55 protein-coding genes, 4 tRNA genes, 1 other RNA gene and 7 pseudogenes (2 of these 67 running past the window's edge) are annotated in these 56745 nt (G+C 51.9%); 37 read left to right on the top strand and 30 right to left on the bottom strand.

Going from position 1 to position 56745, the window contains the following annotated elements; genetic code table 11:
- The 3 genes from NM96_06885 to NM96_06875 all read right to left on the bottom strand — a co-directional run.
- Nucleotides 1-1013 carry the 5' portion of an ABC transporter ATP-binding protein gene (locus tag NM96_06885; GenBank protein ID AVR79085.1) on the bottom strand. Its footprint begins 592 nt before the window's first position, so the window shows 1013 of its 1605 coding nt (coding positions 1-1013); its start codon is at nt 1011-1013; its stop codon lies off the left edge, out of view.
- A 22-nt stretch (nt 1014-1035) separates the two neighbouring features.
- Nucleotides 1036-1944, bottom strand: coding sequence for an oligopeptide ABC transporter permease OppC (locus tag NM96_06880; GenBank protein ID AVR79084.1), 909 nt, complete (start codon nt 1942-1944; stop codon nt 1036-1038).
- A 73-nt stretch (nt 1945-2017) separates the two neighbouring features.
- Nucleotides 2018-2938, bottom strand: a complete 921-nt coding sequence (locus tag NM96_06875; GenBank protein ID AVR79083.1) for an oligopeptide ABC transporter permease OppB — start codon at nt 2936-2938, stop codon at nt 2018-2020.
- On the opposite strand from NM96_06875, the gene NM96_06870 reads away from it, so the two are divergent.
- Complete coding sequence (locus NM96_06870; GenBank protein AVR79082.1) at nt 2925-3173, top strand: hypothetical protein; 249 nt, start codon at nt 2925-2927, stop codon at nt 3171-3173. The genes NM96_06875 and NM96_06870 overlap by 14 nt on opposite strands.
- Nucleotides 3174-3182: 9 nt before the next feature.
- On the top strand, nt 3183-3368 hold the full coding sequence (locus NM96_06865) for a hypothetical protein (GenBank protein AVR79081.1): 186 nt from the start codon (nt 3183-3185) through the stop codon (nt 3366-3368).
- A gap of 40 nt (nt 3369-3408) precedes the next feature.
- Here NM96_06865 and NM96_06860 read toward each other — a convergent pair whose 3' ends face one another.
- Together NM96_06860 and NM96_06855 are read right to left on the bottom strand one after the other, a co-directional pair.
- The gene (locus NM96_06860; protein ID AVR79080.1) at nt 3409-5205 is read right to left on the bottom strand and encodes an aminopeptidase P family protein; all 1797 of its coding nucleotides are present in this window, start codon (nt 5203-5205) and stop codon (nt 3409-3411) included.
- A gap of 95 nt (nt 5206-5300) precedes the next feature.
- Entirely contained in the window at nt 5301-6926 is a 1626-nt protein-coding gene (locus NM96_06855) for a peptide ABC transporter substrate-binding protein (GenBank protein AVR79079.1), read from the bottom strand.
- 314 nt (nt 6927-7240) lie between these two features.
- On the opposite strand from NM96_06855, the gene NM96_06850 reads away from it, so the two are divergent.
- The 6 genes and pseudogenes from NM96_06850 (at nt 7241) to NM96_06825 (ending at nt 11706) form a co-directional block, all read left to right on the top strand.
- Nucleotides 7241-8224, top strand: a complete 984-nt coding sequence (locus NM96_06850) for a porin (protein AVR79078.1) — start codon at nt 7241-7243, stop codon at nt 8222-8224.
- 320 nt (nt 8225-8544) lie between these two features.
- The gene (locus NM96_06845; protein AVR80294.1) at nt 8545-8751 is read left to right on the top strand and encodes a hypothetical protein; all 207 of its coding nucleotides are present in this window, start codon (nt 8545-8547) and stop codon (nt 8749-8751) included.
- Nucleotides 8721-9473, top strand: coding sequence for a metal ABC transporter ATP-binding protein (locus NM96_06840; protein ID AVR79077.1), 753 nt, complete (start codon nt 8721-8723; stop codon nt 9471-9473). Before NM96_06845 ends, NM96_06840 begins: the two co-directional genes overlap by 31 nt.
- Before the next feature lie 106 nt (nt 9474-9579).
- Nucleotides 9580-10455, top strand: coding sequence for a metal ABC transporter permease (locus tag NM96_06835; protein AVR79076.1), 876 nt, complete (start codon nt 9580-9582; stop codon nt 10453-10455).
- Nucleotides 10456-10498: 43 nt separating this feature from the next.
- Nucleotides 10499-10906 (top strand): annotated as a pseudogene (locus tag NM96_06830) (transposase).
- Between the two features lie 170 nt (nt 10907-11076).
- On the top strand, nt 11077-11706 hold the full coding sequence (locus NM96_06825; GenBank protein ID AVR79075.1) for a hypothetical protein: 630 nt from the start codon (nt 11077-11079) through the stop codon (nt 11704-11706).
- Nucleotides 11707-11992: 286 nt separating this feature from the next.
- Here NM96_06825 and NM96_06820 read toward each other — a convergent pair whose 3' ends face one another.
- From NM96_06820 to NM96_06810, 3 genes are all read right to left on the bottom strand, one after another.
- On the bottom strand, nt 11993-13414 hold the full coding sequence (locus tag NM96_06820; GenBank protein ID AVR79074.1) for a hypothetical protein: 1422 nt from the start codon (nt 13412-13414) through the stop codon (nt 11993-11995).
- A gap of 114 nt (nt 13415-13528) precedes the next feature.
- Complete coding sequence (gene clpA, locus NM96_06815; protein AVR79073.1) at nt 13529-15814, bottom strand: ATP-dependent Clp protease ATP-binding subunit ClpA; 2286 nt, start codon at nt 15812-15814, stop codon at nt 13529-13531.
- Between the two features lies 1 nt (nt 15815).
- A complete protein-coding gene (locus tag NM96_06810; protein ID AVR79072.1) occupies nt 15816-16127 on the bottom strand; it encodes an ATP-dependent Clp protease adapter ClpS in 312 nt (103 codons plus the stop codon).
- On the opposite strand from NM96_06810, the gene NM96_06805 reads away from it, so the two are divergent.
- The 3 genes from NM96_06805 to NM96_06795 all read left to right on the top strand — a co-directional run bounded on the left by NM96_06805 (nt 16107) and on the right by NM96_06795 (nt 16977).
- Entirely contained in the window at nt 16107-16373 is a 267-nt protein-coding gene (locus NM96_06805; GenBank protein ID AVR79071.1) for a hypothetical protein, read from the top strand. The two genes, NM96_06810 and NM96_06805, sit on opposite strands and share 21 nt — an antisense overlap.
- A gap of 66 nt (nt 16374-16439) precedes the next feature.
- A complete protein-coding gene (locus tag NM96_06800; GenBank protein ID AVR79070.1) occupies nt 16440-16643 on the top strand; it encodes a cold-shock protein in 204 nt (67 codons plus the stop codon).
- 82 nt (nt 16644-16725) lie between these two features.
- A complete protein-coding gene (locus NM96_06795) occupies nt 16726-16977 on the top strand; it encodes a branched-chain amino acid ABC transporter (GenBank protein ID AVR79069.1) in 252 nt (83 codons plus the stop codon).
- A gap of 42 nt (nt 16978-17019) precedes the next feature.
- Here the strand turns inward: NM96_06795 and NM96_06790 are convergent, their stop codons facing one another.
- From NM96_06790 to NM96_06770, 5 genes are all read right to left on the bottom strand, one after another.
- Nucleotides 17020-17379, bottom strand: a complete 360-nt coding sequence (locus tag NM96_06790; protein AVR79068.1) for an STAS/SEC14 domain-containing protein — start codon at nt 17377-17379, stop codon at nt 17020-17022.
- 23 nt (nt 17380-17402) lie between these two features.
- Nucleotides 17403-18296, bottom strand: coding sequence for an EamA family transporter (locus tag NM96_06785; GenBank protein ID AVR79067.1), 894 nt, complete (start codon nt 18294-18296; stop codon nt 17403-17405).
- Nucleotides 18297-18414: 118 nt separating this feature from the next.
- The gene (locus NM96_06780; protein ID AVR79066.1) at nt 18415-19032 is read right to left on the bottom strand and encodes a hemolysin III; all 618 of its coding nucleotides are present in this window, start codon (nt 19030-19032) and stop codon (nt 18415-18417) included.
- Nucleotides 19033-19254: 222 nt separating this feature from the next.
- Nucleotides 19255-19329, bottom strand: a tRNA-Glu gene (locus NM96_06775).
- Between the two features lie 18 nt (nt 19330-19347).
- Nucleotides 19348-19424, bottom strand: a tRNA-Arg gene (locus tag NM96_06770).
- Between the two features lie 118 nt (nt 19425-19542).
- On the opposite strand from NM96_06770, the gene NM96_06765 reads away from it, so the two are divergent.
- Both NM96_06765 and NM96_06760 read left to right on the top strand, forming a co-directional pair.
- A complete protein-coding gene (locus NM96_06765) occupies nt 19543-20946 on the top strand; it encodes a DNA polymerase III subunit epsilon (GenBank protein ID AVR79065.1) in 1404 nt (467 codons plus the stop codon).
- A 209-nt stretch (nt 20947-21155) separates the two neighbouring features.
- A complete protein-coding gene (locus NM96_06760) occupies nt 21156-21953 on the top strand; it encodes a Cof-type HAD-IIB family hydrolase (GenBank protein ID AVR79064.1) in 798 nt (265 codons plus the stop codon).
- Between the two features lie 100 nt (nt 21954-22053).
- Here NM96_06760 and NM96_06755 read toward each other — a convergent pair.
- Together NM96_06755 and NM96_06750 are read right to left on the bottom strand one after the other, a co-directional pair.
- A pseudogene (locus tag NM96_06755) lies at nt 22054-22341 on the bottom strand (IS5/IS1182 family transposase).
- 129 nt (nt 22342-22470) lie between these two features.
- Complete coding sequence (locus tag NM96_06750; protein AVR79063.1) at nt 22471-23199, bottom strand: YebC/PmpR family DNA-binding transcriptional regulator; 729 nt, start codon at nt 23197-23199, stop codon at nt 22471-22473.
- A 373-nt stretch (nt 23200-23572) separates the two neighbouring features.
- Between NM96_06750 and NM96_06745 the strand changes: the two genes are divergently transcribed.
- Together NM96_06745 and NM96_06740 are read left to right on the top strand one after the other, a co-directional pair.
- Nucleotides 23573-24991: a sodium:alanine symporter family protein gene (locus NM96_06745; GenBank protein ID AVR79062.1), complete on the top strand. Its 1419-nt coding sequence runs from the start codon at nt 23573-23575 to the stop codon at nt 24989-24991.
- A gap of 281 nt (nt 24992-25272) precedes the next feature.
- Nucleotides 25273-25413: pseudogene (locus NM96_06740) on the top strand (IS5/IS1182 family transposase).
- A 6-nt stretch (nt 25414-25419) separates the two neighbouring features.
- On the opposite strand, the gene NM96_06735 reads toward NM96_06740, so the two are convergent.
- Nucleotides 25420-26212 (bottom strand): IS5 family transposase gene (locus NM96_06735; protein AVR79061.1). Its coding sequence is split into 2 segments (ribosomal slippage): nt 25420-25948 and nt 25947-26212, totalling 795 coding nucleotides; the frame shifts between segments, so codons are not numbered across the junction.
- 40 nt (nt 26213-26252) lie between these two features.
- Between NM96_06735 and NM96_06730 the strand changes: the two are divergent.
- Nucleotides 26253-26985, top strand: a pseudogene (locus tag NM96_06730) (IS5/IS1182 family transposase).
- Here the strand turns inward: NM96_06730 and NM96_06725 are convergent.
- The 4 genes from NM96_06725 to NM96_06710 form a co-directional block, all read right to left on the bottom strand.
- Nucleotides 26962-27156 (bottom strand): hypothetical protein, encoded by a 195-nt coding sequence (locus NM96_06725; protein AVR79060.1) that lies wholly within the window; start codon nt 27154-27156, stop codon nt 26962-26964. The pseudogene NM96_06730 and the gene NM96_06725 overlap by 24 nt on opposite strands.
- The gene (locus NM96_06720; protein ID AVR80293.1) at nt 27092-28060 is read right to left on the bottom strand and encodes an IS110 family transposase; all 969 of its coding nucleotides are present in this window, start codon (nt 28058-28060) and stop codon (nt 27092-27094) included. The genes NM96_06725 and NM96_06720 overlap by 65 nt, the downstream gene beginning before the upstream one ends.
- Nucleotides 28061-28143: 83 nt before the next feature.
- Nucleotides 28144-28422, bottom strand: a complete 279-nt coding sequence (locus NM96_06715; protein AVR79059.1) for a hypothetical protein — start codon at nt 28420-28422, stop codon at nt 28144-28146.
- The gene (locus NM96_06710; GenBank protein ID AVR79058.1) at nt 28419-28670 is read right to left on the bottom strand and encodes an XRE family transcriptional regulator; all 252 of its coding nucleotides are present in this window, start codon (nt 28668-28670) and stop codon (nt 28419-28421) included. The genes NM96_06715 and NM96_06710 overlap by 4 nt, the downstream gene beginning before the upstream one ends.
- Nucleotides 28671-28736: 66 nt before the next feature.
- On the opposite strand from NM96_06710, the gene dndC reads away from it, so the two are divergent.
- The 7 genes from dndC to NM96_06675 all read left to right on the top strand — a co-directional run bounded on the left by dndC (nt 28737) and on the right by NM96_06675 (nt 36400).
- The gene (dndC, locus tag NM96_06705) at nt 28737-29882 is read left to right on the top strand and encodes a DNA phosphorothioation system sulfurtransferase DndC (GenBank protein ID AVR80292.1); all 1146 of its coding nucleotides are present in this window, start codon (nt 28737-28739) and stop codon (nt 29880-29882) included.
- Entirely contained in the window at nt 29851-30069 is a 219-nt protein-coding gene (locus NM96_06700; GenBank protein ID AVR79057.1) for a hypothetical protein, read from the top strand. The genes dndC and NM96_06700 overlap by 32 nt, the downstream gene beginning before the upstream one ends.
- Before the next feature lie 2 nt (nt 30070-30071).
- Nucleotides 30072-32117, top strand: a complete 2046-nt coding sequence (dndD, locus tag NM96_06695) for a DNA sulfur modification protein DndD (protein ID AVR79056.1) — start codon at nt 30072-30074, stop codon at nt 32115-32117.
- Nucleotides 32118-32132: 15 nt separating this feature from the next.
- Complete coding sequence (locus tag NM96_06690) at nt 32133-33719, top strand: cell division protein FtsK (GenBank protein ID AVR79055.1); 1587 nt, start codon at nt 32133-32135, stop codon at nt 33717-33719.
- On the top strand, nt 33712-33897 hold the full coding sequence (locus tag NM96_06685; protein ID AVR79054.1) for a hypothetical protein: 186 nt from the start codon (nt 33712-33714) through the stop codon (nt 33895-33897). Before NM96_06690 ends, NM96_06685 begins: the two co-directional genes overlap by 8 nt.
- On the top strand, nt 33894-34901 hold the full coding sequence (locus NM96_06680; GenBank protein AVR79053.1) for an IS5/IS1182 family transposase: 1008 nt from the start codon (nt 33894-33896) through the stop codon (nt 34899-34901). The genes NM96_06685 and NM96_06680 overlap by 4 nt, the downstream gene beginning before the upstream one ends.
- Nucleotides 34902-35500: 599 nt before the next feature.
- A complete protein-coding gene (locus NM96_06675) occupies nt 35501-36400 on the top strand; it encodes an ABC transporter substrate-binding protein (protein ID AVR79052.1) in 900 nt (299 codons plus the stop codon).
- On the opposite strand, the pseudogene NM96_06670 reads toward NM96_06675, so the two are convergent.
- Nucleotides 36369-36591 (bottom strand): annotated as a pseudogene (locus tag NM96_06670) (hypothetical protein). The gene NM96_06675 and the pseudogene NM96_06670 overlap by 32 nt on opposite strands.
- Before the next feature lie 41 nt (nt 36592-36632).
- Between NM96_06670 and NM96_06665 the strand changes: the two are divergent.
- From NM96_06665 to NM96_06625, 9 genes and pseudogenes are all read left to right on the top strand, one after another.
- Nucleotides 36633-37502 carry a meta-pathway of phenol degradation family protein gene (locus NM96_06665; GenBank protein AVR79051.1) on the top strand — a complete coding sequence of 290 codons (870 nt, stop codon included), beginning with the start codon at nt 36633-36635 and terminating at the stop codon, nt 37500-37502.
- 40 nt (nt 37503-37542) lie between these two features.
- Nucleotides 37543-37995, top strand: coding sequence for a hypothetical protein (locus NM96_06660; protein ID AVR79050.1), 453 nt, complete (start codon nt 37543-37545; stop codon nt 37993-37995).
- A gap of 49 nt (nt 37996-38044) precedes the next feature.
- Nucleotides 38045-38458, top strand: coding sequence for a hypothetical protein (locus tag NM96_06655; GenBank protein ID AVR79049.1), 414 nt, complete (start codon nt 38045-38047; stop codon nt 38456-38458).
- A gap of 229 nt (nt 38459-38687) precedes the next feature.
- On the top strand, nt 38688-39053 hold the full coding sequence (locus tag NM96_06650) for a hypothetical protein (GenBank protein ID AVR79048.1): 366 nt from the start codon (nt 38688-38690) through the stop codon (nt 39051-39053).
- A 57-nt stretch (nt 39054-39110) separates the two neighbouring features.
- Entirely contained in the window at nt 39111-39488 is a 378-nt protein-coding gene (locus NM96_06645; GenBank protein ID AVR79047.1) for a hypothetical protein, read from the top strand.
- Between the two features lie 2 nt (nt 39489-39490).
- A pseudogene (locus NM96_06640) lies at nt 39491-39673 on the top strand (hypothetical protein).
- Between the two features lie 21 nt (nt 39674-39694).
- Nucleotides 39695-39853, top strand: coding sequence for a hypothetical protein (locus NM96_06635; GenBank protein ID AVR80291.1), 159 nt, complete (start codon nt 39695-39697; stop codon nt 39851-39853).
- A 142-nt stretch (nt 39854-39995) separates the two neighbouring features.
- Nucleotides 39996-40577 (top strand): peptidase C39, encoded by a 582-nt coding sequence (locus tag NM96_06630; protein ID AVR80290.1) that lies wholly within the window; start codon nt 39996-39998, stop codon nt 40575-40577.
- Nucleotides 40578-40706: 129 nt separating this feature from the next.
- Nucleotides 40707-42368 carry an electron transfer flavoprotein-ubiquinone oxidoreductase gene (locus tag NM96_06625; protein AVR79046.1) on the top strand — a complete coding sequence of 554 codons (1662 nt, stop codon included), beginning with the start codon at nt 40707-40709 and terminating at the stop codon, nt 42366-42368.
- Nucleotides 42369-42747: 379 nt separating this feature from the next.
- Here NM96_06625 and NM96_06620 read toward each other — a convergent pair whose 3' ends face one another.
- Entirely contained in the window at nt 42748-46581 is a 3834-nt protein-coding gene (locus tag NM96_06620) for an FAD-linked oxidase (protein ID AVR79045.1), read from the bottom strand.
- A gap of 333 nt (nt 46582-46914) precedes the next feature.
- Between NM96_06620 and ffs the strand changes: the two genes are divergently transcribed.
- An RNA gene (ffs, locus tag NM96_06615) (signal recognition particle sRNA small type) lies at nt 46915-47011 on the top strand.
- Nucleotides 47012-47124: 113 nt separating this feature from the next.
- Here the strand turns inward: ffs and NM96_06610 are convergent.
- On the bottom strand, nt 47125-48450 hold the full coding sequence (locus tag NM96_06610) for an MFS transporter (GenBank protein AVR79044.1): 1326 nt from the start codon (nt 48448-48450) through the stop codon (nt 47125-47127).
- Nucleotides 48451-48995: 545 nt separating this feature from the next.
- Between NM96_06610 and NM96_06605 the strand changes: the two genes are divergently transcribed.
- The 4 genes from NM96_06605 (at nt 48996) to NM96_06590 (ending at nt 53000) form a co-directional block, all read left to right on the top strand.
- Nucleotides 48996-50687 (top strand): D-lactate dehydrogenase, encoded by a 1692-nt coding sequence (locus NM96_06605; protein ID AVR79043.1) that lies wholly within the window; start codon nt 48996-48998, stop codon nt 50685-50687.
- Between the two features lie 265 nt (nt 50688-50952).
- The gene (locus tag NM96_06600) at nt 50953-51501 is read left to right on the top strand and encodes a carboxymuconolactone decarboxylase family protein (protein AVR79042.1); all 549 of its coding nucleotides are present in this window, start codon (nt 50953-50955) and stop codon (nt 51499-51501) included.
- Between the two features lie 154 nt (nt 51502-51655).
- Nucleotides 51656-52744 carry an acyl-CoA dehydrogenase gene (locus NM96_06595; GenBank protein ID AVR79041.1) on the top strand — a complete coding sequence of 363 codons (1089 nt, stop codon included), beginning with the start codon at nt 51656-51658 and terminating at the stop codon, nt 52742-52744.
- Between the two features lie 85 nt (nt 52745-52829).
- Nucleotides 52830-53000, top strand: a complete 171-nt coding sequence (locus NM96_06590) for a rubredoxin (GenBank protein AVR79040.1) — start codon at nt 52830-52832, stop codon at nt 52998-53000.
- 120 nt (nt 53001-53120) lie between these two features.
- Here NM96_06590 and NM96_06585 read toward each other — a convergent pair.
- The 7 genes and pseudogenes from NM96_06585 to NM96_06555 form a co-directional block, all read right to left on the bottom strand.
- Nucleotides 53121-53913 (bottom strand): IS5/IS1182 family transposase gene (locus NM96_06585; protein ID AVR79039.1). Its coding sequence is split into 2 segments (ribosomal slippage): nt 53121-53649 and nt 53648-53913, totalling 795 coding nucleotides; the frame shifts between segments, so codons are not numbered across the junction.
- A gap of 160 nt (nt 53914-54073) precedes the next feature.
- Nucleotides 54074-54163: transfer RNA gene (locus NM96_06580), tRNA-Ser, on the bottom strand.
- An 81-nt stretch (nt 54164-54244) separates the two neighbouring features.
- Nucleotides 54245-54335 (bottom strand) — tRNA-Ser (locus NM96_06575).
- A gap of 80 nt (nt 54336-54415) precedes the next feature.
- Nucleotides 54416-55195 (bottom strand): peroxide stress protein YaaA, encoded by a 780-nt coding sequence (locus NM96_06570; protein ID AVR79038.1) that lies wholly within the window; start codon nt 55193-55195, stop codon nt 54416-54418.
- Nucleotides 55196-55366: 171 nt separating this feature from the next.
- On the bottom strand, nt 55367-56263 hold the full coding sequence (locus tag NM96_06565) for an IS3 family transposase (GenBank protein ID AVR79037.1): 897 nt from the start codon (nt 56261-56263) through the stop codon (nt 55367-55369).
- Nucleotides 56232-56574, bottom strand: a pseudogene (locus NM96_06560) (helix-turn-helix domain-containing protein). Before NM96_06560 ends, NM96_06565 begins: the two are co-directional and overlap by 32 nt.
- Nucleotides 56575-56605: 31 nt before the next feature.
- Nucleotides 56606-56745 carry the 3' portion of a phosphoglycerol transferase gene (locus NM96_06555; GenBank protein ID AVR79036.1) on the bottom strand. It continues 1873 nt past the right edge of the window, so only the last 140 of its 2013 coding nucleotides appear in the window; its start codon lies beyond the right edge, outside the window; its stop codon occupies nt 56606-56608.

Genomic DNA, 56745 nt, shown 5'->3' with positions numbered 1-56745 from the left:
AGCATTTGCATGATGGCTTTGCCGAGTGTGGATTTGCCGGAACCGGATTCGCCGACGATGCCGAGGGTCTCGCCTTGGCGGATGGCGAGGCTGATGTTTTTGACGGCGTGGAAGGTTTTGAGGGGTTTGCCGAAGAAGTTGTGTTTGAGGGTGAAGTGGACATTGATGCCGTCGGCGCGGATGAGTTCGGGCGGGTTGCCTTCTACGGGGTCTTTCATGCCTTTGGGGACGGAGTGGATGAGTTGGGCGGTGTAGGGGTGGGTGGGGTTGGCGAAAACTTGTTTGATTTTGCCACGCTCGACGATTTCGCCGTCTTTCATGACGCAGACGGTTTCGGAGTAGTGTTCGGCGAGTCCGAGGTCGTGGGTGATGAAGATTATCGCCATGCCCATTTGTTTTTGGAGGTCGTGGAGGAGGTCGAGGATTTCTGCCTGGATGGTGACGTCGAGGGCGGTGGTGGGTTCGTCGGCGATGAGCAGGGCGGGCTCGTTGAGCAGCGCCATGGCGATCATGATGCGCTGGAGCTGGCCGCCTGAGAATTCGTGGGGGTATTGTTTCAGACGACGTTCTGCTTCGCGGATGCCGACGCGGTTGAGGAGGTCGAGGATGCGTTCGCGGGCGGCTTTGCGGGTGATGGTTTTGTTGTGGACGCGCAGGGCTTCCATGAGCTGGGTGCCGATTTTCATGAAGGGGTTCAGCGAGGTCATGGGCTCTTGGAAGATGAAGCTGATGCGTCCGCCGCGCAGGCTGCGGAGGTTTTTTTCGTCTGTGTCGAGGATGGATGTGCCGTCGAAGGTGATACGCGAGTCTTTTCCGTAGCGGGTGGTGTTTTCGGGCAGGAGGCGCATGAGGGACATGGCGGTAACGGATTTGCCGGAACCGGATTCGCCGACGAGGGCGAGGGTTTCGCCTTTGGCGACTTTGAAGCTGATGTTGCGCACGGCGTGGACGGTTTTTTCGTGGAGTTGGAAGCGGATGTCGAGGTTTTCGACGGTGAGTAACGGGGTGTTCATGGGTGTGTCCTCGTGGTGTGTGTCAGCGGTCTTTGGGGTCGAGTGCGTCGCGCAGGCCGTCGCCGATGAAGTTGAAGCAGAAGAGAGTGGCGACGAGGAAGAAGCAGGGGACGAGGAGCTGCCACGGGGCGGCTTCCATGGAGGCTGCGCCGTCTTGGAGCATGGAGCCCCAACTGGTCATGGGTTCTTGTACGCCCAATCCGAGGAAGCTGAGGAAGGATTCGAACATGATCATGCCGGGGACGAGCAGGGAGGCGTAAACCATGACGACGCCGAGTACGTTGGGGATGATGTGGCGGGTAACGATGCGGCGGCGGGATACGCCTGTGATGCGGGCGGCTTCGACGAATTCTTTGTGTCTGAGGCTGAGGGTTTGGCCGCGGACGATGCGGGCGACGTCAAGCCATGAGACGAGTCCGATGGCGACGAAGATGAGGAAGAGGTTGCGCCCGAAGAAGGTGGTGAGGAGGATGACGAAGAACATGAAGGGGAAGGCGTTGAGGATTTCGAGCAGGCGCATCATGACGGAGTCGAGTTTGCCGCCGAAAAAGCCTGCGAGCGCGCCGTAGAGCGTGCCGATGACGACGGCGACGAGCGCGCCTGCAATGCCGATGAGCAGAGAAATGCGTCCGCCGGCGGCGGCTCGGGTGAGGAGGTCGCGTCCGAGCAGGTCGGTGCCGAAGTAGTGGCGGGTGGCGAAGGAAGGCGGGATTTGCATGTTGTCCCAGTCGGTGTAGTCGTAGGTGTAGGTGCTGACCCAGGGGGCGGCGACAACGAAGAGGGTGATGGCGGCAAGGATGAAGATGCTGCACAGGGCGGCTTTGTTGTTGCTGAAACGCCGCCATGCGTCCTGCCACAGGCTGCGTCCGTGTACTTGTGCCTGTTCGGCTGCGTCTGCTATAGCGCGGGAATTTTTCTTGTTGAATAGCATGGTGTTCTCCGTTGTTTTGTTCGGGGTCGTCTGAAAACGGCAAAACCGGTTTTCAGACGACCTTTTTTTGCTTTTAATAGCGGATTTTGGGGTCGATCAGGGCGTAGAGGATGTCGAGTATGGCGTTGAAGACGATGGTCAGTACGCCGACGAGGATGGTCAGCCCCAAGATCATGCCGTAGTCGCGGTTGAGCGCGCCGTTGACGAAGAGTTGTCCGATGCCGGGCAGTCCGAAGACGCTTTCGATGACGATGGCGCCGGTGATGATGCCGACGAAGGCAGGAACGAGATAGGAGAGGATGGGCAGCATGGCGGGACGCAGTGCGTGGCGCAGGACGATGCTGTTCATTGATAATCCTTTGGCGCGGGCGGTGCGGATGTAGGGGCTGTTCAACACTTCTATCATCGCGCCGCGCGTGATGCGGGCGAGGCCTGCGACATAGCCGATGGAGAGGGCGGCGACGGGCAGGATGAGGCTGGTCAACGAGCCGTCATTCCAGCCGCCGGCGGGCAGCCATTTGAGGGTGATGGCGAAGATGAAAATCATGATGGGGGCTTTGACGAAGCTGGGGACGACGATGCCGGTCATGGCGGCGGTCATGATGGTGTAGTCCGCCCATGTGTTGCGCCTGAGTGCGGCGATGGTGCCCATGAGTACGCCCAAGACGGTGGAGACGATGAAGGCGTACACGCCCAGTTCGACGGAAACGGGCAGAGCTTGGGCGAGCAGCTCGTTGACGTTGTAGTCTTTGTATTTGAACGAGGGGCCGAGGTCGCCGTGGGCGAGTTGTTTGAGATAGTTGAAGTATTGCAGGTACATCGGGTCGTTCAGGTGGTATTTGGCTTCGATGTTGGCCAGTACGGCGGGCGGTACGTTTTTGTCGCCGGTGAAGGGGCTGCCGGGTGCGAGCCGCATCATGAAGAATGAGACGGTAATCAGGACCAGCATGGTGGGGATGGCGGAAAGTATGCGGCGGATGATGAATTTCAGCATATCGTACCTGCTCGGGGCTTGGTGGGTCGGAATATGCCTGAATACGGGAAGGTCGTCTGAACGGGGTTCGGACGCTTGGGGTGGTTTTCTCTTCTTTGTAGTCAGGCCCTTGGTTTTTGGGTGTGCGGGCTTTTGCTTTTATGGTCGTCTGAAACGGGATTTTGGGTTTCAGACGACCTTTGGGCTGATGCTTTTCGTGGGCAAAGCCCACGCTACGGCTTTTATGGTTGTCTGAACACTTTGGATGGGGTTTCGGACGGTTTTTTATTGCGGCAGTCGCGGGTGGCAGCCTGCGTTATGGGTTTGTTTCGGAGGTCGTCTGAAACCGGATTTGGGGTTTCAGACGACCTTTTTGCTGGTGTTTTTCGTGGGCGGAGCCCACGCTACGGTTGTTTTTCAGACGACCTTTTGGGTTGGTGCGGGTTCGTGATTAGAACCCGCGCCATGGTCGTTTCAGACGACCTTTGCCGTCAGCGCGCCAGCGGTTCGGTGCGTTTGATCAGCCATGCTTTTGCCGCGCCTTCGGTCAGCGGCTCGAGGCGGCGGCGGACTTCGGCGTGGTAGCGGTTGACCCAGTCGATTTCGCCGTCGGTCATGAGGGCGGTGTCCATCAGACGGGTGTCGATGGGGCAGAGGGTCAGGGTTTCGAAGTAGAGGAAGCTGCCGAACTCGGTTTCCTGCGGGTTGGCGACGGCTTGGTTGGCAGCGAGGTTCTCAATGCGGATGCCCCATTTGCCGGGACGGTAGAGTCCGGGTTCGATGGAGGTAACCATGCCTTTTTTCATGGCGTGCTGCGGACCGGGAACGGCGGCGCAGGCGATGACTTGCGGGCCTTCGTGGACGTTGAGGAAATAGCCTACGCCGTGGCCTGTACCGTGGCCGTAGTCGCATTGCGCCTGCCACAGGGGTTTGCGGCAGATGGCGTCTATCATCGGCGAGAGGATGTTTTCGGGGAACACGGCTTCGGCAAGCGCGATATGGGCTTTGAGGACGAGGGTGTTGTCGCGTTTTTGTTCGGCACTCGGTGTGCCGACGGGGACGACGCGGGTGATGTCGGTCGTGCCGCCTTTGTATTGCGCGCCGGAGTCGATGAGCAGGAGGCCGTTGCCGCTGATGGTGCTGTGGCTTTCGGGCGTTGCGCTGTAATGCGGCAGGGCGGCGTTGGCGTTGAAGCCTGCGATGGTGTCGAAACTCAATGAGATGAAGCCCGGACGTGCGCTGCGGTAGCGGTGGAGCATGGTGTCCACGTCGATTTCGGTCAGGCTGCCGCCGTTGTCGATGATGTCTTCAAACTCGGCGAAGAAGCCGCACAACGCCGCGCCGTCTTGTTCCATCGCTTCGCGGATGTGGGCGATGTCGGCTTCGGATTTGACGGATTTGAAGAAGGTGGACGGGTTGATGCCTTCGATCAGGCGCACGCTTTCGGGCAGGCGCACGAGCGTACTGACGGCGGTTTTGTTCGGCTCGATAAGCAGCGTGCCGCCGATTTGCGCGAGTTTGTCGGCAACTTGGGCGTAAGGTTCGACCGTGATGCCGGCGGTTTGCAGCGCGGCGGCGGCTTCGGCGTTCAGACGACCTTGGTCGGTAAACAGGACGGCGTTGTCTTTGCCGATAAGCAGGAAGGACACGAAAACGGGGTTGAAAGGCACGTCGCTGCCGCGCAGGTTGGTCAGCCAAGCGATGTCGTCAAGCGAGGAAACCAAGTGGTAATCCGCGCCTTTTTCCGCCATGACGGCACGCACGCGGGCGAGTTTTTCGGCAGCGGTTTCGGAGACGTAGGCGGGGTCGTGGATGAACACGGTTTCGGCGGGGATGGCTGGGCGGCTGCTCCATACGCGGTCAAGCAGGTCGTCGGGGTGTTCGATGCGGATGTTTTTGGCGGCTAGGGATTGCGCCAAAGTACGTTTGCCGGTGAGCGACACCATATCGGAAGGGATGCCGACGGCGGCGTTCTCGGGCAGGTTTGCCGCGAGCCATTCGTTGTACGGCGGAACTTGCCCGCTTTTTTGCAACTCGATGCCGCTGCCCGCAAGCTGTTTAGTGGCTTGTTCCCAATAGCGGCTGTCCACCCACACGCCAGCTTCATCGGCGGTAACGACAAATGTGCCGACCGAGCCGGTAAAGCCCGACAACTCGCGGCGCGCCTGCCAGTGTGCGGGCAGGTATTCGGAAAGATGGGGGTCGGCGGAGGGGATGACGAGTGCGTCCAAACCTTGCGCCTTCATGGCTTCGCGCAATGCGGACAGGTAATTCGATACGGTATTCATGAACGGGATTCTCCAATAGGGTTTCGCGGTTTCAAACGACCTCTTCAATTTAGTGTACAGGGAGGTCGTCTGAAAAACGTGTCTATGTTATCAAATCACTTCTTGGGTGCAAACGACCAATTTTTGATGGTGTAGTTTTTCAGCGGGTCGCGGTCGGAGTAGCCTTGAATGTCGGGTTTCACCAGATTGATGCTGACTTGGTGATACAGCGGGATAAAGGCGTCGTCGCGTTGCAGCATCGCCTCGGCGCTGACGTAGCGGCGGGCGCGCTCTTCGGCGGAAATGCCCGCTTCGAGCGTGCTGTTCATCAGTTTGTCGAATTCGGGATTCTTGTAATGGAAGGCGTTGTTCGGATTGTTGGATTTGAAAATATTGAGCATGCCCGCAGGGTCGTTGTAGTCGGAACACCAGCCCGCAAACGCCATGCTGAAGTTGCCTTGCATACGGGTGTCCAAAAAGGTTTTCCATTCTTCGTTCATCAGCGTGGGGCGCACAAACGGTACGGTCGCCTTCCAAACGGATTGCAGCGCGGTAATCTGTTTCTTGGCGGCATCGCTGGTGGTATAGATGATTTGGAACTCGAGCGGTTTCTCTTCGCTGTAACCCGCTTCGCGCAAGAGTTTTTCCGCTTCGGCAATGCGCGCTTCGCGCTTGAGCGGCTTCCATGCGGGGGCAGACTCGCCGCCGCCCTGCATATTCGGCGGGGTAAGCTGGAACGCCTCCTTGTCGCCGCGTCCGGCAACTTTGGTAATGATGGCGCGGTCGGTCAGCAGGTTGAGCGCGCGGCGGACTTTGGGATTTTTAAATTCGGCGGATTCCAAGTTCGGCTCTAAAAACCAAGAACACAGCAAAGTTGCCCGCCGAACCTGCCCGGGAAATTCTTTCTCGGCAATCTTAATCTGATCGGAAGGGATGCCGTAGGTAACGTCCACTTCGTCGGCGCGGTAGCGGTCGTATTCTTTGCCGATGGCGAGGAACACCGCCTGCGGGATGGATACTTTTTTGCTGTCGTAATAAGCAGGGTTTTTATCCATGGTGATGTGGCTGTTGACACGCCATTCTTTGAGGATGTATGCGCCGCTGGAAACATAATTGCCCGGCTGCGTCCATTTTTCGCCGAACTTCTCGACCGTGGCGCGGTGGACGGGGTAGGTGAACTGCTGAATCAGCATATCGGGGAAATACGGCACGGGCGCGGTGAGCGTGAATTGCAGCGTTTTCTTGTCCAAAGCCTTGACGCCCAAAGTATCCGGCTTCGCCTTGCCTTGAAGGATTTCCGCCGCACCCTGTATTTTCGCGTCTTCCAAATAGCTGCTGTAAGGCGCGGCGGTTTCGGGATCGGCGAGGCGGCGGAAGCTGTAAACGAAATCTTCGGCGGTAATCGGGTCGCCGTTGCTCCATTTCGCATCGCGCAGGTGGAACGTCCAAACGCGCCCTTCGTCCGACGGCTCCCATTTCAACGCCAAGGCAGGAATGGTTTTGCCTTCGGCATCCGTACCGACCAAGCCGTCCATCATCTGACGGATAATCGCGCCTGCCGCCATATCCGAGCTTTTTTGCGGGTCGAGCGTACTCGGTTCGACCGCGTTGCTGATGACGATTTTATTGTATTCGCTGCGCTTGAATTCGGGCGCGGGCTTGACTTCGCGATGACACGCCGACAGTGCAAGCACTATGGCAAGCGATAAAGCCGATATGGAATAAGGTTTGTTCGGCAGCACGTTTTTTCTCCTCTTCTCGCTATCTCTCCCTCCATCCTGCGTTTTGCAAAAAATAAAAAACTACATATGACTACATGGTAGGGAAATATTCTGATTTTTGGCGGATAAAAAGATTTATTCTCTATGGATATTTGAAAAAATCCGCCTGTTTTGGGAAACGGTTTGCAAGATAACACAAAAAAACGCCGTAAAAAACATTTTTTGAAATAAAAGTTACAAGTGATTACAAAAATATTGATTTTTTTGCACGCCTCAAATAGTATAAAACCCTGTTTAAACGCAGCCTCAGAAAAATCAAGCAAAAGGAGAAGAAAATGAAGAAGTTATTAATGATTGCGGTTGCCGTCCCGCTTGCCGCCCCCGCATTGGCATCCGATAACGAAGCCAAAATCGGCGGACGGATATTTACTTCTATCGAACACGAACGCAACGGCAAAGGGCAATCCGCTACCGATATATCCGACAACAACAGCCGCATCTGGATTATGGGCAGTGAAAAACTCGACAAAGACCTCAAGCTCATCTACGGTGTCAATTCATTCGTCGCCTTTGACTACAACGGCTGGAGTACGGACGACTCCTATATCGGTCTGCGCGGCGATTTCGGTACCGTCCGCGCCGGCTGGCTCAGTACCCCCATGCACTACCTGACCGGCGAACAAGACGCGTTCAACGGCAACAACCACACCCAAACCATGGGGCGCATGACCCGTTTCGGCGGCCGTGAAATCGCCCTGAACTACGAATCCAAAACCTTTGACAACGGCTTCAACTACCGCGTCCAAATCGCGCCCGGTGCCAACAAATACAAAGACAGGAAACGTAACAGCGACTGGATGGCGGGCGTAGGCTTGCACTACAAACACCCGACCAACGGCTTCAACGCCCACTACGCGCTGGAGTACGCTCGCAACGGCTCACCTGACGACACCAAAGACAGACAGGTTCATTCCATGAAAGTCGGCTACGACAAAGACAATCTCTACCTCGCCGCCGGTATGATGTACGCCCGCAATGTTGCCGACAAATTCCACTGGGAAGACGAAACCAAAACCAATACCAACACCCGCGATTTCCAAGTGACCGCCGGCTACACCATGGGCAACATCACCCCCAAACTCGGCGTCGCCTACGGCCGCTCCGATACCGGCAAGAACTACAAACAGCTCGCGTTCAACACCGAATACAAATTCTCCAAACGCACGACCCTCTCGTTCAACTCAGGCGTAGTCAAAGAAAGTAAAGACCCCAAAACCGGCTGGGCGGCAGGCATTTCGCTGGAACACAGCCTGCAATAACGCGGGATTTGAAGCATAAAAGGTCGTCTGAAAACCTGAATATCGGTTTTCAGACGACCTTTTGTAATTGGCTTCATTGCTTGCTGATGTAGGTAGGATACTTGTATCCGACAACTGCTTGAAATTTTCCACATTGCCTAATTAGGGTTTGAATGTTGGCAACGTTGGATACTCATATCTGGCCTACTGACTCCTGAATCGGACGATAAGCCGGGTCGTTTCTTCATGGGCAAGGCACACGCTGCTTATACGGGCAAACCGCCTGCGCCGGCTTTGAAAAAAGTCGTCTGAAAACGGCAGATGCCTTGTCCACAAAAATCGTGCCTATATCCGGATACTGCCTTTATGTTTACAATCATAATGTTATAAAGTATCATCCTTACTTTTGTTTCATTTTGAACACATCGTCTTTAATTTTCGATATTGTTATGAATTCCATTTTACTCACCGGATTGTTCCAACGCCTGCTGATTGCGCTTTTCGCTTTGGCGGCGGTTTGGGGCGTGTATTTTTGGGCGGTTGCATGAGTATCGTTGTTGAAAATCTGACGGTCAGCTACCGGACACGGCCTGCCGTACACCATGTCGGCATCGAATTTGCCGAGCATTCGATGTGGGCGGTCTGCGGGCCGAACGGGGCGGGCAAATCAACTTTTTTAAAAGCGGTCATGGGTTTGCAGCAAGTCGATACGGGACGCGTCCTCCTGCAAAACCTGCAACGCAAAGACATCGCCTATCTGCCGCAGCAGTCGGACATCGACCGCGGCCAGCCGATGACGGTTTTCGAACTGGCGGCGATGGGTTTGTGGTACGAAATCGGCTTTTTCGGACGGGTTGACGCGGCGCAGCGTACCCGCGTTTTGGATGCGCTTGCGCGCGTCGGTATGCGGGATTTTGCCGACAGGCAGATCGCGCATTTGTCCAACGGCCAGTTTCAGCGCGTTTTATTTGCGCGTATGCTGGCGCAGGGGGCAAAATTCCTGCTTTTGGACGAACCTTTCAACGCCGTCGATGCGCGCACGACTTACGCGCTTTTGGACGTATTGCGCCAATGCAATGAGGAAGGGCAGGCAATTATCGCGGTGTTGCACGATTATGCGCAGGTACGCGATTATTTTTCGGACACGCTGTTGCTGGCCCGGGAAAAGGTTGCGGCGGGCAGGACGCCGTCCGTCCTGACCGATGAAAACCTTGCCCGCGCGAATATGCTGATGCAGCGGCAGGAGTCGGAGGACTGGTGCGACGTATAGTTTGCGCCGCCCCCTCGTAAGGCAGTACGTCGTCTGAAAGATGCGGCGAAGGATTTTCAGACGACGTTTCCCATTTTCAGAAGTTTTCCCTTATTTACCGGATACCATGAATTTATACGATTTGCTGATTTCCCCTTTTGCGGAATTCGACTTTATGCGCTATGCGCTTGCGTCGGTATTCTGTCTGGCTTTGAGTGCCGCTCCGGTCGGCGTGTTCCTGGTCATGCGGCGCATGAGCCTGGTGGGCGATGCTTTGAGTCATGCCGTCCTGCCCGGTGCGGCAATCGGCTATATGTTTGCCGGGCTGAGTCTGCCGGCAATGAGCGTCGGCGGGTTTGCGGCAGGCTTGCTGATGGCGCTGTTGGCGGGTTTGGCGAGCCGTTTTACATCGTTGAAGGAAGATGCCAACTTTGCCGCCTTTTACCTGAGCAGTCTGGCAATCGGCGTGGTTTTGGTCAGTAAAAACGGCAGCAGCGTCGATTTGCTGCATCTCTTGTTCGGGTCGGTCTTGTCGGTGGATATTCCCGCGCTGCAACTGATTGCCGCCTCGGCAAGCGTTACGGTAACGGCATTGGCGATTATTTACCGCCCGCTGGTTTTGGAAAGCATTGACCCGCTGTTTCTGAAGGCGGTCGGCGGGAAGGGCGGCTTTTGGCACGTCGTCTTCCTGATTTTGGTGGTGATGAACCTTGTTGCAGGCTTTCAGGCACTCGGTACGCTGATGTCGGTCGGTCTGATGATGCTGCCGTCGATTACCGCGCGGCTCTGGGCGAAAAGCATGGGCGCGTTGATGGCTTTGTCCGTCTTTATCGCACTGGTCTGCGGTTTTGCCGGACTGCTGTTTTCCTATCACGTCGAAATTCCGTCCGGACCTGCGATTATCTTGTGCTGTGGCGTGCTGTATGCCGTATCGCTGGTGTTCGGGCGCGAAGGCGGTATATTGGGCAAATGGTTCAAGCGTCGCAAGCACAAGGCCTTGTGATAGGCGGTTGTGCAAGCTGAAAATCAAAAAGGTCGTCTGAAAAGTGAACTGCACCCCAAAAGTTGGACATCCCCTCCAACTCACAAGGTGCAGTTTTTTTATGAGCAAATATACATTACACTTCAAATACCAAGCCGTACTCCACTACCTGCACATACGCAGCCAACAGCGTACCGCTGACCACTACGGCATCTCACGAACCCACCTGAGACGATGGATACGCGCCTATCAAGAAGGCGGTATCGGCGCACTCGAACATCCCCAATCCAAAACCATGCCCCAACACCGCAAAAACCCCTTCATCGCAGATAAACCCGACCAAGAAAAAACGCAGGCAGAGCTTATTGAAGAGTTGTGCTATATGCGCGCAGAGGTCGCCTACCTAAAGGAGTTAAAAGCCCTCAGCCAAAAGCAGACCGCAAAGGACAAAGCCAAACCGTCCAAACACTGAGGGCGCAACACCCGCTCAAATACCTGCTGCACATCGCAAACCTGCCCAAAAGCAGCTTCTACTACCACCACCAAGACCGACCCGACCCCGACGCAGCCGACAAAGCCCTCCTCGTCGAAACCTACCGGCGGCATAAAGGACGTTACGGACAAAGGCGCATTGCCGCAGCATTGGGTTGGAACCGCAAAAAAGCGGCGCGGTTGATGAAGCAGTTGGAACTGAAAGCCCTCATACGGGCGAAAAAAGCCTACCGCCATCCCGCCATGGGCGAAATATCGGAACACCTCCTCAAACGCCGGTTCAAAGCCCGAAAGCCCAACGAAAAATGGCTGACCGACGTTACCGAACTCAAAGGGAAGGACGGCAAACTGTACCTCTCGCCGATATTGGACTTGTTCAACCGCGAGATCGTCGCCTACGCCATGAGCCGCAATGCCAACAGCGAAATGGTGAAGGAAATGCTCGAAAAAGCCGCACTCCGTCTGACTGATAAAGGAACGATGCTTCATTCGGACCAAGGTGTGCTGTACCGTACGGCGGAATATAGGAAATTGATTGCAAAACATTCCATGGTTCAAAGCATGTCGCGTAAGGCGAACTGCTGGGACAATGCGCCGATGGAAAGCTTCTTTGCGGTGTTGAAGACGGAGTGTTTCTATAACGCAGGTGAATTGACGGTAGATGAATTGATGAAGCAGATAGATGACTATATGGATTACTACAACCGGGAGCGTTGCAGTTTGAAATTGAAAAAGCTGAGTCCTGTCGCATACAGAACCCAGCTTGCACAGAGCGCTTGAATAGGCTTTTATGAGTGTCCAAGATTTGGGGGCCAGTTCAAAGCTGCTTGGGCTTTCAGACGACCTTTTTATCGGGTTTACTGATCGGATTTTTGAAACCGATTTGTTGTCATTCAAATAGAAACGTTTCAATCGGCGTTATTCCCGATAAGGCGGAAATTTCTTTCAATTTGGGCAACTGTTTTTCAAATACCTGTTTCTTAAGATGTCCGACGGATCACCGCCTGCGCGGGAATCTCGGCGGATGGCGGGCAGAGTGTTTTTCCAACCCTTTATCCCTGCTGCTTCAAAACTGTTTCTCCACGCTGACGAATGTCTGCATACTTTTGCGGGAATAGAAGCCGCTCATATTGCTGTCGATTTTGAGATAACGGAAATTCAAATGCGGCACTAAGCCTTTCCATGAAATTTTATTGTGCCAAACAGAGGCATTTGCCTGATATTCATGGTCTTTTCGGGTCAGACGGTACACCAGGCTTCCCGGCGCATCAAAGGTACGGCGGGCGTAGCGCAGGTTGGTGCGGATGCCGAATCCATTCTCAAACGCTTTCGCCGCGCCGAAGCGTATGCCCTTGCGTACGGATGCCTGCTCCGCTTCTTTGGTCATGTCGTGCGACCAGTCTGCGCCGCCGTAGAGCAGCCAGTTTTTCGGTGCAGAGTATGCCAGCGTTGCTCCCACTAGCGGCATATGGCTGTTGTAACGCGCTGCCGAACCGCTGTTCCGATAGTATTTTTTGATATAGCCTGCATTGAGCGAGAGCCGCCATTTTTCGTTCAGACGACGTGAAAAATCGGTATGGATACCGGTTTCGCGATTATAGCGTTTGCCGCCCAGCCAGTTTTGCTCGGCAAACGGTACAACCCCGAAAGATTGCACCGCCGAACGGTTTTTATAGCCTGCCGCCAAGCGCAGGCTTTGTTCGTTAAAATCCTGATTGTCCCAATAATGCACGCCGTCGCCGCTGAGACTACCGTAAACAAAATGATGTCCGCCCACATTGATTTCGCGCGATACGCCTGCGCCGTAGCGGATACCGTGCGCCTTTTGCGGCAGGCTGTCAGCGGTTTTATTCCAGCGTCTGCCGTTCCATTCTATAACGCGCTCGGATGAGGCATTGTTCACATTATCGGTCTGCTCGTATTGCAGCGAAACATCAGGCTGCCAGCTTTGCGCCGATTCAATGGCGGCAAGATAGCGGTCGGCAAGTTGCTGCATGGGCGGCTGCAAATCCGGTTTTGCCCGTTTCAATTCAGCTTTTGCCTCACGATACTGCTTGTTTTCAAACATCATTACACCCAAATCGAAACGCGGATACGCCAAATCGGGATGTTTCGCCAAAATGCCGCGATAGAGCGAGACAGCTTCATCATGCCGCAACTGACTGCGCCGCAAGGCGCCTAGAGCATAATCGTATAAAACGGCATCCCGGTCGGGCGCGGCTTTATATTGCGCCAACAAACCTTCCAGCGTCTTCCAGTCCCGTCCGATTAATGCGCGGTTGATCTGTGCTTCCAATGAGGAATCGGCAGAAAGGTCGTCTGAAAGCCTCTGTTCTGCGGGTTTGTCGTCGGTAAAATCTTTTGAGGGTGTTTCGCTGTTCGGTTGCTTGTCAAAAAATACAGGCGCAGGTACACGGACAACGGGTGTCTCGGCAAGGGCGGTTGGCGGGAAAGCGAGCATCAGTAAGACGAGATGGTTTTTATTCATTTTATTCAGTAGGATATGGATGGCAGGAGTATCCTGTCATTATACGGATAACGCGGTGAAAATGGTCGAAAAGGTCGTCTGAAACATTTTCAGACGACCTTTTGCCTTTATCCGTCAAACCGCTGCTGCTTCAGGTTTGGCTTTGTTTTTCTTGAATTTCAACACGGCTTCTTCTTTTGCCGCATCCCAGTCTATCCGTACGAAGCCGCCGTCGGTGAGTTTGCCGAACAGGAGTTCGTCGGCGAGCGGTTTGCGGATTTTTTCCTGAATCAGGCGGTGCATCGGGCGCGCGCCCATTTGCGGGTCGAACCCTTTTTCCGCCAGATATTTGCGCAATGCCGGTGTGAATTCGGCTTCGACTTTTTTGTCGAGGAGTTGGTGTTCGAGCTGGAGCAGGAATTTGTCCACGATTTTGGCGATAATGGGTTCGGACAAGGGCGCAAACGGGATAATCGCGTCCAAGCGGTTGCGGAACTCGGGTGTGAAGAGTTTGTTGATCGCCTGCATTTCGTCGCCGCGTTCGCGCTTGGCGGTAAAGCCGAGGCTGGGGCGGCTGAGGCTTTCCGCGCCTGCGTTGGTGGTCATGATCAAGATGACGTTACGGAAATCGGCACTCTTGCCGTTGTTGTCGGTCAGTTTGCCTGCGTCCATGACTTGAAGGAGGACGTTGAAAATGTCGGGGTGGGCTTTTTCGATTTCGTCTAAGAGCAACACGCAGTGCGGATGTTTGTTGGCGGCTTCGGTCAAAAGGCCGCCCTGGTCAAAGCCGACGTAGCCCGGCGGCGCGCCGATAAGGCGTGATACGGCGTGTGGCTCCATGTATTCGGACATGTCGAAACGTTGCAGCGGTACGCCCATCGAGTAGGCAAGTTGTTTGGCGACTTCGGTTTTGCCGACGCCGGTCGGGCCGGAGAAGAGGAAGCTGCCTATGGGTTTGTCGGGCAGGGCGAGGCCGGAGCGCGACATTTTGACGGCGGCAACCAGCGCGTCGATGGCGTTTTCCTGACCGTAAACCATGTTTTTCAAATCGCGGCCGAGGAATTGCAGCACTTGTTTGTCGTCGTGCGACACGGTTTTTTCGGGAATCCGCGCGACTTTGGCGATGACGGTTTCGATTTGCGCTTTGCCGATGACTTTTTTCTGTTTGGATTTGGGCAGAATCCTTTGCGCCGCGCCTGCCTCATCCATCACGTCGATGGCTTTGTCAGGCAGGAAACGTTCGTTGATGTAACGCGCGGAGAGTTCGGCGGCGGCTTCGAGTGCGCCTTGCGTGTAGCGCACTTGGTGGAAGCCTTCGAACATCGGTTTCAAACCGCGCAGGATTTGCACGGTTTCGGCGACGGTGGGTTCGACCACGTCGATTTTTTGGAAGCGGCGGCTTAAGGCGTGGTCTTTGTCGAAAATGGTGCGGTATTCGTCGTAGGTGGTCGCGCCGATGCAGCGCAGCGAGCCTTTTGCCAGCGCGGGTTTGAGCAGGTTGGACGCATCCATCGTGCCGCCGCTGGTGCTGCCTGCGCCGATGATGGTGTGGATTTCGTCGATGAACAAGATGGCGTGCGGGATTTTTTCGAGCTGTTTCAAGACGGATTTGACACGCGCTTCAAAGTCGCCGCGGTATTTTGTACCCGCCAAAAGCGAACCCATATCCAGCGCGTACACTTCCGCTTCTTTGAGCGCATCGGGAATATCGCCGTTGACGATTTGATGCGCCAGCCCTTCCGCCAGCGCGGTTTTGCCCACGCCAGCTTCGCCGACTAAAAGCGGATTGTTTTTGCGGCGGCGGCACAGGATTTGCACCAGCCGTTCCATTTCGTGTTTTCTGCCGATTAAGGGGTCGATGCGGCCGGCTTTGACTTCGGCGTTGAGGTTGACAGTGTAGTCAGACAACGAGCCGCTTTTGGACTCGACGGGGTCGTCTGAATCATTGTCGGGGTCGTCTGAAAAGCTTTTGTGTTCATCGTCTTCGGTTGCACCGTGGGCAATGCAACGCAAAACTTCAAAACGTGTAACCGATTGCAGCTTGAGGAAATAAACGGCGTGGCTGTCGGTTTCGCTCATCAGCGCCACCAAAACGTCCAAAGGCTCGACCAAGCCTTTGCCTGCGGATTGAGTATGCACCATCGCCCGTTGAATGACGCGTTGGAAGCCGAGCGTGGGCTGGGTTTCGACCGTGTCTAAAAGGTGGTCGGGAATCTGCGGGGTATTTTCGGCAACGCTGGCGGCGAGTTGTTCGGACACCACTTTTAAATCCGCGCCGCAGAGCTTGAGGACGTTGGGGACGGAGGCATCTTCTTCGATTAACACCAAAAGCAGATGCTCGAGGCTGATAAATTCATAATGAGCCTTACGCGCCTCGCGGTAAAGCTGTTGCAAAATCTGTTCCAATTCGGGTGAAAGCATATTAAATCTCCTCGACAATACATTGCAGCGGATGCCCTTCGGCTTTTGCCCGCTGCATGACTTGTTGTTGTTTGGTTTGGGCGATGTCCCGTGTGTAAGTGCCGCACAAGCCTTTGCCTTCGTGATGAACCAAGAGCATTACCGCCACCGCCTGCTCCTGTCCGAGCATAAAGATTTCGGTCAGGATTTCGACGACAAATTCCATCGTGGTGTAATCGTCGTTCAGCAAAAATACTCCATAACGTTTCGGCGAGGCGGTTTTTTGGTCGCTTAAAAGAGTATCGGATTCGTGATGTGTGTTTGGGTTGTTCATAAATATTTTGGCTTTGTGGAAGAGGGTTTGTTTTCAGACGACCTTGTGGAAGGTTTGATACTAAATGAATCTATAAATAAAGTGATTATAAGGCTTATTTCGATTTCTGTTGTATTTTGGTCGGTTTCCGCCATTTTCGCACTTTTTCCCTTGTATGGCTTGACGTTTTGGCTTAACAAATGTAAAAAGACGGTTAAGCAGAAGCCGGCACTCGACCAAGTATATAAAGCTAGGGAGAAACGCTGAACGTTTAAGTTTGCTGTATGCCTTATTTTGCTGATTTTGTTAATTTTTAAGTATAGGAAGTTTCTAATGGCAACCGGTATCGTAAAATGGTTTAACGACGCTAAAGGTTTTGGTTTCATCACTCCTGACGAAGGCGGCGAAGATCTGTTCGCTCACTTCTCAGCGATCAACATGGAAGGTTTCAAAACCCTGAAAGAAGGCCAACGCGTGTCTTTCGACGTAACCACCGGCCCTAAAGGCAAACAAGCTGCTAACATTCAGGCTGCTTAATTAAACGTGCGGCTTATGCCGTAGAATAATGGCGGGATTGATTCCCCGCCATTTTTTATTGTCTATGAGAAACGGAATCCATATGGCAGAAGACAAACAAAACGCCGCCTACGCAAACGCCCTGCGGCAGTTGGACGAACTCATCGCGCATCTGCGCAGCAGCGGGGAAGTCAGCTGCGCAGTGGCGGAACAAGAAGACCTGATGCTGATACGGCTTGCCGATTTGAAAATCGATTTGAGGCCGAATGATGAAAAGGCGATAGCGGATATTGACCGGTTTTACCGCCGCCATTTGGGGGGGCAAGTAAAAACAGTTTCAGGTTTTGGGAAATAAAAAATAAAACGGCACACCTTGGCGTGCCGTTTATTTTCGAGATTAAGGTTTAAGGTTGCTTGCCAGCAGCCATTCTTGAGCCTTTGTGGCATCATCGAAATATTTGGGGTGTTGGTTGGTCAAGAGGCTGGAGAGACGCGCGCCGAGTTTGATCCAGATGTCGTCTGTAATGACGGCAACCCGGCCAAAGTCGTTTTCGTGTTGATTGAGGAATTTTATTTGTTCTACCGCCATATCGATGGTGAAGTCTTTCAGCATGGACAAATCTAAGAGTATGTCGGGCAGGTGGATTTTTTGTTTGCTTTCCAACAGGGCGGATTCGAGTTGGCGGAAGTCGTCCAGCGTAAACTCATTGTACAACGCTACATTCAAACCATAAGACTGCTCTCGGATGGAAATCATCATGCTCTCCTTGTTTGAGGACGTTAATGTCCGGAAAACCATTTTTTAATCGCAACCGGCCGGATACCGCTCAATACGCCGCTTGCTACAATAATAATCATACCAAAGGTTTCCTGCCAAGTAACGCTATCTCCTAAAAACATTACGCCTGACAATGCGGAGAAAACGACAGTCAGGTAGGACAGTGAAGCGACAGTGAATTTGTTGCCGACTTTATAAGCGCGGGTCATGCAGAGTTGGGCGATGGTTGCGGACAGCCCGATACCTGCCAAGTAGGGTAATGTCTCGGCAGACAAGGAATGCCAGCCGGTCAGCGTCGCCCAAACCGCCGACATGGCGACGCCGGTTACCGACAGGTAAAAAACGACCCGCCAGCCCGGTTCGCCAAGCAGGGACAACTCGCGTACCTGCAAATACGCCCAGCCCGACATCGCTCCGCCAGCCAAGCCTGCCAATGCGGCAATTTCTTGTCCGCCTTTGAACGAAGGGTTTAGCAGTAGGATGACACCGATGAAGCCGAATACCAATATTGCCTGCGTATAAAATGCAATCCGTTCTTTTAAAATCAAAAATGAAAACACGGCCAAAAAAATCGAGGAGGTGTAGCTTAAGGTTACGCCTGTTGCCAGCGGCAGGTGGGTAACGGCATAAAACAGGCACAACATCGCCGCTGTGCCGATGACGCTGCGGTTGAGGTGGATTTTCCAATACCGTGTGGCAAATGTGTCTCCCCTCATTTTCGCTATGGTGGCGAGCATGATGGCTGCAAAGCTCATGCGCCAGAAAACCAATTCGCCGCTGTTGAAGCCAAATTTTCCCGCTGCCGCTTTGATGCAGAGGTTCATGACGGTAAAACCGAGTGTGGCGATGATAATCCATGCGGAACCGAGCGGATCCTTAGTCGCGGTTTGGTTCATTTTGATATTAACGGATAGTTAGGGCGTTCATTATAATGATGTAGGGGTCTTTGGGGAATAAATATTAAAAAAGGTCGTCTGAAAAGCATATCTTGTTTTCAGGCGACCTTTTGACGGATTAAAGAACATAGAAATAAATACAGAGAAACTGTGCTATGCTGCCGCCTAGGACGAATAGGTGCCAGATGCCGTGCCCGTGTTTGATTTTGGCATCGTTAACAAACCAATAAATGCCTGCGCTGTATAAAATACCGCCCAACGCTAGCCAAAACAGTCCGGCAAAGGGAAGGGTGCGTACCAATGGCGATACGGCAACCAAAATCAGCCAACCCATAATGACGTAAATCATCATGGAGAACAGCCGTTTTTCGCTTTTCCTGCCGATAGTCAGTTCTTGAATAATGCCGAAGAGTGCCAAGCCCCAGGATACGCCGAACAATGACCACCCCCAACCGCCTTTAAGGGGTATCAGCGTAAACGGGGTATAGCTGCCCGCAATCAGTAGGTAAATCATGCAGTGGTCCACTTTTTGCAAAATCGCCTTAATTTTGGGCTGGGGAATGCTGTGGTAAAGTGTGGAGCCAAGATAGAGCAGGATTAGGCAGATGCCGTAGGTGAGTGCGGAGGCAAGTTGGTAGGGACCGTTTGCCTTGACTGTCATCAGCACTAATGCCGCCACGGCCAGCATCGAGCCTGCCAAATGGCTGTATGCATTGAAGCGTTCACCGTGATACATAAGAGTAGTTCTCATTTCTTTAGGTGTAGAAAGTGTACGCGAAAGGCAAAGGCGGGGCTAGGATAAAAGGATAAAGATAAGTTAAGGTCGTCTGAAAAAACAAATCTTGGTTACAGACGGCCTTTTGTTTTTTAAGGCTAGGTTGAATAATGATATTGATATGTTTCAATATAAAATAAAAAACTAAAGCCTTGCTGTATTAGCAAGGCTTTAATCAAAAACTGGCACGCCCACGGGGAATCGAACCCCGGTTACCGCCGTGAAAGGGCGATGTCCTAACCGCTAGACGATGGGCGCGGATAAATAAATTTTGTTTGGCGCACCCGGAGCGATTCGAACGCCCGACCCTCTGGTTCGTAGCCAGATACTCTATCCAACTGAGCTACGGGTGCGCTGTAAGAAAGATTGGGATTATAGGGAGGGGGGGGAATTCTGTCAAGGGTGTTGTTGGAAAATAAACAGGGAAAGTGTAAAATGCGCGGCTATTGATTGAATTTACAGGAAAATAAAATGGAGAGCGTTTCTCGCTGGCCGTTGTTGAAGAAGGCATTTGCCCGTTTCGGGAGGCCTGTGGTTGTGGTGGATTTGGAAACTACCGGCGGGAATCTGTATCAAGACAGGGTAACGGAAGTTGCTTTATTGCGTTTCGACGGGCAAAGCGTATGCTGTTATGAATGGCTGGTGAATCCGTGTAAGCCGATTCCTGAATTTGTCGCGCAACTGACGGGTATCAGCGATGAGATGGTGAGAACGGCTCCGTTGTTTGCGGAAATTGCTTTACAGTTGTTGCCGCTTTTACGGGGAGCCGTGGTGGTGGCGCATAACAGCCGTTTCGACTATACCTTCCTGCGCCATGAGTTTCGCCGTGCCGGTATTGATTTTGCTGCGCCTGCTTTGTGTACCGTCCAGTTGTCGCGCCGCCTTTATCCTGAGTTTTACAAACACAATTTGGACAGCATTATCGAACGGAACGCAATTGCAGTGGAAAACCGTCATCGTGCGATGACCGATGTCTTGGCTTTGAGCGATTATTTGGAACACAGCTTGCGCGAAAAGAATACAGAAGATTGGGATAATTACTGCCGGTCTTTGATGAATCCGAAAATGCTGCCAAATTGGGTAACGGATGTTTTGGCAGCGCAGATTTATGCGTTGCCGGACAGCGAAGGTGTGTTGGTCTGGTTTGACGCATTCGGCAAGGCGCAGGCGGTAGTTGCATTGGAGAAGGCGTATAGTGAAACGGCAGAAATGCTGCACGGTAAAAAAGTTCCGCTTTATTTGAAGGCTGCGGCTTCCGTGCGTTTTATTCCTGCGTTGGGCAGTCTGCATTCGGTGTGGCTGAAGGCTCAGGCGATGAGGGAATATGGTATCCGCCCGCCTGAACGAGTCGTTTCCAAGCCTACTGCATTTTCTACTGTTCGTTTTTCTCCCGACGAACACGGTGTTTTGCAGGCAAGGATTGTACCTTTGGATAACGGCAGCCGAGCTGTCCGCCCGTATGGGTTGTTCATCCATAAAAAAGCTGCCAAACGCGCGCTTAATAGTTGGGCGTTGGAAAACAGACTTTGTCCTGATGCCTTGAATATCCTGCCTGTTGCAAATGGAAAAGGTGTGCCGTGTCCTGTCCAAGCGGCCGGGCAATGCGACGGTGCCTGCCGTACTGAGAATGGGATAGAAGCGCAAAACGGACGTATCCGCGAATTGGCGCATTTGTTGCCCGTTGCGGATTGGGGGCGGGCGCATGAGGTGGAGATTACGGAAACGGACGGCTTATCCGGAAAAAGCATCACTTTGCGTTGTGCCGGAGGAGCGATTGCTATGCCGGACGGCGGCTGGTACTTTGATGACAGTCTGCCCGCGTTGCTGAAAATGAAATTCAGGCGGGAGCGGGAAAGCGTCAAAATTATTGCTTAATGCAATGATCGCGAAAATGGAATAAGCAGGTTTCAGAAGATCTCTGATAACCTGCTTATTTTTTAATCAGGTTTGTTTTTCTCTTGGGAATCAATATGAAGTAGGATTTATACACAGCTTGTTTACATCATTGCATGTAGAAATTGTGCATTGTTCCCGTCATTGCACGTTACAATATAGGTCGTCTGAAACCGATTGTATGCCTGATAATGAATACGCCAAAAATTATTTTTTTCGATATTGATGACACGTTATACCGAAAATATACCGATACGCTGCGCCCGTCTGTTGCTAAAGCGATGGAGGCATTGAAAGCGCGGGGTATTTTGACGGCGATTGCGACGGGGAGACCGCCGGTGGCCATTCCGGGTAAGGTTAAAACCCTGATACGCGACAGCGGTATTGATATGCTGGTTACGATTAACGGGCAATATACGACGTTTCACGGAGAGGTGTTGCAGGCTTATCCGATGATTGAAGCCGAAGTGGAGCGGATGTGTGCATTTTTTGACAGTCAGTATATTGATTATGCTTTCGTAAATGATGCCGAAATTGTCGCATCGGCTGCCGGCGAAAGGGTGAAAGAAGCCTTGTCGCACATCCTGCCTGCTTTTGAAGTGGATAAAGAATATTTCCGCAAACAATCGGTTTATCAGATGCTGGTGTTTGCAGACGATGCCCAGGAGCAGGAGATTATCGGAAAAATCCAATCCGAAGGCTTCAAATCCGTGCGTTGGCACGAGTCTGCGCTGGACATGCTGCGCCGCGAAGGTTCAAAAGCAAGAGGCATTGCACATGCAGTAGAAAAGTTGGGCATAGGCATGGAAGATGTTATGGCTTTCGGCGACAGCTTTAATGATTTGGAAATGCTCTCATCCGTAGGCTTCGGCGTGGCCATGGGGAATGGCGAGGCTGTGGCGAAGGCTGCGGCGAAATTTATTGCGCCGAGTGTAGATGAAGATGGCGTGTACAGGGCTTTGGTGGAATTGGGCGTTATTGACGGATAGAGACCTTTGCAAAAAAGCCTTTCCCCCGACAACCAAAACCCTAAACACAGGTTTTCGGCTGTTTTCGGCTGTTGGGGGAAAGGCTTTTTTGCAAAGGTCTCAGTTCGTCAAAACGGCAAAACAGGTTGAAATCAATGCGGGTGATGAGGCTGTGTTCGAGTTCGGGATCGGAGAGGCTGTGCCATTGTCCGAGCAGGACGGCTTTGAACATAGACAACAGGGGATAGGCGGGACGGCCGCGGTGGTCTCTAAGGTAACGGGTTCTTTGACGATTCAGGTATTGTTCGATCGGCTGCCAATCAATCACCTGATCCAACTTCAATAGCGGGAAGCGGTCGATGTGTTTGGCGATCATGGCTTGTGCGGTTTGCTGGAAGAAGGTGCTCATGAGAAATCCCCTAAATGTCTTGATAGGAATTTAGGGGATTTTGGGGAATTTTGCAAAGGTTCTCAACCCGCCAAAAATCCCAGACGCAAAAAAAAGCAGACCCAACAGGTCTGCTTTCAATCTTTCCGATTAATCCAAATTCAAGACGGCGGAGGTGTAAACGTCCTGCACGTCATCCAAATCTTCCAGCGCATCAATCAGTTTCTGCATTTTGACGGCGTCTTCGCCGGAGAGTTCGGTTTCGTTTTGGGCGCGCATGGTGACGTCGCCGTCAACGGATTTGTAGCCTGCGGCTTCCAATGCCGCTTTCACGCCCGCCCAATCGTTCGGAGCGGTGATGACTTCGATGGAGCCGTCGTCGTTGGCAATCACGTCTTCCGCACCAGCTTCCAGAGCGGCTTCCATCAGCGCGTCTTCGTCAACGCCGGGTTCGAACACCAGATAACCCTGATGCACGAAGTTGAACGCTACGCAGCCGTCGGTGCCCAAGTTGCCGCCGTTTTTGGTGAACGCATGACGCACGTCGGCGACGGTACGGGTTTTGTTGTCGGTCAGGCAGTCCACCATCAGCGCCGCGCCGCCGATGCCGTAGCCTTCGTAGCGCAACTCGATGTATTCCACGCCTTCCAAATTGCCCGTACCTTTGTCGATGGCGCGTTGCACGTTGTCTTTGGGCATATTGTTTTCGGCGGCTTTTTCCAAAGCCAGGCGCAGGCGCGGGTTGGCGCCGGGATCGCCGCCGCCCATGCGGGCTGCGACGGTGATTTCTTTAATTAAACGGGTAAAGATTTTGCCGCGTTTGGCATCTTGACGGGCTTTTTTATGCTGGATATTCGCCCACTTGCTATGACCTGCCATATATGGATTCCTTTCGATTTTCCGCCTTATCCGGCGGGCTCTTGCTCATTTTCAAAGGGCGCATTTTAACATAGGTTGAATATACCTAAAATATTCAGACGACCCTGCATTCTGCCTAAAAGGTCGTCTGAAAACGCCGATAGCGCCCGAAAAACTCAAAAATCTTGTCTTTGCCCAAACCTGACCCTTTTTTTTCGTTTGCCTCACAAAAGGTTTACGGTATCATGCAGGCCTGCTTCAGGATTGTTGACAACTTGGGGCGAAACGGACGAAGCTGGCCTGCTCGCCGCGCCGTCCGACACAACGGCATTCAACGGAGTAACCGCCGCCGGATGCCGTCATCTGTTCATTTTTCAATATAAGGTTTGTAATTATGGAAAAAACATTGTCTGCACTGGTGGGCGCAGTCAATCTGATTCTGTGGGACTACCTGCTGATTTACGCCCTTTTGGGCATCGGCCTGTTTTTCACACTCTATCTGGGTGCGCCGCAGATTACCAAATTTGGCGAAGGCCTCAAATCCGTTTTCGGCGGTTTGTTTTCCCAAAAAGACAAAGACGATAAATCTTTGTCGCAATTCCAGGCACTCGCCGTTGCCGTCTCCGCCCAAATCGGCACGGGCAACGTCGCCGGTGTGGCAACCGCCATTACCGCTGGCGGGCCGGGCGCGATTTTTTGGATGTGGCTTTCCGCCGTTTTGGGGATGTCCACGATTTTTGCCGAAGCCCTGCTCGCGCAAAAATACCGCGTCGTCAGCCACGGCAAATACATCGGCGGCCCCGCGTTCTACATCACGCACGGTCTGACCCCGAAAATCGGGCGCGGCTCGGCGCGTTTCTTATCGGGCTTTTTCTCCATCGCCCTGATTATCGCGCTGGGCTTCATCGGTAACGCTACGCAGGCAAACTCCATCGCCTCCTCCGTTACCATCGCCTTTAACGTACCGGCATTGGCAGTAGGCATCACCCTCGCCATCCTTGCGGGCATGATTATCGTCGGCGGCGTAAACCGCATCGCCAACATCGCCCAATTCGTCGTGCCGTTTATGGCGATTATCTATATTTTGTGTGCCGTCGTTATCCTGTTTGAATTCTCCGACCACATCGTACCGATGTTCAACCACATCTTTACCGCCGCCTTCAATCCCGAAGCCGTTTTAGGCGGCGCGGCAGGTATCGGTATGCGCGAAGCCGTCCGTTACGGCGTGGCACGCGGGCTGTTTTCCAACGAAGCGGGTATGGGTTCGACGCCGCACGCGCACGCTACCGCCGACGTGAACCACCCTGTTCAACAAGGCTTGGCGGCATTTATCGGCGTCTTCATCGACACTATCTTGGTCTGCACCGCCACCGCACTGATTATCCTCCTGACCGATGCCAATCTTTCCGGCGAACAAGGCGCGGCGGTGACCCAATTCGCCTTCAGTAAAGCCTTCCCCGGCTTCGGTTCGCAACTGCTCGCCGTCTGCCTGACCTTCTTCGCCTTCACCACCATCATCGGCTGGTACTACTTCGGCGAGTCCAACATCCGCTTCCTCTTCAGGGGAAAACACTTGGGCATCTACCGCGCGCTCGTGCTACTGGCTATCGTGTTGGGCACGCTGGGCAAAGTCGATTTGGTTTGGAGCCTGTCCGATATGTTCAACGGCTTCATGGTCATCCCCAACTTAATCGCCCTATTCCTCCTGCGCAAAGAAATCCGCGCCGTTTACGACGATTATCTGGCGCAGAAAAAAGCAGGCAAAGGCTTGTCCTACCAATATGAATTCCACGAATTCCACGACAAGGCTTAATCCTCGACTATAAAAACGACTCAGCATCATATCAAATATTAAATTTAGTTATTTTTTGTTTTTTTCTTAATATTTTTGTTCATTGCTGTTTTATCAGATATGACAATATGCGGCTGCTTTTGCAGCCGTTTTTCTTTGTATGTTCATGTTAAATAATCTTATTAGAATGCAGATCCTCAAAAACAGTTAATGAGCTTATTATTCCTGAAAGATTTTTGAAATAGCAAGAGACCTTTGCAAAAATCCCCTAAATTCCCATCAAGACATTTAGGGGATTTCCCATGAGCACCTTCTTCCAGCAAACCGCACAAGCCATGATCGCCAAACACATCGACCGCTTCCCACTATTGAAGTTGGATCAGGTGATTGATTGGCAACCGATCGAACAATACCTGAACCGTCAAAGAACCCGTTACCTTAGAGCGTGTTCATAGTCTTCGTAGCAGGACTCCCAAGAAAGCCAAAGCTACCATTTGCAGACTGGTACTCAACTTACGCTCGCAGTTTTTCCAAAGCCGCCTGTTCTTTTCCAACCAGGAAAAGCTGCGCTCTACTACCCATCGCTTCGGCAATACTGCAAAACGGTGCAATTCGTTTCGTTTGGCAATCTCTACCTCCGCACCAATCAACTCCTGTACCGACGAAGCAAATGCCTTACCCGTGTAACCACCGTCAGCAAGGATTTTTTGTATCGCACCAAGATTATCCCGCCCACGTTCCAATGCCACCAGGCAGCCTTTTCTATCCGTAACATCCGCCGTCGTTACCGCAAGGGCATGCGGCAAACCTTGCGTGTCAACCGCTATATGTCGCTTGATACCGCTAACCTTCTTGCCCGCATCGTAGCCTTTTTCCATGGCGGTATCCGTGTTCTTCACACTCTGCGCATCAATAATCAGGAAAGTAGTTGCTTCATGGCGCCCCTGCTTGCGGCGCTCCGCAACTACCTGATTTTTTTAATGCTTCCTCAAGGATGCTGATGCCACTCTCGCGTGGTTCGGTCCATCTCTGGAAGTAGGAATGCACGGTGCGCCATTTGGGGAAGTCGCCCGGCAAAGCGCGCCAGGAGCAGCCAGTGCGTTGCAGGTAGAGAATGGCACAAAAGACATCGTACAAGTCCACCTGGCGTGGCGCTGTGCGTTTACGGGCACTTTCCAGCAGGGGAAGGAGAGGCGCAAATTGCTCGCGACTGATATCGCTTGGGTAGGTTTTTCTGTTCATGCCGATAGTTTACAGCAGAGGCTGAGACAATGAACACGTTCTTAGAGACCACCGCGGCCGTCCCGCCTATCCTCTGTTGTCCATGTTCAAAGCCATTCTGCTCGGACAATGGCACAGCCTCTCCGATCCCGAACTCGAACACAGCCTCATCACCCGCATCGATTTCAACCTGTTTTGCCGTTTTGACGAACTGAGCATCCCCGATTACAGCACCTTATGCCGCTACCGCAACTGGCTGGCGCAAGACGTTGTCGAGGCCGACATACTGATTAGCGTTTCAGGCCCTTATGCCGCTACCGCAACTGGCTGGCGCAAGACGACACCCTGTCCGACTCGGTTACAAACAACATACCCGTACCGATGAGGAAGGCTATATCGAGAAACTGCACATCACTCCTGCCAATACCCATGAGTGCAACCATCTGTCCCCTTTGTTGGAAGGCATTGCCGAAGGTACGACTGTCTATGCCGACAAAGGCTACGACAGTAAGGAAAACCGGCAACATCTGAAAGAGCATCAGTTGTTAGACGGCATTATGCGCAAAGCCTGCCGCAACCGTCCGCTGACGGAAGCGCAAACCAAACGCAACCGATATTTGTCGAAGACCCGTTATGTGGTCGAACAAAGCTTTGGGACGCTGCACCGTAAATTCCGTTACGCCCGGGCAGCCTATTTTGGTCTGCTCAAAGTGAGTGCGCAAAGCCATCTGAAGGCGATGTGTTTGAACCTGTTGAAAGCGGCTAACAGGCTAAGTGTGCCTGTTGCTGCCTAAAAGGCGGTAGGATGCCCGATTAATCAGGTATCCAAGGGGAATTAAGGGGGTATTTGAGTAGCAACTGTATTTTTCACCCCGTCGGGCAAAAATACCAAAACTCAAATCAAGCCGTTCGGATACCGTTTTCGGTGATACCGTTTTCGGCAAAGTAATCACGCATCCGGGCATTCAATATCGTCAGCAGTTTGCGCATACATGCCGTAACGGCAACCTTATACGGCTTACCCTTGGACAGTAGGCGTTGGTAGAAATCCCGAATAAGCGGTTCAAAACGTGTCGCTACCACGGTAGCCATATACAGTGCCTTACGCACCGCAGACCTTCCGCCGAAGCAGCGGCTTTTGAATTTGGTTTCCCCGCTCTCCCTCGGGTGCGGGGCAATGCCGACCAAACTCGCTATCCGTTTGTGGTTCAGCCGCCCCAATTCGGGCAGCATCGCCATCAGCGTAGCCGTCGTTATCGAACCGATGCCTTTGATTTGCTCTGCCACTTGGGCTTTGCCGTCAAAATGCGTGTGGGTGTGGTCGTCGATTTGTTTGTCCAATTCGTCAATCAGCCGGTCAAAATGGGCAATCAGTTGTTTGACGCTTTCGACTTGTGTTTCGTGAACCTGATGCAGACGGTTTTTCTCGGCAGTCCGCATCTCCACCAGTTGGTTGCGGCGGTTGACCAATGCTTCCAACACTTCTTCCGCTTCGGTGGGCGGTTGGTAGAGCATGGTTTGCCAACCCTCTTTCTGCATCATCATCTGTGCGAAGAAGGCGAGCATTTGGGCATCTTTGGCATCGGTTTTGGTCAGCGACTGCGATTGGGCAAACTGATGCGTCTGACGTGGGTTGGCGATGATCACGGCTATGCCTGCGCGGTGGATGGCTTTGGCGGCGGGAATTTCGAGACCGCCGGTGATTTCCATGACGACGAGGGCGACGTTGTGTTTTTTAAGGTACTCGATGGTATGGGCGATACCTTTGGGGTTGTTGGTTTCGGTTTTGGTTTTAGACAAAGACGAAACGGCGATGACGAAGTTTCGTTTGGCGATGTCGATGCCTGCACAGTTGTATTGGGTACTCATCATAAACCTGCCTTGCATTCGGTTGTGTTGTCTGGCAACTGTCCGGTTGTGTCGATGGGTTGCCCGGCCGCTCCCTGAGCTACTCAACGGTTGTTTGCCTTGGTCAGATGCGGGTGGCGACCGGGCGGTTTGTTGCTATGATACGGGTGTTTCGATATACAAGAATCAGTGGATCTTTGAAACAAAAACAGCCGAAAATCTTTGTTTAGGTTTCGGCTGTCGGGGGAAGGGCTTTTTTGCAAAGGTCTCAGGCTGTACAGCAAAATAAATTTGTGCGGTGACTGCTTTTGCGCATAAGTAAAATTGGTATGCAACCCTCGAAATTGTTCTGCATATTTCAACAAGACCGGTAAATCCGTCATACCGAGCCCTCCTGCAAACCCCGAACTACCTCAGACGCATCCCAATCCAAAGCCCGACAGTATTTGATAAATTCAAATATATCCATCCGTCTGTCACCCGTTTCCACTTTTCCTACGAACGAATGCACTACATTCATCCGTTCCGCCAATGCACGCTGCGACAACCCCAAATCCAATCTTCTGCGGATAAGGAGTTGTCGCAAATAGGTGTGTTCGGCAGAGTGTACCGACAAACGAATATTTCTCATGCGCTCCGATTTTAGGTACAATCACGCACGCACCTGTTTTAGGTGCAAATAAGAAATATGTATAAAATGACCGTAATACCCATACACCCTGCCAACCCGTTCGATGCTATACGCCAAAACATCGCTGAAGAATATTTGAGCGAAACACAACACTACCCTTGGATTGTTACCTTTTCAGGCGGCAAGGACAGCACCCTTGTCGCCCATTTGGTGTTTGACATGCTGCTTTCGCTGCCGCCAATGCTGCGGACGCGGCAGGTGTTCTTCGTTTCCAACGACACGCTTGTGGAAAGCCCGCTAGTGGTGAAACACATGCGCCAATCTTTGGCGGAAATCCTGCGCGCCGCCGAAATTTTCAGGCTGCCCGTCAGCGGAGAAATCACCGTGCCGAAATTGCAGGACACGTTTTGGACGCTACTCATCGGCAAAGGCTACCCCACGCCCAACCGCTCGATGCGCTGGTGTACCGACCGCCTCAAAATCCAACCAACCAGCGGCTACATCCTGCAAAAGGTGAACGAAAACGGCAAAGCTATCATCGTGCTGGGCGTGCGCAAAGACGAATCCGCCACCCGCAAGGCCAGTATCGAAAGCCACAAGAATCTGGAAAACAGCAACCTGACCCCGCACGGCGATTTGAAGAACGCGCTGGTGTACCGACCGATTGCCGATTTGAGTACCGACGACGTGTGGGAATTCCTTGCGGCCAATGACCCGCCCTGGGGCGGCACGCACAACGGTTTAATCAAGCTCTACCGCGAAGCCGCCGGCGGCGAATGTCCGATTGTGCTGTCGCAGGAAGAAGCCCCCGGTTGCGGCACCAATTCCAGCCGCTTCGGCTGCTGGACGTGCACGGTGGTCAATAAGGACAGAAGCCTGCAGGGCTTTGTGGACGCGGGGAAAACCGAATTCACACCGTTAATCGAATACCGCGACTGGCTGGTGGACATCCGCAACAAACCCGAATACCGCCAGGCCGAACGGCGCAACGGAAAACTCACGTTCAAAGGCGGCAAACACATCCCCGGCCCGTTCACCATCGCGGCGCGGCAGGAAATGCTGGCGAAGCTGCTAAAAGTGCAGGCTGCTTTCGGCGAAGAACTGATTTCGCAGGACGAAATCGACCTAATCAAGCGAATTTGGACGGAAGATCTGATTAACACTTACTCAAGGAATAAAAATGAAGACGGAAACACGGGAACAGGTGGCTGATTTGCTGCTGTGGAGTGATGAAAATGCCAGAAACCTGATGGAGAAAATCGCTGCCGAACATGGTGTATCGCCCGATGCGCTGGCCGATTTGGCGGCATGGGAGCGCGAGCAACAGGAACGGATCCGCAAACGCGGCATGACCGAAGTATTCGATGAAGTTTTTGAAAACAGGAAATATTGGGGCTGAATATGTGGATACATTCAATCAGGCTGCTTAATTTCAAATCCTACCAAGAAGCGACCTTCTCCTTTCCCGAACCGAAAAACGGGCAGAACATTGTTTTAATCGGCGCGATGAACGGGCACGGCAAAACCACTTTGTTGGAAGCGGTTTACCTGTGCCTGTATGACGCGGATGCGGTCAGCCATTTGCAGCGGGCCGGCTTGAACAGCAAAGATGTCAATTACCCGAATTTCCTGCAGGCTGCCCTGCATCACAAAGCAGCGCCGCAATACGGCCGATACCGCATCGAGCTGGAAATTGAAATCCGCCAACGGCGGCAAGGTAAGATTTGCGGCCTGAAAATCCGCCGGAAATGGCATTTCAATGAGAAAAGGCAATTTGAACGCGAAAGCACCGAAACGCGGGCAGACGTGCTGGTTGACGACCGCTACCTGCCTGTCGATTTAGCCGAATTGGACAAATATCTCAACACTTACGCCCTGCCGTTCGATTATGCGCCGTTTTTCTTTTTCGACGGCGAAAAAATCGTGCAGGCTGCAGAACGCAGCGGCACGGGTATGTGGCTCAATACCGCCTTGAAAGGCCTGTTGGGCGTAACCCTGCTGACGCGGCTTGCAGACAGCCTTGGCGATTACCGCAAACGCTGCATTTCCGAAAACGCGGGCAAAAAGATGCAGGAAGATTTGGACAAAGCCGAAAGCGCATTGACTTCTGCCCAAGTGCAATATGATGTATTCCGTGAAGAATGGGAAAAAGTACAACAGGAATGGGCGCATTGGGATGCGGAAAGAAGCAGGCTGCAACAGCAGATCGGCGGCGGCAGCGACATCCGCACTTCGCAGGATTTGCTGATGCAGCGGGAACGGCTGGAGAAGGAAATGGACGATTTCAATGCGAAGGTCAAGGCGGCGGTTAAAGCCATGCCGCTGGCCTTCCTGCCTTCAGACGGCCTGAACGCGCTAAAAATCAAACTCGAACGAGAAGCCAACCGCCTGCACCATGAAGCCGGCAGGGAGCAGATTGCGGGACGGGTAAACGATTTTTGGAGCGCGTTTGTCGGCAGCGGCAAAGTCAAAGAAGTATTGGGGCGTTCGGCTTGCGCCATTTTGGAAGACCCGCTGATGAAGGAAGCTGTAGCCGAATGCTGGAACGAATTATTTTACCCGTTGCCTGAAAATTGCGCCGAAACTATCGAGCACAACTATCTCTCGAAAAACGCCCATGCTGAAATCCAAAACGAAATCAGCCGCATACAGGGTATGCCACAAGGAAGGATAGGCAGCCTGCTGGCCGATATCGAACAGCGGCGGAGCGAACAAAAACAAGTCTTGGAAGAATTGGAGCTGCTCAAAGGCAGCAACAAAGACGAACTGGTGGAACAGCTCAAACAGGCGAACAAGCAGGCCGATATACTGAAAGAACGTTCGGGCAGCCTGAAAAGCAACGTGTTGGAAAAAGAAAAAGAATGCCGGCGCAAAAAGGATGAAGTCAGCAAACTGCAAGACAAAATCAGCGACAGCAACCCGCTGATGGTGAAGTCGCGCCGTGCGGGACAGGTAGAAAAAGTTATTGCCGCATTGACCGATGCTCTAATGCGGCAAAAGGCGGGTGAAATCGGTGAAACCGCCACCCGCATCAACCGCACCATTGCACACGATGACCGCATCCACAAAATCAGCATCGAAGCCGACGGAAGGATGGGGCTTTACGGCCGCGACGGCAGGGAAGCGCAGGTCGATTTGTCGGCCGGACAAATGCAAATTCTGATTATGTCGCTGGTGTCGGCATTGGCGGAAGTTACCCACTATCCTGCCCCCTTTGTCATCGATACCCCTTTGGCACGTTTGGATGAGGGCCACCGAGAAGGTTTGTTCAAGCATTGGAGTAGGCTGGAACAGCAGGTGATTTTGTTGTCGCAGGACACCGAAATCACCCCCGAAGTGTACCGCCGTCTCGACCCGCATATCGGCCGCACCTATCTGGTGGAAGCCGAATCGCTGGACAGCGCGGGCGCATGTTCACGTGTAACTACCGATGTTTATTTCGAATAATTAAAGGAACAATACATGTATCTGCTGCCAGACAACCGCCAGTGGGATTCCGACTATTTCCATACCCTGATTAGCGACAAACACATTATTTCCAGCAGCGAAGCCAAAGCCATACGCGAAAAACTCACCCACGCAGGTGCGTTGCCGCATCTGGACAACAACTACGAGTGGGCGGTACTCTGTATCGGCTATTGCTTTGCCAAAGGCTGGGCTCGCCAGCCGGAAAATTTGACTGCCGCCCCCGATACCAAAGGCATCGACATCCCTTCTTTCCAAACCTGCTTTCAAGACCATTCGCGGCTTTGGCTTGCCCTGTTGAGCGAAACCCTGTTCCACATCAGGCAAGGGAAACCGGCGGGAAAAGATGATTTGTACAAACTAATTGCCGACCTGTGGCATACCGGCGCGCTTGGTTTGCATGCGTTTTGGGAACGTTGCAGACAATTCAAACCCGATGACGATTTGGCACAACGGCAGGCCTTTTTGAACGAATTGGCCGAATTGGCCGTTAAAAACAGCAGCGGACGGCACAGCATGGGGAAAAATTCTTTTTCAGACGGCCTTCATGCAGAAAATGTCGGGACACTCAATGCAGCCTGCACCAAACTCAAAACCGCACTGGACAAAACAGTCGGGAAAGGCGGTACGATACAGCCCGAATACGGCGGCGTGCGCTACGACTGCCTGCGCGTACAGTTCGACCGCTATGTGGATTTGGAAAAATACCACAGCCAAATCTGCTCCGAATTGGGCATCGGGGATGACGAAATGCGCTGCGGACGCATACGCGGCGAAGCCAACACTTGGCACATCAACATCCTGCGTTCACAAGATACCTGGCGGCAATATGGACAAGATGAGTTTCAGACTGCCTTGCAGCAATACCGTGCATCGGCACGGCGATTCAAACTGCCAGTGTGTATCGGCTTGGACGAACGCGGCGAACCCGTGTTTCAAGATTTCGCCACCGCGCCGCATGTGATGGTGGGTGGGGAAACGGGGGCGGGGAAATCGGTACTGGTGCGCTCGATGCTGGCTTCCCTGTTCGAACTCGCCCCGCAGGATGAAACGGAAATCGCTGTGTGTTATTGCAAAGTTTCTGCGGATTTTGCCGCCTTCAAAGACCGTCCGAATTTATGGCAGGGGCACATAGTCAGCGATGCGGAAGAAGCTGCTGAAATATTGTCGTCTTTTGCTGATGAGATGGATAAACGATACCGTCTGATGGACGAATACGGTGCGAAGGATATTGCAGAAGTCCCGCAGCCCGCCCGCCCGAAATATATTGTTATCGTGATTGACGAACTGGCCGACCTTATCGATGTCAGCAGCGAGGCAGAAGGGCATTTGGTGCGGCTGGCACAAAAAGCGCGTTCCGCAGGAATGTATCTGCTGTTAGCAACGCAACGCCCCGATGCGAAAACACTCAGCGGCCGCCTGCGCGACAACCTGCCGACCAAAATCGCGCTGAAAACAGGCAAACGCCAGTCTTCAGAGATTATCTTGAGCGAGCGTGGTGCCGAAAACCTGACGGCCAAAGGCGATCACCTGGTCAAATGGAACAATGAAGCAGCACGTTTTCTGCACGGGTATAATGTATAATTTATTCAACCATCCTTTGCATAGTCTAACAGGCCGTCTGAAAACTTTGAACCGCACCCCAAAAGTTGGACATCCCCCCAACTCACAAGGTGCAGTTTTTTATGACCAAATGAGACCTTTGCAAAATTCCCCAAAATCCCCTAAATTCCCATCAAGACATTTAGGGGATTTTCCATGAGCACCTTCTTCCAGCAAACCGCACAAGCCATGATCGCCAAACACATCGACCGCTTCCCATTATTGAAGTTGGATCAGGTGATTGATTGGCAACTGATCGAACAATACCTGAATCGTCAAAGAACCCGTTACCTTAGAGACCACCGCGGCCGTCCCGCCTATCCCCTGTTGTCCATGTTCAAAGCCGTCCTGCTCGGACAATGGCACAGCCTCTCCGATCCCGAACTCGAACACAGCCTCATCACCCGCATCGATTTCAACCTGTTTTGCCGTTTTGACGAACTGAGCATCCCCGATTACAGCACCTTATGCCGCTACCGCAACTGGCTGGCGCAAGACGACACCCTGTCCGAATTGCTGGAACTGATTAACCGACAACTGGCCGAAAAAAACCTAAAAGTAGAGAAGGCATCCGCCGCCGTCATTGATGCCACCATTATTCAGACTGCCGGCAGCAAACAGCGTCAAGCCATAGAAGTCGATGAAGAAGGACAAGTCAGCGGTCAAACCACACCGAGTAAGGACAAAGATGCCCGCTGGACAAAGAAAAACGGTCTCTACAAACTCGGTTACAAACAACATACCCGTACCGATGAGGAAGGCTATATCGAGAAACTGCACATCACCCCCGCCAATACCCATGAGTGCAACCACCTGTTGCCTTTGTTGGAGGGCATTGCCGAAGATACGACCGTCTATGCCGATAAAGGCTACGACAGTGCGGAAAACCGACAACATCTGAAAGAACATCGGTTGCTGGACGGCATTATGCGCAAAGCCCACCGCAACCGTCCGCTGACGGAAGCGCAAACCAAACGCAACCGATATTTGTCGAAGACCCGTTATGTGGTCGAACAAAGCTTCGGTACGCTGCACCGTAAATTCCGCTACGCCCGGGCAGCCTATTTTGGTCTGCTCAAAGTGAGTGCGCAAAGCCATCTGAAGGCGATGTGTTTAAACCTGTTGAAAGCGGCTAACAGGCTAAGTGTGCCTGTTGCCGCCTAAAAGGCGGCCCGGATGCCTGATTATCGGGTATCCGGGGAGGATTAAGGGGGTATTTGGGTAGAATCAGTGGATATTTGAAACAAAAACAGCCGAAAATCTTTATTTGGATCTCGGCTGTCGGAAGGAAAGGAATTTTGCAAAGGTATCGGGTTGTTTGTTGGAATCTTCAATGGCTCGCGGGCTACAAAGTTTTTTGGCAACGCAAGCTCCGTAGCGTGGGCTCTGTCCACGAAAATGGTTAACACATAAAGGTCGTCTGAAAACCCAATGCAGGTTTTCAGACGACCTTTGTGTTTGGACTGCGTATCGGTTTTGGTTGGCACGGTATCCGTAGCGTGGGTTCTACCCACGAAGCTGACTAGCGGACAGGTCGTCTGGAATCTTAAGTGCACGCTACAAAGTTTTTGGCAACGAGCGCCGTAGCGTGGATTTCGCCCACGAAAACAAATAGGCACAAAGGTCGTCTGAAAACTAAAAATTGCAGTACCTAAAAACTTTTAGGCTAGGGAACCCTCTATAAGCGTAGGCTGCTTGAAGATTCTGTCTTGCTGTTTTAAAATGAAGGATTGTTACGTTATATCAATTACAGAGAGAAAAACATGAAACATTGGAAACTCAGCGTCATCGCTGCATTAATGTCCGGCGCAGTTTACGCAGCACCGATGAACGTCGTTACCAGCTTCAGCATTTTGGGCGATGTTGCCAAACAAATCGGCGGCGACCGTGTTGCCGTGCAAAATTTGGTCGGTGCCAACCAAGACACCCACGCCTACCACATGACCAGCGGCGACATCAAAAAAATCCGCGGTGCGAAATTAGTCCTGCTCAATGGCTTGGGCTTGGAAGCGGCTGACGTGCAGCGCGCCGTCAAACAAAGCAAAGTCCCCTTCGCCGAAGCAGCCAAAGGCATACAGGCGCTTAAAGCCGAAGAAGGCGAACATCATCACGACCACGAAGGCCACCACCACGACCACGGCGAATTTGACCCGCACGTCTGGAACGACCCCGTCTTGATGACGACCTACGCCCAAAACGTCGCCAACGCCCTGATTCAGGCAGACCCCGAAGGTAAAACCTATTACCAACAACGCTTGGGCAACTACCAAGTGCAGCTGAAAAAACTGCACAGCGACGCTCAAGCCGCGTTTAACGCCGTTCCCGCCGCCAAGCGCAAAGTCCTGACCGGACACGATGCTTTCTCATACATGGGCAAACGCTACAATATCGAGTTCATCGCCCCGCAAGGCGTGAGCAGCGAAGCCGAGCCGTCCGCCAAACAAGTCGCTTCCATCATCCGCCAAATCAAACGCGAAGGCATCAAAGCCGTGTTCACCGAAAACATCAAAGACACGCGCATGGTTGACCGCATCGCCAAAGAAACCGGCGTCAACGTCAGTGGCAAACTCTACTCCGACGCACTCGGTGGCGCACCTGCCAATACTTACATCGGCATGTACCGCTACAACGTCAAAGCCTTGACTGATGCGATGAAGAAATAAAACCGCTTGATTGGTTTGAATTGAAAAAGTCAAAAGGTCGTCTGAAAACGAAAATATGGTTTTCAGACGACCTTTTGTTTATAAGCCGCTTCAAACGGCATTTTACGCAAAAATAAAACCTTCATAGAAAAAAAATCAGATTTTAAGGCGTCATCAAAAATATCATTTAGACAAACTACACTAAATTTCATTAATATCCGCAAAATTTAATTTAAAACAATAAAACAACAATATGAAAAATATTCTTATTTCATTCGTTATTTTTTCTCCGTTGGTTGTCCGCGCCAACCTGCCTTTGAATATCGAAGACATCATGACGGACAAGGGCAAATTGAAACTCGACGCTTCCGTTACCTATATCAACAGCGAAAGCAGCCGTTCCGAACTTGCTGCGCCAATTTACATTCAGACCGGCTCCGCTTTCTTTATCCCCGTCCCGACCGAAATTCAGGAAAACGGCAGCAACAGCGATATGCTCGTCGGTACGCTCGGCCTGCGCTACGGTTTGACCGGAAACACCGAAATCTACGGCAGCGGCAGCTACTTGTGGCGTGAAGACCGACAATTCGACGGCGAAAGCAGCAAAACCCGCGACAAGCACCTCTCCGACGTATCCCTCGGCATCAGCCATACCTTCCTCAAAGACGACAAAAATCCCGCCCTTATCGGCTTTCTCGAAGGCACGCTTTACGAAAAATCACGCGGCAAAGCCCTGTCAGGTAAATCATGGCTGATTGGCGCGACCACCTACAAAGCCATCGACCCCGTCGTCCTCGCCCTGACTGCCGCCTACCGCATCAACGGCAGCAAAACCCTTTCAGACGACGTCAAATACAAAGCAGGCAACTACTGGATGCTGAATCCCAATATATCCTTCGCCGCCAACGACAGAATCAGCCTCACGGGCGGCATCCAATGGCTGGGCAAGCAGCCCGACCGACTGGACGGCAAAAAAGAATCCGCAAGGAATACATCTACCTACGCCCATCTCGGCGCAGGCCTCGGCTTCTCCAAAGCCACGTCTTTAAACGCATCCGCACGCTTCAATATTTCAGGGCAGAGTAGCTCCGAACTGAAATTGGGCGTACAGCATACGTTTTAAGCAGGCTTTGATTTTCCAACCTTGTAAAAAAAGGACTTTTATGAAAAAACAAATTACCGCAGCCATGATGATTCTGACGATGATTGCCGCTCCCGCAATGGCAAACAGCATGGATAATCAGGCATTTGAAAACCAAGTGTTCCACACGCAGGCAGATACGCCTATGCAGTTGGCGGAGCTTTCTCAGAAGGAAATGAAGGAGACTGAGGGGGCTTGGGTTGCTCTTGCATGGCGGGGAGTTACTGTAATGTCGCGTGGTTTTACTCATATAATTAAAGGAAGTAAATTATCTCAGGGGCAGGCAGTTAATGTGTTACGTAATGGTGGTAATGTAATTACTAATAATCAGAGATATTCAGCAAAACTGGCGCAAAATGCATGGGGTAAAAATAATGTGATTCGTCATGATGCTCATGGTACTCATAAAAGTTATATGCCACATTATCAACATAAAAGTTCGAAAGTTACAGGTCATACCTTTTATCGTAAATAGTTAAATAGTCTGGCTTAATTTTTATTAAGCCAGATTTGGAATAGTTGTTATGTCTTCTGCAATAATTGTTAATTTCGATAAACCAACAGATACAGAGCTTCTAGGTTTTTCGAAATATAATGAACACACTTTGTTTCATATTGGGTATAAGAATTTTTCCCTATATGAATGGATATATACTTCTTCAGAGGGAGAAGGAATATATCCTGAAATTTTTTCTAATAAGCGTGGTTATCTCGAATTTATCAAAAAAAATAAAAAGAACCTAAATTTAAATCATTTTAGGCTTTGTGAAGAATTATTAAAAAGATTAAGGGGGATTCCCCAAGATTTTTTCCTGTATGTAGGGGATATGAGTGATATGAATAAATTAGAGATGCTTCCAAAAAGTTTATTGTCTTTAAATGAGATAACAGATAAAACCTTGTTAAGAGAAGATGTTGTTTACCGTATTAGTAAGTAGTTAGGTTTTATTTTTATTAAGTGATTTGAGGTTTTCGGTAAGTATAGATATAAGGTTGAGTTATAACCAAACATTCATGTGATTCAACGGTTTTGTTGGGCTTGGCAACTCGACCTGCGCTTGCTGAAATTGGGCGTACAGTTATACTTTTAAGCGGGCTTTGATTTTCTAACCTGTAAACAACAAGAGAATTTCTTCGCCCTTGGGAATCAAAATCTACGGACAGATCATGGAAAAACTGCTTCTAACCCCTCCTTTTTTTCTATTTGAAGATGTGTCTTTGGATATATTTCAAGGATTGTCGGAATTGGAAAAGAAAATAGAGCCGCAGGATTTGATGGATGATGTTTACCGTGCTTTTGATTCGGTTGGAAATATTCTGAATTTCCGTATAGTAGAAAAAGAGCAAAAAGGGTTTTGGGTAAGTACCAAAATCAAAACAGTTGTATTTGATTCGGCGGATATGTCTTCCGATGATCTTTTTCTGAAATGCTTACAGTCTTCATATCAGGCTTATTTTGAAACTGAACCTGCCGGTTTAGATAAACGGCAGCTTATGGAAACGTTAATTCAAAAATGCGGATTCAGTTGTTGACGAAAAAATGGATTTTGAAATAACAGAATCTGGTTTCGACCATGTATGAGATAAAAAATTTCTTTCGGCTGTTTGATTGCCACATCGCAACCCTGCGAATTGCTGACAAAATCTTGGGGTGAAACTTTTTCTTTAATTATGAAGAAGATGGATTTATGGATTTATTTCAGATTTTGTGAGGGAAATATTTATACAATAAGGAAGAATGAAACTGAATCTTGTCTTACAGAAAGAGGAGGTGAATGGTTGAAACATATTTATGAATTTAATCGGGGAAGTTTTATTTTTTCTGATGTGCTTCTAAAAAAGAGAGAAAGCGAAGAGAATTTTGCAGAAATTGTTTTAAAATCAATAAAAAATAATAAAATTTTGACAGTTAAGGTACGGTCAGACTTGCATTTTGACTTAAGAAATATTTATCGTATTGAGATGTAATAATGCAATTGATATGTGCCGATTGGACAGGTATAGGAAATTTTATGAAAACCTTCGAAAAAACATGGTCTGCCCAATATCGGGATATAGAGATTGTGGTACACAATTTTTGGAATTTGGAGCGGACAGGGGCGGAAGTCTATATCAACGGAAGGCGGGTTTATCATAACGAAGCCGAGATGGCGTATGCTCCTTTGCATTCGCTGATGGGGGAATACCTGGAATTTGAAGAAAGCGGTACGAAAATTACCGTTGAAATCGGCAGCGCGTGGCATTTTTGCGGTATGGCTTGCCGTATTTCGATAAACGGAAAATATCATGCCGGAAATAGGATTGTCTGGTTTGCTAAGAAAGCCGGCATGTAAGAATAATTTTGCAAGAGGTCGCCTGAAAGCCTTTTCAGACGACCTCTTACATATATCTTTAGAAGGTATGATGATGTTTAAACGTATTTGTCTGTCAGTGCCTATTGCCGTTTCTTTATCCGGTCCTCTGAATGCTCCACCGATGTTTAACGATAATCCTGTTGTTTACGGAAAAATCAAAGTGCAAAGTTGGAAAGAGAGGCGCGATTTCAATATTGTGAAGCAGGATTTGGATTTTTCCTGCGGGGCGGCTTCGGTGGCGACGCTTTTGAACAATTTTTACGGGCAAAAGCTGACGGAAGAAGAAGTGTTGAAAAAGCTGGATAAGGAGCAGATGCGTGCGTCGTTTGAGGATATGCAGCGCATCATGCCTGATTTGGGTTTTGAGGCGAAAGGCTATGCCCTGTCTTTCGAGCAGCTTGCGCAGTTGAAAATTCCCGTCATCGTGTATCTGAAATACCGTAAGGACGATCATTTCTCGGTATTGCGCGGTATAGACGGCAATACGGTTTTGCTTGCCGACCCGTCGCTGGGTCATGTTTCCATGAGCAGAGCGCAGTTTTTGGATGCTTGGAAAACCCGTGAGGGAAATTTGGCAGGTAAGATTTTGGCGGTTGTGCCGAAAGGGGCGGATACTGGCGGGGATAAGGCGTTTTTCACACGCAGTCCGAAACGTCAGACGGAATTTGCGGTCGGGCAGGTAAAATGGCGGCGTGCTGATTGAAATTCCGGCAAAGGTCGTCTGAAAACCGAAAATATGGTTTTCAGACGACCTTTGTTGTATTTGGTAACTATATGTTCCCGTTGTATAATCGCGGGTTTTCAATTCAATAATAAACATACAGGAACCGCCATGACAGAATCCATCACCCGCGACAGTATGCAGTACGATGTCGTGATTGTCGGCGCAGGCCCGTCGGGTTTGTCCGCCGCCATCAAACTCAAGCAGCTTGCCGAAAAAAACGGGAGCGAAATCAGCGTTTGCGTGGTGGAGAAGGGGTCTGAGGCGGGCGCGCATTCGCTGGCGGGTGCGGTCATCGATCCGATTGCGCTGAATGAGCTGATTCCCGACTGGAAAGAAAAAGGCGCACCGCTGACGCGTGCGGTAACGCAGGACAAAGTGTTGTTCCTGACTGAGAAAAAGGCGTTCAATCTGCCGGTTACTCCTAATTTCGACAATCACGGCAACTACATCGTCAGCTTGGGCGAAGTCGTGCGCTGGTTGGCGGAGCAGGCGGAAAATATGGGCGTGGAAATCTATCCGGGCTTTGCCGCCGCCGAAGTGCTGTATCACGAAGACGGTTCGGTCAAAGGCATTGCGACCGGTAATATGGGCGTAGGCAAAGACGGCGAGCCGACCGACAGTTTCCAGCCAGGCATGGAGCTTTGGGCGCAGCAAACTTTGTTTGCCGAAGGTTGCCGCGGTTCGCTTTCCAAACAAGTTATCGAACGCTTCAAACTCGACCAAAACAGCCAGCCGCAAACTTACGGCTTGGGTATCAAGGAAGTTTGGGAAGTGTCGTCTGAAAAACATCAGCCCGGTTTGGTGATACACAGCGCGGGCTGGCCGCTGGACAGTCAAACCTACGGCGGCGCGTTTGTTTACCATTTCGACGACAACAAAGTCGCCGTCGGTTTTGTAGTCGGTTTGGACTATCAAAACCCTTATCTGTCGCCGTTTGAAGAGTTCCAACGTTTCAAAACTCATCCCGAAATCCGCAAAACCTTCGAAGGCGGCCGCCGCATTGCTTACGGCGCGCGTTCTCTGATTGAAGGCGGTCTGCAAAGCCTGCCGAAGCTCTCGTTCAAGGGCGGCGTTTTAATCGGCGATGCGGCGGGTTTCCTCAATATGCCGCGCATCAAAGGTATTCATACCGCGATGAAATCCGCCATGCTTGCCGCAGAAGCTGTGTTCCCCTTGTTGGAAAACCTTGAAGAAGTGGAGGGTTTCGACAGCGGCAAAGAGGCGGCGGATTATCAGCAACGTTTCGAACAAAGCTGGCTGTATCAAGAGCTTTACGCCGCGCGTAATGTCCGTCCGTCATTCAAATGGGGCGTTTACCTCGGCTCGCTTTATACCGGCATCGACCAGATGATTTTCAGAGGCAAGGCCCCGTGGACCTTGAAACATCACGGCAAAGACAACGAGCAGCTCAAAAAAGCCGCCGCGTGCAAGCCGATTGATTATCCGAAACCTGACGGCGTGTTGACTTTTGACCGCTTGAGCAGCGTCTTCCTCGCCAATCTCGCGCACGAAGAAAACCAGCCCGACCATCTGGTGCTGAAAAATCCGCAAACGATGATAGACGTGAACTACAAAGAATACGCCTCACCCGAAACGCGCTATTGTCCGGCCGGTGTCTATGAAATTGTTGAAGAAAACGGCAGCCCGCGCCTGCAAATCAATGCCGCCAACTGCGTGCACTGCAAAACGTGTGACATCAAAGACCCGACGCAAAACATCACTTGGATTTGTCCCGAAGGTGCAAGCGGACCGAATTACGGCGGGATGTAGGTTTCGGCGGTAACTTGAGCTAGGTCAGTAAACATTTGCCGCGCCGGATAAAGAAAGGTCGTCTGAAAATCTTGGTTTAAGGTTTTCAGACGACCTTTTTTATAGTTTGAAAATGTTAAAGAAGGGATAGGATTTTATCTGCTTAAAACGTAAAGGTCGTCTGAAAGAAAGGAGATGGGAATACAGAATTCACAGGTAAAACCCAAATCCTGAACCGTCCCCTTTTCAACTTTGGAAGATAAAGGAAATTTGTCAAACTGCTTTCGGCGACTTGGTTCATCAAAACAGTCTTTACTCCAACCTTCCAAAGTCTCTCCACCGATTTAATGAATGACGGTTTTCAGACGACCTCCGGGGTCGTCTGAAAACCGTACAAGCCTTACAGCAACACTTTCTCCACGCCGCCGTTGTTGGCTTTTTTTACAAACTCGTCCAGCCAGTTTTCGCCGAGGATGTGTTTCGCCATTTCGATGACGATATAGTCGGCGGGCATATCGTTATCGTCGGCGTAGCGGCTCAGTCCTTGCAGGCAGGCGGGGCAGGTGGTGAGCATTTTGACGGGTTCGCCCTGCGGCAGCTCTTTGAGGTTTTTCTCGATTTCTTCCTGTTTGCGGAATTTGACTTGGGTGGCGATGTCGGGGCGTTTGACGGCGAACATGCCGGATTCGCCGCAGCAGCGGTCGCTTAAGACGACTTTCTGCCCCATGAGGCTGCTTGCCATTTGGGTAGCGTTCATGGTTTTGATGGGCGTGTGGCAGGGGTCGTGGTAGAGGTATTGCTGACCTTTTACGCCGTTCAGTTTCACGCCTTTTTCGAGCAGGTATTCGTGGATGTCGATGATGCGGCAGCCGGGGAAGATTTCTTCGAAGCGGTATTTTTCGAGCTGGTCGTAGCAGGTGCCGCAACTGACGACGACGGTTTTGATGTCGAGGTAGTTGAGGGTGTTCGCCATGCGGTGGAAGGCGACGCGGTTGTTGGTGCTCATTTGTTCGGCTTTTGCCTTGTTTCCGCCCGCGTCTTGCGGATAGCCGCAACACATATAGCCGGGCGGCAAGACGGTTTGTACGCCGACGTGCCAGAGCATGGCTTGGACGGCGAGTCCGATTTGGCTGAACAAACGCTCGGAACCGCAGCCGGGGAAGTAGAACACGGCTTCTGCATCTTCGGGCGCGGCAGGGTTGCGGATGATGGGGATACTTTTGTCGTCTTCGATGCCGAGCATGGAACGCGGTGTTTTAGCGGGCACGCTTTTGGGCAAAGGACGGTTGATGAAGTGGATGATTTGTTCTTTGACCGGTGCGGTGCCGACGGTGGCTTTGGGTTCGGCTTTTTGTTTTTTGGTGCCGACGGGCAGGAGTTTGCCGATTTTGTAGGCAAAGTTCTGCGCGGGGAAGCCGGTCTGTATCATGGCGGCGCGCAGGGCTTTGATGGTTTTAGGGCCGGTGGCGTTCAAAAATGCCATGCCCATCGATGCGGCGGGCGCGAAGCGTTTGTGGCCGGAATCGGCAAGGTAGTTGCGGATGGCTACGGTAACGTCGCCGAAGTCGATGTTGACGGGGCAGGGTTTGACGCAGCGGTGGCACACGGTGCAGTGGTCGCCGATGTCCATGAGTTCTTCAAAGTGTTTGATGGAAACGCCGCGGCGGGTTTGCTCTTCGTATAAGAAGGCTTCGGTCAAGAGCCCCACGCCGAGGATTTTGTTGCGCGGGCTGTACAGCAGGTTGGCGCGCGGAACGTGGGTGGAGCAGACAGGTTTGCATTTGCCGCAACGCAGGCAGTCTTTGACGGAATCGGCGATGGTGCCGAGGTCTGATTTCTCCATAATCAGCGATTCCGCGCCCAACAGCTCGAAAGACGGCGTGTAGGCGTTGCGTAAGTCCGAACCTTTCATCAGTTTGTGACGGTTGAAGGTGTGTTTGGGATCGACTTGGTTTTTGTAGTCCCAAAACGGCTGCAAATCTTCATCGGTCAGAAATTCGAGCTTGGTGATGCCGATGCCGTGTTCGCCGGAAATCACGCCGCCGAGCGAGCGGGCGAGCTTCATAATGCGCTCGACCGAACGGTAGGCGGTCTGAAGCATTTGGGCGTCGTCTGAATTGACGGGGATGTTGGTGTGGACGTTGCCGTCGCCGGCGTGCATATGCAGGGCGACGAAGACTCTGCCGCGCACGGTTTTGGCGTGGATTTTGCCCAAGCCTTCGATGATTTTGGTGTCGGTTTTGCCGCTGAAGATTTCGGCGAGCGGTTTCATTACGTCTTCTTTGACGGACACGCGCAGGCGGAAATCGCGGAATGCGGTGAAACAGCTTTCGTCGTCTTTGGCCTCGGGCGCGGCGTGGACGGCTGCGCCGTAGCGGGCTTTGTAGTCGGCAAGCGGCGTGTCCAGATGGGCGAGCAACCAGTCCCAACGCTCTTTAACGGCGGAAACGTGAGCAAGGGCGTGTTTGCCGCGTTCGCCTAAAAGTTCGGCAGTCGGCAGGTCCGTGCCCATTTTGTCGATGGGGAGTTTGCCCGAAAGATATTGCTCCAACGCGGCGCACAAGGTGAGTTTGTTTTGGATGGAAAGCTCGATGTTGATGCGCTCGATACCGTCCGAATACTCGCCCAGCCGTTCCAGCGGAATCACCACGTCTTCGTTGATTTTAAAGGCGTTGGTGTGTTTGGCAATGGCGGCGGTGCGGCTGCGGTCTAGCCAGAAGGTTTTGCGCGCTTCGGGCGATACGGCGATAAAGCCTTCGCCGTCACGGGCGCGGGCGAGTTCGCAGATGTGTTCGGCGGCGGCCTCTACGGCGGCTTCGTCGTCTGAAACCACGTCCGCCAGCAAGACCATTTTCGGCCGCCCCTTGCCTGCCGCTTTGGTGGCGTAGCCGACGGCGCGGACATAACGCCAGTCCAAATGTTCCAAACCCGCCAGCCGCACGCTGTCGTGGGCGAGCAGGAAATCGCGGATTTCGACGATAGAAGGCGTGGCGGTGGCGACCGTGCCGAAAAACTCCATACACACGGTGCGCGTGTATTTCGGCATTTTGTGCAACACGAAGGCGACGCTGGTGATGATGCCGTCCGTACCTTCTTTCTGCACGCCGGGCAGGCCGCTCAAGAATTTGTCGGTAACGTCTTTGCCCAAACCGACTTTGCGGAATTTGTGGCCGGGAATTTCCAAGCGTTCGGTTTTAACGACATTGAGGCCGTCTGAATCCAGCGTGTGAACGTCAAAGACAGCGGTTTCTTCGTCGTGGATTTTGCCGAAATTGTGGCGCACGCGCTCGATGCGCAGCCATTCGCCCTGCGGGTTGACCATCTGCCAGTAGGCGAGGTTGTCCAACGCCGTCCCCCACAGCACGGCTTTTTTACCGCCTGCGTTCATCGCCACATTGCCGCCCACGCAGGACGCGTCGGCGGAAGTCGGATCGACGGCGAACACCAAACCCGCTTGATGCGCGGTTTCTTCTACCCGCCGCGTTACCACACCCGCGCCGCAATGGATAATCGGATGTTTGCCGTCCAAGCCCGCCAGTTCTACAAATTCGACGCCGCGATGCTTGTCGAGCTTTTCCGTATTGATGACTGCGCTCATCGCATCCAAAGGCACGGCGCCACCGGTATAACCCGTGCCGCCGCCGCGCGGGATAATGACCAAATCCAGCTCGATTAAGGCGCGCACCAAAGGCGCGACTTCCGCTTCCGTGTCGGGATTGACGACGACAAACGGATATTCGACGCGCCAGTCGGTCGCATCGGTAACATGCGTTACCCGCGCCAGCCCGTCAAACATAATATTGTGCGGCTTGGTGATTTTGCTCAAACGCTCCAAAATCTGCCGCCGCTTTTGGCGCGTTTCGTCAAAGCTGCCGTCAAAACGCTCGACCGCCTTTTCCGCCGCCGCCACCAATACATCGACTTGCGGATTGTCGTCGCGGCGTTTGCGGATTTCGTTCAACCGGTGGCGCATTTCCCGCACCAGCGCGGCACGGCGTTTCGGGTGCTCTAGCAAATCATCGACCAGATACGGATTGCGCACGACCACCCAAATATCGCCCAACACTTCAAACAACATCCGCGCCGAACGCCCCGTCCTGCGCTGTCCGCGCAAGTCCTGCAGAATCTGCCACGCCTCATCGCCCAACAGGCGGATGACGATTTCGCGGTCGGTGTAGGAAGTATAGTTGTAGGGAATTTCCCGAATACGCTGCGGGGCGGTAGTCGTGGTCATGGTGGCGGTGTGTCCGTATAATTATTGGTACGGCGAAAATGCGCAAAGCTGCGGCATGATTTCGCCGTATTTTTATGAAAAGGTCGTCTGAAAGCGCAGCTTCAACGAAATTAAAATGATTTTTAAAACAATCAGACAACTCGTTGGAAAAGCGATAATGTAGTTTAAATTCCGATGTTTTTCAACGGAAAAGGCGAAAAATGTTTCAATAGGAATAATTTTCAAAAAGGCAGATATTGTTGACAATTTAAAGGTAAAAAGACTTTTCAGACGACCTTCGCCGCCGCCGCGCTTGAGTTTTCCTGTAAAACAGTTATAATGACACTCTCTTACGGCGGGTCTCCCCGCATGGTAATTCGGAACACCGGGTCAGGGGCGGAAGCCAGCAGCCCACTCCGATGCGTCAGTGCCGGGGGTCTGGCTCGCCACCCTATTAGAAAACACCGAAGATGGATTGGTCTTCGGTGTTTTTGCTTTTGCAGAATCCGGGATTGGAAAAAGGTCGTCTGAAAATTTTCAGACGACCTTTTCGTTCATATCGATTTAAATATCTTCTTTAATCAGCGATTTGGACAATTCCTCCAACGGCACGCCTTTGGTTTCCGGCATCATCGTCATCACGAAGAAAAGTTGCAACACCATCATCGCCGTGAAGCAGACGAATACCCAGCCCGCCCCGATGCTGCCGAACAGGAACGGAATGGCGGCGGGAATGGCGGCGGCAAGCACCCAGTGGGTTGAGCTGCCCAACGCCTGACCTTGCGCACGAAGGTGGCTGGGGAAAATTTCAGAGATGAACACCCAAATCACCGTACCCTGACCGATGGCGTGTGCGGCGATAAAGAGGAAGAAAAAGAGCGGAACCGCCATGCCCTTCCAGCCGAGGAAGAAGGCAAGCGACACCAAACCGAGCGAAATGATGTAGCCGAACGAGCCGATATACATCAGTTGGCGGCGGCCGAATTTATCGATTAATGCCAAGCCGACGAAAGTGAAAATCAGGTTGACCAAACCCACGCCCACGCTGCCGCCCAATGCCGCGCTTTTTTCCAAACCGGCGATTTCAAAAATACGCGGTGCGTAGTAGAGGAAGGCGTTGATGCCCGACATTTGGTTGAAAAACGCAATCAGGAATGCCAGTAAAACAGGCAGGCGGTATTTTTTCAGCCACAGGCTTTCTTTTTTACCGCTGTCTTCGCGGGTGGAGGCGACCAATTCTTCAATGTCCGCATCAGGATTGACCAAGGCAAGCACTTTGCGCGCTTCGTCGATACGCCCTTTTATCACCAACCAGCGCGGCGAAAGCGGAATGCTCAACACCATGACCGTATAAATCAAGGCAGGGACGACTTGTACTCCCAGCATCCAACGCCAAGTGTTCTCGCCCAAATTCAGACCGGAGAAAATATAGTTGGAAAGATAGGCAATCAGGATACCGAAGACGATGTTGAATTGATACATCGCCACCAAGCGTCCGCGTTTTTCGGCAGGCGCGATTTCGGTAACGTAGGCAGGCGCGGCAATGGTCGATGCGCCGATGCCCAAGCCGCCGATGAAGCGGAAGAAGGCGAAGGAATAAGGGTCGTTGACCAAGGCAGAACCGAGCGCACCGACCACATACAACGCGCCGATGACAACCAGCGTTTTTTTACGCCCGAATTTATCGGTCGGTATGCTACCAAAGAGCGCACCGATAACCGTACCCCAAAGCGCGGATGACATAACGACCAAGCCGTGAAACCAATCCGGGCTTTTCCACAATTCCTGCAATGCCTGATCGGCACCGGAAATCACGACGGTATCGAAGCCGAACAGGAAACCCGCCAGCGCGACCGTAATGGACCATCTGAGAAGTTTTGACTGATTCATGAAGCGTCCTCACTTGATTGACAGTTAAGAAAACCCTACCCGCCGCGCTCCGTACAAACGGAAAGCGGAGCGGTAAAACTTCTGTTTTCAGCCGGTTTTAGTAACGTGCCATCAGGCAAGACGTGCGGGAGATTTTAGTTGGAAGAATAGAAAGGCGCGGCTTTCTGAAGAATGGTGTTATTGTTGAGAAGCATTTTTTATTGATAAAAGGCCGGGTCATTATGTTTTAAAACTCATAGGCTGGCAAGACGCTATCAGTGTCAAAATTGATTATTCACAAAGTTTGCACCGGAAAGGGATAGGATCGTCTGAAAACCAAAGCTTGGATTGAATAAGGTTTTTTGTTGAGGGGTGTTTCAGATGATGGTACAGCATTCGGTCAAAATATCGGGGCGATTCGAAAAATTTGCCTTCAGACGACCTTTACTTTACTTTGTTGCGTTACTACAATATTTTCATTTCGATATATCGGGTCGATTGCCTGCGTTTCCCGCAGATATATATCTCCCCGGGAGAACCATAAACAAACCCATCAGGAGCGCATCATGAACGCCTCGCAATTAATCAGCAGCCTGACTCAAACCGTCGGCGAAAAATACATCATCACCGACCCCGCGAAAACCGAACAATACCGCCAAGGCTACCGTTTCGGCGAGGGTAGGGCGTTGGCAGTGGTGCGCCCCGGAACCATTCTGGAAATGTGGAAAATTTTGCAGGCCTGCGTCGAAGCGGACGTGATTGTGATTACGCAGGCGGCAAATACCGGTTTGACAGGCGGCTCGACCCCCGACGGCAACGATTACGACCGCGACATCGTGATTGTGAACACCATGCGGATGAACATCATCCAAACCATCAACAACAACGAACAAGTCGTCTGCCTGCCCGGTTCAACCCTGAACCAGCTCGAATTGCTGCTGAAACCTTTGGGGCGCGAACCGCATTCGGTCATCGGTTCATCCTGCATCGGCGCGTCCGTCTTGGGCGGCGTGTGCAACAACTCCGGCGGCGCATTGGTGCAGCGCGGCCCGGCCTACACGGAAATGGCGCTGTTCGCCCAAATCAACGAAGAGGGCAAATTGGAGCTGGTCAACCATTTGGGCATAGATTTGGGCGACACGCCCGAAGAAATCCTGACCAATCTTCAAGGCCATCATTATCAAAGAAAAGACATCATGCAAGACGCGGGCAAAGGACACGACCACGCCTATTGCGACCATGTGCGCCAAGTGGACGAGCCCACCGCCGCGCGTTTCAATGCCGACCCCGCGCGCCATTACGAAGCGTCCGGTTGCGCGGGCAAACTGATGGTTTTTGCCGTCCGTTTGGACACCTTCCCGCAAGAGAAGCAAACTGCCGTGTTCTACATCGGCACCAACGACATCAATGAACTGACCGACATCCGCCGCGCCGCCTTGGGCGAATTTGAAAGCCTGCCCGTTTCGGGCGAATACATTCATCGCGACGCTTTCGATATTGCCGATGTGTACGGCAAAGACACGTTCTACGTCATCAAAAAATTCGGTACACACCAACTGCCGAAATTATTTGATTTTAAAGCCAAAGTTGACCGCTTCAGCAAAAAAGTCAGCTTTCTGCCCAAACATTTTTCCGACAAGGTCATGCAGTTCGTCAGCAAATACTTGCCTGACCACCTGCCCAAATCCATGCGCGATTACCGCGACAAATACGAACACCATCTGATTCTGAAAATGGGCGGAAAAGGCGTCGATGAAGCGCGCGCGTTTTTGAAAGAGTATTTTGCACACCACGGCGGCGCGTTTTTCGAATGCAACGCCGAAGAAACCCAAGCCGCCATGCTGCACCGCTTTGCCGTCGCTTCCGCCGCCATCCGCTACCGCGCCGTGCATGACGACGAAGTGGAAGACTTGGTCGCGCTGGACATCGCCCTGCGCCGCGACGACCGCGACTGGTTTGAAAAACTACCGTCGGAAATCGACAATAAAATCATCCACAAGCTCTACTACGGACATTTTATGTGCCACGTTTTCCATCAGGATTACATCATCAAAAAAGGCAACGACTGCATGGCATTGGAGCATGAAATGCTTCATCTCTTAGACCAACGCGGCGCACAATATCCCGCCGAACACAACGTCGGTCATTTATACGAAGCGAAACCCGCGCTCAAGCAGTTCTACCGCAAACTCGACCCGACCAACAGTTTCAATCCGGGCATAGGTAAGACCAGTAAGAAGAAAAACTGGGCTGAATGATAAGGTTAGGATTGGATAAGTGAATGAAAGGTCGTCTGAAAACTGTATTCGGTTTTCAGACGACCTTTTTTGATTTTTTTTTCCATTTATACCTATTTTTTAAAACTATCGATGTAATTAAATAATTATATAAATCTAATCAATTTCTTGGCTGTTTATAACTATTGGTTTTATCAAAATAATTATCAGGTCTTTCAACTTTGGGATTTGTTTCCCTACTATGCCCTCCATCTTTTGACAAATCGCAAATAAAAAGGAAACCAATATGGCACGCTTAACCGTACACACCGTCGAAACCGCTCCCGAAGCAGCAAAACCCCGCGTCGAAGCCGCGCTGAAAAACAACGGCTTCATCCCCAATCTCATCGGCGTGCTGGCCAACGCGCCCGAAGCGTTGGCGTTCTATCAAGAAGTCGGCAAACTGAACGCCGCCAACAGCCTGACTCCCGGTGAAGTCGAAGTCATCCAAATCATCGCCGCCCGTACCAATGAGTGCGGTTTCTGCGTGGCAGGCCACACCAAGCTGGCAACCCTGAAAAAACTCCTGTCCGAGCAATCCATCAAAGCCGCGCGCGCATTGGCGGCAGGCGAGTTTGACGATGCCAAACTGGGCGCGCTCGCTGCGTTCACCCAAGCCGTGATGGCGAAAAAAGGCGCGGTATCCGATGCCGAACTCAAAGCCTTCTTCGACGCAGGCTACAACCAGCAGCAGGCTGTCGAAGTCGTAATGGGCGTTGCCTTGGCGACTTTGTGCAACTACGTCAACAACGTCGCGCAAACAGAAATCAACCCTGAATTGCAGGCGTTCGCCTGATTCTGACCCAAGGTCGTCTGAAAAGCGGCGGCAAAACTATTTGCCCGTTTTCAGACGACCTTTTTCAAAAATGCCGTCCCTGTAACGGACTGCCTCCCCTTTCCAACGGAACGCCCTCCCCGCGCCGTCCGCACACATTTTCAAGGATAAGACCATGAACCGTGAAACCTTATTGTCTCAAGTTGCCGAACTCGTCAAAACCAAACTCAAACCCTTAGTGGACGAAATCGACCGCAATGGCTTGTATCCTGAAGATTTTATGTGCGAACTCGGCGCCATCGGCGGATTCGGCGCAGTCGGTACGGAAGCGGAAGGCGGCAACGGCTTGGGTTTGGCGACGCAAACCGCCGTCTTGCGCGAAGTCGGCAAAGAATGCGGCGCGACCTCATTCAGCGCATGGTGTCAGGCGGCTTGCGCTTGGTATCTGCACCAGACGCCCAACCAAGCCGTCAAAGACAAATACCTCGCCGACATCCTGCAAGGCAAAGTATTGGCGGGTACGGGCATGTCCAATACCGTCAAACACCTCGCCGGCATTGAAAAACACAACCTTCAAGCCGAGCGCGTGGACGGCGGCTACAAAGTTAACGGCGCGCTGCCGTGGGTATCCAACATCGGCGAAGATCACATCTGGGCGAATACCGCCCAAATCGGCGACGGCTACGTCATGTTCATCACCGGCGGACAATGGGAAGGCGTAACCCTGCAAGCCTGCCCCGAATTTTGCGCCCTCGAAGGCACGCGCACGTTCAGCCTGAACTTCAAAGACGTATTCATCCCTGACGAAGACGTGATTGCCGCGCCCGAACAGTTCTCCGACTACATCGCCTCCATCAAGTCCGGCTTTATCTTGCTGCAAATCGGCATCGGCGCAGGCGTAATCGACGGCAGCCTCGGCATCATCCGCATCGCCAACGTCGTCAACGCCGATGTCAACAGCTATCTCGACGACAGCTACGACAGCCTCAAAGCCGCCTTGGACGAAGCATGGCAAACCACCGAACGGCTGGCAGACTTGGCTTGGAACAACACGCCCGACAACCTCGCCACGCTGAAACTGCGCGCCGCCGCCGCCGAGCTGACGCTTGCCGCCGCCCAATCCGCCGCCTTACACGCCGGCGCCAAAGGCTACCTCATGCGCAGCCCCGCCCAACGCCGCGTCCGCGAAGCCATGTTTGTCGCCATCGTTACCCCCGCGTTGAAACACTTGCGCAAAGAAATCGCGGCGCTGGAAGCGGCATAAGGGCTGAAACAGACCAACAAGGGGTCGTCTGAAAACCTTTTGCCGACCGTTTTCAGACGACCTCAACCATTAGAAGGAACACACCATGGCACAATACATGTGCGGCCCCTGCGGCTGGATTTACGACGAAGACCTCGGCGACCCCGAACACGGCATCGCCCCCGGCACCAAATTCGATGACATCCCCGACGATTGGAAATGCCCCGAATGCGGCGTGAGCAAAGAAGACTTTTATCTGCTGGACTTCGTGATATAGCTTTGGACAAACTGAAAAGGTCGTCTGAAAACGTTGGGTCAAACGGTTTCAGACGACCTTTTTCAATGAAGCTTTTTCATTTTTCGGATGGATAAACAGAAGTAAACGATAAGAGCGTGTTCATAGTCTTCGTAGCAGGACTCCCAAGAAAGCCAAAGCTACCATTTGCAGACTGGTACTCAACTTACGCTCGCAGTTTTTCCAAAGCCGCCTGTTCTTTTCCAACCAGGAAAAGCTGCGCTCTACTACCCATCGCTTCGGCAATACTGCAAAACGGTGCAATTCGTTTCGTTTGGCAATCTCTACCTGCGCACCAATCAACTCCTGTACCGACGAAGCAAATGCCTTACCCGTGTAACCACCGTCAGCAAGGATTTTTTGTATCGCACCAAGATTATCCCGCCCACGTTCCAATGCCACCAGGCAGCCTTTTCTATCCGTAACATCCGCCGTCGTTACCGCAAGGGCATGCGGCAAACCTTGCGTGTCAACCGCTATATGTCGCTTGATACCGCTAACCTTCTTGCCCGCATCGTAGCCTTTTTCCATGGCGGTATCCGTGTTCTTCACACTCTGCGCATCAATAATCAGGAAAGTAGTTGCTTCATGGCGCCCCTGCTTGCGGCGCTCCGCAACTACCTGATTTTTTTAATGCTTCCTCAAGGATGCTGATGCCACTCTCGCGTGGTTCGGTCCATCTCTGGAAGTAGGAATGCACGGTGCGCCATTTGGGGAAGTCGCCCGGCAAAGCGCGCCAGGAGCAGCCAGTGCGTTGCAGGTAGAGAATGGCACAAAAGACATCGTACAAGTCCACCTGGCGTGGCGCTGTGCGTTTACGGGCACTTTCCAGCAGGGGAAGGAGAGGCGCAAATTGCTCGCGACTGATATCGCTTGGGTAGGTTTTTCTGTTCATGCCGATAGTTTACAGCAGAGGCTGAGACAATGAACACGTTCTAAGGCTTGGCTACTTCTTGTTTGAGTTTGTTTTAACAATCCGAGGAGGGGTTTTATTGAGGGAGACTTCAGGAGAAAAACAAAAAGCCGCTGTTTTTGCAGCGGCTTCTTGTCCGGTTTGGCGGAAACGGTGGGATTCGAACCCACGGAGGATTTGCACCCTCAGCGGATTTCGAGTCCGCTGCATTCAGCCTCTCTGCCACGTTTCCGTAGAATAAAGTAAAACCAAATAAAAATGCTGTTGGCTGGGCTTCACTTCATTTTTATTTGGTTTTTCTATTTTCAAGAAATGGCGGAAGCGGTGAGATTCGAACTCACGGAGGGCTATCAACCCTCGACGGTTTTCAAGACCGTTGCATTAAACCGCTCTGCCACGCTTCCGTTTCTTGAAGCGGAAATAATAATAAAATTTGTCGGATTTGCCAAGCGAAATTTTAAGGTGAATATTTAGTTTTTTGTTTTTACTTGGTTTGTTCTTTACGCATGAACACCCATTCGGATTCATTGGACGCTGCTGCGTTAAATGCGTAACCTTCGTAATCGAAGTTTTTCAGCATTTCCGGGTCGGCGATATTGTGTTCCGCCGCATAGCGCACCATCAGTCCGCGCGCGTGTTTGGCGTAGAAGCTGATGATTTTGTATTTGCCGTTTTTTTCATCCTTGAAAACGGGGGTAATCAGGCGGGCTTTGAGTTTTTTAGTGTTGACGGATTTGAAATATTCTTGCGAAGCGAGGTTGATTAATATGTCGCTGCCTGCTTGGGCAAGGGTGTCATTCAGCAGGTCAGTGATGATGTCGCCCCAAAATTCATACAAGTTCTTACCGCGTGTGTTGGCAAACGCCGTTCCCATTTCCAAGCGGTAGGGCTGCATCAAATCCAGCGGGCGCAGGATGCCGTAGAGGCCGGAAAGCAGGCGGACATGTTGTTGCAGATATTGGATTTGTTCGGGTTTGAGGATGTCGGCGGCGATGCCTTCGTAAACGTCGCCGTTGAACATAAAGACTGCCTGTTTGGCGTTGTCGGGGGTAAACGGTGTATGCCATTCGGCGTTGCGCTCAGCGTTTAAGAGGGCGATTTTATCGGAAACATGCATTAGCTCGGCGATTTGCTGCGGGGCAAGTTCACGCAGTTGGCGCATCAGGATTTCGGCTTCCGCCAAGAGGTCGGGTTGGGTGAATTCTTTGACGGGCGCAGGGGCTTTTTCATTGAGGTTTTTAGCGGGGGAAAGGACGAAAAACATAATGGACTCGGAGATGTGATAAACAGCGGCATTGTAGGTTTAAAATGTTTTGTGGGCAAGTTTGATAAGTGAAGTAAATGCCGTTATAGCAAAGGCGGTTTATATGGATATAAAAAGGTCGTCTGAAACTTTGAACTGGCCCCCAAATCTTGGACACTCATAAAAGCCTATTCAGGCGCTCTGTGCAAGCTGGGTTCTGTATGCGACAGGACTCAGCTTTTTCAATTTTAAACTGCAACGCTCCCGGTTGTAGTAATCCATATAGTCATCTATCTGTTTCATCAATTCATCCACCGTCAATTCTCCTGCGTTATAGAAACACTCCGTCTTCAACACCGCAAAGAAGCTTTCCATCGGCGCATTGTCCCAGCAGTTCGCCTTACGCGACATGCTTTGAACCATGGAATGTTTTGCAATCAATTTCCTATATTCCGCCGTACGGTACAGCACACCTTGGTCGGAATGCAGCATTGTTCCCTTATCAGTCAGACGGGGTGCGGCTTTTTCGAGCATTTCCTTCACCATTTCGCTGTCGGCTCTGCGGCTCATGGCGTAGGCGACGATCTCGCGGTTGAACAAGTCCAAGATTGGCGAGAGGTACAATTTGCCGTCTTTTCCTTTGAGTTCGGTAACGTCGGTCAGCCATTTTTCGTTGGGCTTTCGGGCTTTGAACCGGCGTTTGAGGAGGTTTTCCGATATTTCGCCCATAGCGGGATGGCGGTAGGCTTTTTTCGCCCGTATGAGGGCTTTCAGTTCCAACTGCTTCATCAACCGCGCCGCTTTTTTGCGGTTCCAACCCAATGCTGCGGCAATGCGCCTTTGTCCGTAGCGTCCTTTATGCCGCCGGTAGGTTTCGACAAGGAGGGCTTTGTCGGCTGCGTCGGGGTCGGGTCGGTCTTGGTGATGGTAGTAAAAGCTGCTTTTGGGCAGGTTTGCGATGTGCAGCAGGTATTTGAGCGGGTGTTGCGCCCTCAGTGTTTGGACGGTTTGGCTTTGTCCTTTGCGGTCTGCTTTTGGCTGAGGGCTTTTAACTCCTTTAGGTAGGCGACCTCTGCGCGCATATAGCACAACTCTTCAATAAGCTCCGCCTGTGTTTTTTCTTGGTCGGGTTTATCTGCGATGAAGGGGTTTTTGCGGTGTTGGGGCATGGTTTTGGATTGGGGATGTTCGAGTGCGCCGATGCCGCCTTCTTGATAGGCGCGTATCCATCGCCGCAGGTGGGTTCTGGAAATGCCGTAGTGGTCTGCGGTACGCTGTTGGCTGCGTATATGCAGATAGTGGAGTACGGCTTGGTATTTGAAGTGTAATGTATATTTGCTCATAAAAAAACTGCACCTTGTGAGTTGGAGGGGATGTCCAACTTTTGGGGTGCAGTTCAACTTTTCAGACGACCTTTGGCGATAAACGGATTTATTGGGTGCTGATAATCCGGTTGATCTGCCATTCAAGAAACGGCGTATATGCCGAGACGCGGCGGATAATGGCTTGGTCTTCGTTATCCGGCGTGCTTGGGCGGCTTTCGGCGGTTTGGATGTTTTTGTTGTCCCATT

Source organism: Neisseria mucosa (assembly GCA_003028315.1).
In the GTDB taxonomy this organism is placed as follows: Bacteria; Pseudomonadota; Gammaproteobacteria; order Burkholderiales; family Neisseriaceae; genus Neisseria; species Neisseria mucosa.
Note: the sequence above shows the minus strand (reverse complement) of the source record. Positions and strands in the feature narration are given on the sequence as shown.

Excerpts from the sequence above, each read along its gene's own strand:
- NM96_06880 (AVR79084.1), bottom strand. The coding sequence starts at position 1,944 with ATGCTATTCAACAAGAAAAATTCCCGCGCTATAGCAGACGCAGCCGAA.
- NM96_06870 (AVR79082.1), top strand. The coding sequence starts at position 2,925 with ATGAATTTCAGCATATCGTACCTGCTCGGGGCTTGGTGGGTCGGAATA.
- NM96_06875 (AVR79083.1), bottom strand. The coding sequence starts at position 2,938 with ATGCTGAAATTCATCATCCGCCGCATACTTTCCGCCATCCCCACCATG.
- NM96_06865 (AVR79081.1), top strand. The coding sequence starts at position 3,183 with ATGGGGTTTCGGACGGTTTTTTATTGCGGCAGTCGCGGGTGGCAGCCT.
- NM96_06860 (AVR79080.1), bottom strand. The coding sequence starts at position 5,205 with ATGAATACCGTATCGAATTACCTGTCCGCATTGCGCGAAGCCATGAAG.
- NM96_06850 (AVR79078.1), top strand. The coding sequence starts at position 7,241 with ATGAAGAAGTTATTAATGATTGCGGTTGCCGTCCCGCTTGCCGCCCCC.
- NM96_06835 (AVR79076.1), top strand. The coding sequence starts at position 9,580 with ATGAATTTATACGATTTGCTGATTTCCCCTTTTGCGGAATTCGACTTT.
- NM96_06820 (AVR79074.1), bottom strand. The coding sequence starts at position 13,414 with ATGAATAAAAACCATCTCGTCTTACTGATGCTCGCTTTCCCGCCAACC.
- clpA (AVR79073.1), bottom strand. The coding sequence starts at position 15,814 with ATGCTTTCACCCGAATTGGAACAGATTTTGCAACAGCTTTACCGCGAG.
- NM96_06805 (AVR79071.1), top strand. The coding sequence starts at position 16,107 with ATGTGTGTTTGGGTTGTTCATAAATATTTTGGCTTTGTGGAAGAGGGT.
- NM96_06810 (AVR79072.1), bottom strand. The coding sequence starts at position 16,127 with ATGAACAACCCAAACACACATCACGAATCCGATACTCTTTTAAGCGAC.
- NM96_06800 (AVR79070.1), top strand. The coding sequence starts at position 16,440 with ATGGCAACCGGTATCGTAAAATGGTTTAACGACGCTAAAGGTTTTGGT.
- NM96_06795 (AVR79069.1), top strand. The coding sequence starts at position 16,726 with ATGGCAGAAGACAAACAAAACGCCGCCTACGCAAACGCCCTGCGGCAG.
- NM96_06790 (AVR79068.1), bottom strand. The coding sequence starts at position 17,379 with ATGATTTCCATCCGAGAGCAGTCTTATGGTTTGAATGTAGCGTTGTAC.
- NM96_06785 (AVR79067.1), bottom strand. The coding sequence starts at position 18,296 with ATGAACCAAACCGCGACTAAGGATCCGCTCGGTTCCGCATGGATTATC.
- NM96_06780 (AVR79066.1), bottom strand. The coding sequence starts at position 19,032 with ATGTATCACGGTGAACGCTTCAATGCATACAGCCATTTGGCAGGCTCG.
- NM96_06765 (AVR79065.1), top strand. The coding sequence starts at position 19,543 with ATGGAGAGCGTTTCTCGCTGGCCGTTGTTGAAGAAGGCATTTGCCCGT.
- NM96_06760 (AVR79064.1), top strand. The coding sequence starts at position 21,156 with ATGAATACGCCAAAAATTATTTTTTTCGATATTGATGACACGTTATAC.
- NM96_06750 (AVR79063.1), bottom strand. The coding sequence starts at position 23,199 with ATGGCAGGTCATAGCAAGTGGGCGAATATCCAGCATAAAAAAGCCCGT.
- NM96_06745 (AVR79062.1), top strand. The coding sequence starts at position 23,573 with ATGGAAAAAACATTGTCTGCACTGGTGGGCGCAGTCAATCTGATTCTG.
- NM96_06725 (AVR79060.1), bottom strand. The coding sequence starts at position 27,156 with ATGCCCGGATGCGTGATTACTTTGCCGAAAACGGTATCACCGAAAACG.
- NM96_06720 (AVR80293.1), bottom strand. The coding sequence starts at position 28,060 with ATGAGTACCCAATACAACTGTGCAGGCATCGACATCGCCAAACGAAAC.
- NM96_06715 (AVR79059.1), bottom strand. The coding sequence starts at position 28,422 with ATGACGGATTTACCGGTCTTGTTGAAATATGCAGAACAATTTCGAGGG.
- NM96_06710 (AVR79058.1), bottom strand. The coding sequence starts at position 28,670 with ATGAGAAATATTCGTTTGTCGGTACACTCTGCCGAACACACCTATTTG.
- dndC (AVR80292.1), top strand. The coding sequence starts at position 28,737 with ATGACCGTAATACCCATACACCCTGCCAACCCGTTCGATGCTATACGC.
- NM96_06700 (AVR79057.1), top strand. The coding sequence starts at position 29,851 with ATGAAGACGGAAACACGGGAACAGGTGGCTGATTTGCTGCTGTGGAGT.
- dndD (AVR79056.1), top strand. The coding sequence starts at position 30,072 with ATGTGGATACATTCAATCAGGCTGCTTAATTTCAAATCCTACCAAGAA.
- NM96_06690 (AVR79055.1), top strand. The coding sequence starts at position 32,133 with ATGTATCTGCTGCCAGACAACCGCCAGTGGGATTCCGACTATTTCCAT.
- NM96_06685 (AVR79054.1), top strand. The coding sequence starts at position 33,712 with ATGTATAATTTATTCAACCATCCTTTGCATAGTCTAACAGGCCGTCTG.
- NM96_06680 (AVR79053.1), top strand. The coding sequence starts at position 33,894 with ATGAGCACCTTCTTCCAGCAAACCGCACAAGCCATGATCGCCAAACAC.
- NM96_06675 (AVR79052.1), top strand. The coding sequence starts at position 35,501 with ATGAAACATTGGAAACTCAGCGTCATCGCTGCATTAATGTCCGGCGCA.
- NM96_06665 (AVR79051.1), top strand. The coding sequence starts at position 36,633 with ATGAAAAATATTCTTATTTCATTCGTTATTTTTTCTCCGTTGGTTGTC.
- NM96_06660 (AVR79050.1), top strand. The coding sequence starts at position 37,543 with ATGAAAAAACAAATTACCGCAGCCATGATGATTCTGACGATGATTGCC.
- NM96_06655 (AVR79049.1), top strand. The coding sequence starts at position 38,045 with ATGTCTTCTGCAATAATTGTTAATTTCGATAAACCAACAGATACAGAG.
- NM96_06650 (AVR79048.1), top strand. The coding sequence starts at position 38,688 with ATGGAAAAACTGCTTCTAACCCCTCCTTTTTTTCTATTTGAAGATGTG.
- NM96_06635 (AVR80291.1), top strand. The coding sequence starts at position 39,695 with ATGGGGGAATACCTGGAATTTGAAGAAAGCGGTACGAAAATTACCGTT.
- NM96_06630 (AVR80290.1), top strand. The coding sequence starts at position 39,996 with ATGTTTAACGATAATCCTGTTGTTTACGGAAAAATCAAAGTGCAAAGT.
- NM96_06625 (AVR79046.1), top strand. The coding sequence starts at position 40,707 with ATGACAGAATCCATCACCCGCGACAGTATGCAGTACGATGTCGTGATT.
- NM96_06620 (AVR79045.1), bottom strand. The coding sequence starts at position 46,581 with ATGACCACGACTACCGCCCCGCAGCGTATTCGGGAAATTCCCTACAAC.
- NM96_06610 (AVR79044.1), bottom strand. The coding sequence starts at position 48,450 with ATGAATCAGTCAAAACTTCTCAGATGGTCCATTACGGTCGCGCTGGCG.
- NM96_06605 (AVR79043.1), top strand. The coding sequence starts at position 48,996 with ATGAACGCCTCGCAATTAATCAGCAGCCTGACTCAAACCGTCGGCGAA.
- NM96_06600 (AVR79042.1), top strand. The coding sequence starts at position 50,953 with ATGGCACGCTTAACCGTACACACCGTCGAAACCGCTCCCGAAGCAGCA.
- NM96_06595 (AVR79041.1), top strand. The coding sequence starts at position 51,656 with ATGAACCGTGAAACCTTATTGTCTCAAGTTGCCGAACTCGTCAAAACC.
- NM96_06590 (AVR79040.1), top strand. The coding sequence starts at position 52,830 with ATGGCACAATACATGTGCGGCCCCTGCGGCTGGATTTACGACGAAGAC.
- NM96_06570 (AVR79038.1), bottom strand. The coding sequence starts at position 55,195 with ATGTTTTTCGTCCTTTCCCCCGCTAAAAACCTCAATGAAAAAGCCCCT.